The sequence below is a fragment of the Streptomyces sp. CB02366 genome (assembly GCF_001905905.1).
Classification (GTDB): domain Bacteria; phylum Actinomycetota; class Actinomycetes; order Streptomycetales; family Streptomycetaceae; genus Streptomyces.
Map to the genome: position 1 here is coordinate 1 of NZ_LIVT01000002.1, position 57,671 is coordinate 57,671.

The following is a 57,671-nucleotide window of genomic DNA, read 5'->3' on the forward strand; positions in this document are numbered from 1 at the left end:
CGGAAAGTCGATCTCCTCCACTTAGTGCCGGCCGCCCTCGGAGGAGTCGCCGGGCCCGTCGAGGCTCGACATCTGCCGGCCGATCTCGTCGCGCGCGTAGTTCGACACGCCCTCGATGTGCCGCCCGTTGGCCAGGACCGCCTGCCGCAGCCCCCAGAACGCGCCGCTGACCGCCCTGATCAGGTCCAGGCACGCCTGGTTGTTGGCGTCGTACTTGGGCCGCACCGTCTGGGCGAACTCGTCGGTGTACCCCGCCCAGCCCCGGTAGTTCTGCATGTCGGAGATGAAGTTGTCGGCGATCTTCTCCGCCATCAGGGGCAGCTCCTCCATCCTCTCGCCGCCCTCGCGCACACGACCGGGGTTCGCGATGAACTTGCCTGTGGCCATGAATACCTCCCTCGTCGTCCTGCGGTGCACGCCCCGGTCCCGGGGTGCACGTCCTGCTGCTGCGGTTCGGTCACCGGCGCCGCGGTGTACGTCCTGGCGGCGCGGTGTACGTCAGTCCTCGTGGATCTCGTCGTGCAGTCGGGCCGACGAGCGCCTCCCGCCGCCGTGCGGGTCGTCGAGGGCCGAGCCGAAGGCCCGGTCCCAGTCGATGTCCACGCCTCTGATGCCCGTCGCCCGGCCGGTGGTCCGCGTGAGCGGCTCGAAGACGTCCATCACCTTGCGGGCCATCTCCGAACGGCCCTCCTGCACCGCCTCCAGGATCGAGGCGGCGAGTTGAGGGCCCGTCATGGACCGGTGCCGGTTGTCCGGGAACTTCAGCGCCGTCAGTTCGCCCTGCGGGCCGACCGTCACCTCCACGGCGCGGTCCCGGGACCTGACCGTCGCCGACGACTGTCCCAGTTCGCCCTCGGCGCGCGCCACGGCCTCCTGCACAGCCGTGAGTTCGGCCATGGCCGCGGCCAACTTCTTCTCCATCGAGTCGCTCAACAGTCGCCCTTCCACCTGCGCGTACACCATTCTGTCGTACGCGTGTGCGTGCTACGAACTCCCCCGCGCCCGAACGGTTCCGGAGCGGCTCCGCTGTCTCTCCCCCGGCCCGTTCGGGCGCCGGCCGTGACCGTTGGGCGGCCCTCAGCGTCCGATCACCGCCGGCGCGCCCCCTTCGTCGGTGCCCCAGACGTCCTCGTCCTCCGGCACCCAGGAGTCGCGGGTGCGCTCGCCGCTCTGGGTCGCGGTCTGGCCGGGCGCGCCGCCCCCGCCCGGGGCGCCGGCCATCGGCGGGAGGAAGGGGGAGCTGCCGGCGGTGGGGCCTCCGGCGGCCACCCGCACCTCGTCGTCGGCGTACCGGCCGCCCGGGCCGGGAACACCGGCGCCGGGCCGCCCGCGGCGGTTCCTGGACACCGTTCCGTCGATGACGTTGCGGACGCGCTCGCCGGAGTCCGACTGGCCTCCGCCCCCGCCCATACCGCCGCCCATACCGCCGCCCATGCCCCCGCCCATCGGGGCTCCGCCCATCGGCGCGCCGCTGCCGCCGCCGTCGCCCGGGGAGCCGCCGGGGCCGGGGAACGGCCCGCTGTTCAGGAACGGGCGGTTGTGGCTCGGGGCGCCCGACCCGCCGGAGGCCCCGTTGCCCGCCAGGGGCGACTCGTACGGCCTGTCGTCGAACAGTTCCTCCTCGTAGGAGGCGGGGTCGTACGAGGGAGGCGTGTGTCCGGGCAGTCCGCCGCCGAGCGAACCGAGGTCGAGGGAGCCGGGGTTGAGCCGCCCGGAGTCGAAGCGGGACGGTCCGGACTCGTCCAGGTACCCGGAGACGGTGGAGCCGTCGGGCCGGGTGACGGTGGTGGTGCCGGTGTCCGGGTTGATGGTCTGGGTGGAGCCGTCCGGGAACTCCGTGACCACGTTGCCGCCGGGGTCCAGGTGCGTGACGCTGCCGCCGGGGTTGGTCAGCAGGTCCCCGGTGTTGAGCGGGCCGGAGATGACGGAGCCGTCGGGCCGGGTGACGGTCGAGGAGTGGGTGTTCGGGTCGATGGTGACCTTGGAGCCGTCCGGGTACTCGGTGATCACCCGGCCGTCCGCGTCGATCCGCGACTCGCCGCCGCCGGGGAGTTCGAGGGGGCCGTCGTTGACGGGACCGGTGATGGGGGTGGACGACAGATCGGGGAACTCGCCCCCGCCGAAGAGGTCGCGCCGGGAGCTGTCGAACCTGGCCTCCGCCTCGGCCTGCTTGCGCTCCTGTTCGGCCCGGACTTCCTCCTGCTTGGCCTCGGCTTCCTTCTGCCTGGCCTCCTGCTCGGCCCGGACCTCGTTCTGCTTGGCTTCCTGTTCCTCGCGGAGCCGGTCCTGCTTGGCCTCCTGCTCCTCGCGGATGCGGTCCGCCTTGGCCTCGGCCTCGGCCTGCTTCTGCTCGGCCTCCTTCTGCCTGGCCTCCTGCTCGGCCCTGGCCTCCGCCTCCTTCGCCTCCTGCTTCGCCTCCTGCTCCGCCTGCTTCTGCTCGGCCTTCGCCTCGGCCTCGGCCTGCTTCTTCTCCTGCTCGGCCTGCTGCTGCTCCTGGCGGTCCTCCTGCTCGGTGCGGATGCGGTCCGCCTTCGCCTCGGCCTCGGCCTGCTTCTGCTCCGCTTCCTTCTCCTTGGCGGCCTGTTCGGCCTTGGCCTCGGCCTCCTTCGCCTCCTGCTTGGCCTCCTGTTCGGCCTGCTTCTGCTCGGCCTCCCGCTCCTTCGCCTCCTGTTCGGCCTTGGCCTCGGCCTCCTTGGCCTCCTGCTCGGCCCTGGCCTCGGCCTCCTTCGCCTCCTGCTCCTTCTTCGCCTCCTCCTGCTGGGTCCTGGCCTGATTCATCTGCATGAACTGCATGTTCTCCGCACGGGCCTGGGCCTCGGCCTGCTTGGCCTCCTGCTCCTTGCGGACCTGCTCCTGCTTGGCCTCCTGCTCAGCCCGGAGCCGCTCCTGCTTGGCCTCCTGTTCGGCCTGCTTCTGCTCCGCCTCCTTCTCCTTGGCCTCCTGCTCGGCCTTGGCCTCCGCCTCCTTGGCCTCCGCCTTCGCCTCCGCTTCGGCCGCCTTGGCCTCCGCCTCCTTCTCCTTGGCCTCCTGCTTGGCCTCCTGCTCGGCCTCCTTGGCCGCCGCCTTGGCCTCCGCCTCCTTCTCCTTGCGCTCCGCCTCGGCCTTGGCCTCGGCCTCCTTGCGCTCGGCCTCCGCCTTGGCTTCCTTCTCCTTGCGCTCGGCCTCCGCCTTGGCCTCGGCCGCCTTGCGCTCGGCCTCCTCCTTCTCCTTCTTCCGTTCCGCCTCGGCCTTGGCGGCCTGGTCCTTCTGCCACTGGATGAACTCGGCCTGCTTCCGGGCGGCCTCCTCGGCGGCGGCCTTGGCCGCGGCGGCGTCGGCGGCCGCCTTCTCCTCGGCGAGTTCGGCCTTCTCCTCCTTGTAGTCGGACTCCAGGGTGCTGCTGGTCCCCCGGGACTTCACGGACCCCAGCTCGAACTTGCTGTTGCTCCAGCTGTCGCGGACCTTCGTCATGGCCGTGACCGCAGCGGTGTCGAGGTGGTCCTCGACGGTCTGCTTCCACATGAGGAGGGCCTTGTTGCCGATCTTCACCCAGGTGTCGAGCTCCTTGAGCTCACCGAACTCCTCCGCCGCGACGGTCAGGGCCATGTCGCCCTTGCCCGTGATCTCGTCGATGGCGGCCTGGTTGCTGAAGTGCTCCTCCGAGATGTAGTTCGTGTAGCTGCTGTAGCCGCCGCCGTACGTCCCGTAGGTCTCGATCTCGTACGTGATCTTCGTGATGTTGTTGTCCCACACGTACTTCATGACCGCCGACAGCAGCGTGTGCAGCACCGTGAGCGGATTCCCGTACTGCCACTGCCACTTCATCCACACGCTGTGGAGCTCCGACACCGCGGCCCGGAAGTCCTTCTTCGCCTGCCGGATCTCGTCGCCCTGCTTCGATCCGACCGTGCCGCCCCCGCCGGGCTTCATGTCGTCGGCGTAGTCCGTGTACTGCTCGTTGATCTTGTTGATCAGGTCCCAGAAGACACCGGCGGCCTTGCCCCGCCACGCCTTGTCCTTCTCCGTCCCGACCCTCCTCTGCCATTCCTCCACGATCTTCTGCTGGGCCGAGAAGAACTCGGCGACGCGGTCGAACGCCCCGGCCACCACGTCGAAGTTGGCGAGGGTCACCGAGTCGGGGTCCTTCACGGGCGACGCGTTCCAGCTGAACCCGTGGGTACCTTCCTTCTCGTTGTTGAGCAGTTCCTCCAGGGCGAGCCCGGTGCCGTAGGCGTAGCGCGCGGTCGGCGTGGTGTCCCAGGTCGGCTTGCCGTCCATCCCGAGGTGGCCGTCGATGGTGCTGGAGAACTTCCCGCCCTCCTGGTACCCCTGGCTCGGCACCCGGCCGTCGCCCTTGCTGCCGAGCAGCGTGATGCGCGCCTTGTACATCGACACGTCGGAGCCCGCGCCGCCCTTGGCGTGGTAGAAGGGGATGACGAAGTCGGTGTTGTTGATGTCGGAACCGGCGTTCTCGTAGAGCCAGTTCAGGTCCTCGGTGTCGACGTAGTCGACGTAGCCGACGTCGGAGATCTCCACCTTCATCAGGGGGATGCCCTCGTTGCCGACGAGCGCGTCGAACAGGTCGTCCCGCTTCGGCGCCATGAATCCCGTGAAGAAGCCGACCGCCTCGGCCCACTGGTCGTTGGAACCGCCGAGGTCTTCGGTGACCTTGCTGGAGTCGAGCGCCATGCCGGGATGCCTTTTCGTCGGAGGAGACGGACAGGGGGACAGAAGGACGGGGTGCGGGGTGCCGGCCGGCGGCCCGGCCGGCGGCGGTGGCGGTGGCTAGTCGTCGTCCTCGTCGCCGTCGGAGCCTCCGCCGGAGGATTCGGAGAGCACCTCGTCCACGCCTTCGAAGAAGTCGATCATGTCCTTGCCGTCGATCTTCTCCAGGTTGCCGTCCTGGGTCTTGAACAGCTTCTCGATCGTGTCCTCCAGGTCCTCCTCGATCTGCTCGAAGAGGTCGACCTGGAGTTTGAGGATGTCGTCGAGCTGGTCGACCATCTCGTTCAGGCACTTGACCAGGTAGCCGCCGTTGGTGCGGCCCTTCTCGTCGGCCGCCATCGTCCCGATCGCGAGCGGCGTGGCCTGTCCGTCGTGGAAGCCGGCCGCGGTCTTGGAGCCGTCGGTGCCGCCCTGCAGCGTGGGGATCCCGGGCACGGTCACCCCGTCGGACGTGGTGCCGTCGTCCCGCATCTTCTTGACCGCGGCGAGGAACGGTTTGACGTCGTCGTCGAGGAAGTTCTGCAGCCACGCCTTGTTGAGATTGAGCGGGGGTGCTTCCGCCATGTCGCACTTCTCCTGTCGTCCGAGGTGTCCGTGTGCCCACGGGGCCGGCGCCCGGCTGCCGGCTGTCCGCCGGGCGCGCGGGGCGGCGCACCGGCCCGGCGGGAGCGGGCGGCCGATCGCGCGGAGGTCGCGCGCGGACGGCCGCCCACTGCCGGACCGGGGGCGTGCCGCCCGTGGTCAGCCGCCGATGCGTACGCTCTCCCAGAGCGACTTCAGGGAGTTCTCGCTGTACTGGTAGCTGCCCGAGACGTCGTTCAGCAGGGCCGAGTGCTCGGCGAGGATGCGCTTCATCTCCTCGACGGCGTTGTTCCAGGCCGCCTGCTTCTCGGTGTACACCGCCTTGTCCTCACCTTCCCAGCTGCGCTGGAGCTCCTGGAGCTCGGCTTCCAGGTTGGTGAGGATGCTGTCGATGGCCTTGGTCTGCTGGACCATGTCGTCGGCGGCGTTCTCCATGTGGGAGTAGTCGACGTAGATCTGGCCGTCGGTGAAGTCAAGCGGGGGGGTCATGGTCTTCCTCGTCTCGCGGCAGGTGCGTCAGGGACAGGGGCGTGCGGGGTCCGGTCACCGGTCAGGGCTCCGGGCGCCGAAGGGGTGGTCAGCGGCCCGCGGTGGAGCCGGCGAGCGCGTTGAAGACCTCCTCGGAGCGGTTGAACGCCTGCTGGATCGCGTCGTTCGAGTTGTTCTGCTGGATGCCCTGCGCGCGCATGGTCTCCTCCAGCGTGGTGATCATGTCGCGGAGGTTGCTGGAGATGATCTCCGCCTGCTGGTCCCACCGGTCGAGCAGCTTCTGGAACGCGCCACCGTCGCTGCCGGCGTAGCCGGAGGCGAGGTTGTGCTTCATGTTCTCCACGTCCTGACGGCTGTTCTGCACGCCGGTGAAGGCCATCTCCAGCGCGGTGACACCGTTCTGAGTGGCTGACGCCAGTGACTGCTGTGTGCCCGTACCTGCCATGTTGCTGCGCCTCCTGATGTGTCGCGCCGCCGGGATCCGGTCCCGCGTGGCGCGGTGCCTGGCCGGACGCGGCCGGAGGACCGGCGTCCGCGTGGTCTGGACGAACGGAGCCTAAGGAAAAGGGTGTTGACGATTCAATGGCTTGCGTCATCTTCTCGGCCCCGGCCCCGCTTTTGGGGTGATTCGCGAAGGAGATTTGATCTGGATCTGAGGTAGACCCCTTGCGGAATCACATTCCGAATGAATCCGTTTCCCCGTGCCCGAACGGGCAACGCCCGCCCCACGGCACGGTATTGACGGAACCATTCGGGCAAGAAGACGGCGGATCGCCGCCTGCCGTTGTCACGGCACGGGCGTTTATCAGCAGAGCCACAAGAAATTCACCTCCTCCGGTACAACCTTCCGGCGGTTGCTCAGGACCGCGTGCAGCGGGGGGCCGTGTTCGTGTTCCGGCCCAGGGCGGCGGCCTCCTCGCTGAGGTCCGGCCCGGTCGGCAGCATGGCCAGCAGCGGCGCCGGCAGCCCTCGCGCCCGGCCCTCGTCGTAGCCGAGGGCGGCGAGCCCCTCGGCGGTGGTGACCCGGTACTTCATCCCCGTGTCGGTCACCAGGTAGACGGTGGTGCCGACCGTGCTCCCGCTCGCCCCGAGCGCGCGCACCAGGGCCCCGCCGCCCGGCCGCACGGTGATCGTGCCGACCGGCATGCAGGCCGGGGTGAGGCCCTCGGGCGGGGCCTGCGCGGCGGGTCCCAGGGCGCCCGTCCCGGTCAGCGCCACGCTGATGCGCGGTCCGCGCTCGGTCGGCTGGACGCGGATGCACACGGTGCGGTCCTCCCCGAGGGCCACCGCCTCCGGCGGCTCCGGGGGCAGGTCTGCCTCCTCCGCGCCGGGGGCCAGCCGGCCGCTCAGCGCGTCCGCGCCCAGGGTCACGACGTTCGCCGCGTTTCCCCCGTACACCTTCTCGCGGGTCTCCGGGTCGCCGAGCACCAGCGCGGCACCGGTCGCCGTCAGCGGGCTCAGCCCCTCCTTGCGCAGCAGGTAGTAGCGGTCGGAGGAGCCCGGGACGGTGACCCGGAAGACCTGGCCGATACGGGACTCCGCGCCGCCCAGCGAGGGCCCCTTCCCGCCCTTGCCGGGGACGTGCGGCGGGCTCAGATCGGGTCCGGTGGGCAGGGCGTTCAGGAAGGCGGCGGAGACGGGGAGTCGCGGTGTGGAGCCGTAGCCGAGGGCTTCGCGGGCGCGGGCGCCGGTGTCGAGCAGCAGCTTGCTGCCGCGCCAGACCAGGTAGTCGGCCTTGTCCGGTCCCCTGACCAGCATGGCCTGGTCGGTGGGCAGCCCGGTGGCGTCCGCGGGCAGGCCCACCGCGACGGTGGTGGCGGTCCTGCCGGTCCCGCTGCCCGAACAGACCTGCCAGGGGCCCGTGTCCAGATCCGCGCTCCCGGGCAGGGCGTCCGGGGCGCCGCTGATGCCGATGGGCGACCCGTGCGGGGTGCCGCTCAGGGACGTGGAGCCGACCGTGACCGCCTTCATGTCGGCGCCCGCGAGCAGCCGCGCCGAGGCGTAGTTGCGCACCGGGCGCAGCCGCCCCTCCAGGTAGAGGTAGCGCGATCCGGTGTCCTTGTTCACGACGAGGGTTCCGGCCGCCCGCCAGGAGTCCTTGGCGCCGGGCTTGAGGAGGCCGAGGACGAAGGAGCCGGCGGACAGCAGGACGGCGATCACGACGCCGATCACCACGCCCCGGTTGGTCCGGCCCTGCGGGCTCTCCGGGGCGTCGGGGTCGGCCCGGAGCAGGCCGGAGGTCAGCCGGCCCATGACGAACATGTGGGCCTGGACCTGGTCGCGTTTGGACTGCACGGCAGCGGGTCTCCCTTTCGGTCAGCCGTTGATGGACCGCAGGGCGCCGTACACGCCGAGCACCCACAGGGCGAGCGGGAGCACGGCGATCGCCAGGGCCGAGTGGAGCAGTTCGCCCGCGCGGCCCCAGTACGGGACGAGCCGGCGCCCGGGCACGGTCCAGGCGGCGATGGCGACCGCCGCCGCCGTCGCGAGCAGGCCCGCGGCCGTGACCAGGCGGTTGCCCGGGGTCGCGACGGGGGTGGCGACCAGCACCAGCAGGAGCAGCCCCAGCACCCCCGGGACCACCAGGGCCATGCGCTGCCAGATGTTGCCGAGGCCCCGGGCGTGCAGGACGAGCAGCAGGCACAGCGCCACCGTCATGATGATCTCGGCGAGTTCGCGCTCCCGGGCCAGGACGACCACGCACGCGGCGCCGACCAGGCCCACCGCTCCGTAGAGCGACGTCATCCAGCCGTCGGCGAGGACGGCGCGGGCCGAGACCGCGGAGGCGGCGTGCGGCTCGATGCCCTCCTGCAACTGCTGGGCGTTGGTCGGCAGCGGGGGCATCCGCATCCCGGACATCCGGAACGCCAGGGAGGGGACGAACGCCCCCAGGACCACCGCGAGGACGGCGAGGATACCGGCGGCGTGCACCGGCGCCAGGTCCGTGGTCAGGAGCAGGACGGCGGCGACGGCGGCGAACAGCGAGACGACGGCGACGCTGAGGAAGAGCGCGGCGAACGAGGCCACGACGGCGAGCGCGAGCACCGCGCCGCCGGCCATCGCCGCGCTGGAGGCGAGCAGCCGCGCCCCCAGCGTCTCGTAGGCGTGCGGCCCGCCGAGCGTTCCGCCGGGCAGCAGCCAGCCGGCCAGTGCCAGGTAGGGCCCGACCATGAAGCCGAGCGCGGCTCCGGCGCCCGCGTCGCCGACCGCACGGCTCGCCGCGCCGGCGCCCGCGAGCAGGAGGAGGCCGGCGGCGGTGGCGAAGACGGACCGGGACAGCGGCGATCCGCCGGGCCAGGCGATCACGAGGACGCCGCCGACGAGCACCGCGACAACGATGCCGAGCAGCACCCGGCGGCTCACCTTGGGGGTCCAGCCGAAGGGGTGGTCGCGCATCGTGGTGGCGATGCCGTCGACCAGGTCGTCGAGGTGCACCTCGGGCAGGGCCTCGGCGCGTGGCCGGAGGTAGAGGGTGTCGCCGTCGCGCAGGCCGTACGAGTCGAGGGTGAGTTCCTCGTCCAGGGGTTCGCCGCCGAGCCGCTGGAGCACCCAGCCGCCGTGGTCGATGCCGGCTTCTTCGAGGTTGTCGCCCGCGTAGCCCAGCACGGCGGGCAGCAGGTCCGCCACGGGGACGTCGGCGGGCACGGCGAGATCGATGCTCCTGGCAGGAGCTCGTACCGTCAGACGGCACAGCTCGGCCACCTGAGTGTCAGTCATCGGGATGGCTCACGCTTCTCCGGTTACTGCTGAGAACGGGCGGGGGGAACAAGGGGCGGCGGTCCGGTGGACAACCTGCTTCGGCGGGGTTGCCAAACCGATTGGCGGTGAAGGTTGTTGACGACCGATACGGCGATCGTAATATCAGCGGCCTAGTCTGGGCCACGTGGCCCACGCCACGGAATACGAAACTTCCGTCCGCGGCCGGTGAATTGCGGCGTGGTGGACCGTTCGGCACGAAGGGCGGTTCGGTATGCGCGGTTTCGGCCGCGGAAGCGGTTCGGCACGCGTTGTTCCGTCGCGGGAAAAGCCCGTGCGGCATGGCTTCGGAGCGGCGCTGTAGCAGAACTGTGACACGGCGGTCCGGCGCCCGCGGCCGTCCGGCGCGGACGTGCCGGGCGGGCCTTCGGGCCCGTCCGGAGCGCGGCGTAGGGTGCGTGCACGGCGAGGGCCCGTCCGCGTCCCGGCTCCGGTCGGCGGCGGACGGCGTGTCCGGCGTCGGCGTCTGCGCCGTTCCGCCCGCCCTCCCCTCTTGTTGTCCCCGAAGGAGACGGTTCCTTGAGCGTGATCCTGTTCCGCCGCCCGGCCCGACGCCGGGGTCCGGAGATGCCCGACGGGGAGCTGAATCTCCAGGAACCGCCGATCCTCCCGGAGACGGTGCCCGACACCTCCGCGGTGTGGACGTACCTGCCCATGGCGCTGATGTCGGTCTCCATGATGTTCATGTTCATGCGGCCCGGCATGACCCGGGGTTCCGGGGGGTTCATCTACATAGCCCTGGGGCTGATGGTCCTCGGCGCCGCCGCGATGTTCATCGGCCAGTTCATGCGCCGGGCGGCGGAGCGCAAGCAGAAGCTCAAGGGCGAGCGCAGGGACTACCTGCGCTACCTCACCCAGATCCGGCGCAAGGTGCGCGGTGCGGTCGTGGACCAGCAACTGGCCCTGGCCTGGCGGCACCCCGAGCCCGCCGCGCTGTGGTCGATGACCGGGACCACCCGGCTGTGGGAGCGGCGTCCGCGGGACGAGGACTTCGGCGAGATCCGCATGGCCGTGGGCGAGCAGAAGCTCGGCCTGAAGCTGACCTCGACCTCGACGAACCCGGTGGAGGACCTGGAGCCGCTCAGCGCCCACGCGTTGCGCAGCTTCATCCGCGCCTACTCCACGGTGCCGGACCAGCCCATCGCGATCTACCTGCGGGCGTGGGCGCGGGTGCTGTTCCAGGGCGACGAGGAGCGGATACGTTCCCTGGCGCGGGCGCTGGTGGCCCAGGTGGCCACGTTCCACTCGCCGGACGACGTGTGGATCGCGCTGTGCGTCTCCGACGAGCGGCGCGCGGACTGGGAGTGGACGAAATGGCTCCCCCACAGCCTCCATCCGCACGACACCGACGGCGCGGGCCCGACCCGGATGACCGTCTCCGCGTGGGGCGAGCTGGAGAACCTCCTGGGGGCCGAGTTCATGGAGCGTCCGCAGTTCGACCCGGACGCGGTGCCCGGACGCGAGGAGCCGTTCACGGTGATCGTCGTGGACGGAGGGGTCGTCCCCGCGGGCCACCGCCTGGACGGCCCCGGCTTCCGCAACACGGTCGTCCTGGACCTGAGCGGCGCGCTCTCCTGGCGGCCCGGCCGCATCACGCTGCGCTTCACAGTCGACGAGGACGGGCTCGGCCTGGTGCGCACCGACCGCGAGCGCAAGGAGCAGATCACCCGGCTCGGCCGGCCCGACGGCCTCGGGCCGACCGGTGCGTTGGCGCTGGCCCGGCGGCTCGCCCCCTACCGCATGGGTCTGGGCTCGGCGTCGGACTCCTCCGAACCGCTGTCCAGCAATGTGGAGCTCACCACGCTGCTGGGCATCCCCGACCTGCACCGCCACGACCCGAACACGCTGTGGCAGCAGCACACCGGGCCCAACCGGCTGAAGGTGCCGATCGCGGTGGGCGCGGACGGCGAGCCGGTCGAGCTGGACATCAAGGAGTCCGCCCAGGGCGGCACCGGTCCGCACGGGATGCTGATCGGCGCCACCGGTTCCGGCAAGAGCGAGCTGCTGCGGACCCTGGTCCTCTCGCTCGCCCTGACCAACTCCTCGGAGACGCTCAACTTCGTCCTGGTCGACTTCAAGGGCGGCGCCACCTTCCTGGGTCTCGACGAACTTCCCCACACCTCCGCCGTCATCACCAACCTGGCGGGCGAGGCCGCGCTGGTCGGGCGCATGCAGGACGCCCTGCACGGAGAGCTGATGCGGCGTCAGGAGCTGCTGCGTTCGGCGGGCAACTACACCTCCGCGCTGGACTACGAGAAGGCCCGCGCCTCGGGCGTGCCGCTGGAGCCGCTGCCCAGCCTGTTCGTCGTCGTCGACGAGTTCAGCGAACTGCTGGCGGCCCACCGCGAGTTCATGGAGCTGTTCGTGATGATCGGCCGCCTCGGCCGGTCCCTCGGGGTGCACCTGCTCCTCGCCTCGCAGCGGCTGGACGAGGGCCGTATGCACCAGTTGGAGAGCCACCTCTCCTACCGGATCGGTCTGCGCACGTTCTCCGCGATGGAGAGCCGCGGCGTGCTCGGCGTGCCCGACGCCTACCAGTTGCCCTCGGCGCCCGGCAGCGGCTTCCTCAAGTCGGGTGTGGAGGCGCTGACCCGGTTCCGCGCCGCCTACGTCTCCGGCCCGTACCAGCAGCGCCGCGGCAGCGCCGACCAGGCGCGGGTGGCCAGCCAGACCGTGCCGTGGACCAGCGCGTACGTCGTACCGCGTCAGCTCCCCGACGCGCCGGAGCCCGAGCCCGAGCAGCAGGAGGAGACCGGTGACACCCTGCTCTCGGTCGCCGTGGAGCGGCTGCTGACCGCCGGTCCCCCCGCCCACCAGGTGTGGCTGCCGCCGCTGGACCTCCCCGCCACGCTCGACCAGGTGCTGCCGCCGCTCACCCCGCACCCCGAGTACGGGCTGACGACCGACGCGGCCCACCGCGGGCGGCTCACCGTCCCTCTCGGCATCATCGACCGCCCCTTCGACCAGCTCCGCGACCTGCTGACCGTCGACCTCTCGGGCGCGGGCGGGCACATCGCCATCGCGGGCGGCCCGCAGAGCGGCAAGAGCACCATGGTCCGGACGATCATCACCGCGCTGGCGCTCACCCACACCCCCCGCGAAGTCCAGTTCTACTGCCTCGACTTCGGCGGCGGCACGCTCGCCGCCCTGGCCGGCCTGCCGCACGTCAGCGGAGTCGCGGCGCGGCTGGACGCCGAGCGGGTGGGCCGTACGATCTCCGAGGTCACCGCCCTGCTGGCGGAGCGCGAGCGGTTCTTCCTGGACCACGGCATCGACTCCATGGCGACGTTCCGCCGCCGCCTGGCCGCCGGGGAGTTCCCCGAGCACCGGCACGGCGACGTGTTCCTGGTGATCGACGGCTGGTCCACGGTGCGCCAGGACTTCGACCGGTACATCCAGACGTTCGGGGCGATCGCCGCGCGCGGTCTGAACTACGGCATCCACCTGATCGTCACCACCGCCCGCTGGGTGGAGGTGACCTCCGCGATCCGGGACCAGGCCGCGACCCACCTGGAGTTGCGGATGGGCGACCCGATGGACTCCGAGATCGACAACCGGCGCGCCGCGACCGTGCCCCGGCTGCCGGGGCGCGGCCTGACCCGGGACGCCAAGCTGCACTACCTCACCGCGCTGCCGCGCATCGACGGCGTCGAGTCCGCCGACGACCTCTCCGATGGGGTGGCCGGCCTGGTGGCGGCGGTGCGGGAGAGCTGGCAGGGCCCGCCCGCGCCGCCGGTGCGGATGCTGCCGACCCGGCTCAAGCTGTCGGAACTCCCGGCTCCCAAGGGTGACTTCAAGATGCCCATCGGTCTGGAGGAGGAGCGTCTGTCGACGGTGTGGCACGACTTCTCCGAGACCCCCCACATGATCGTGGTCGGGGACACCGAGAGCGGCAAGACCAACATGCTCCGGATGACGGCCAAGGCGATCATGGACCGGTACACCCCGGCCGAGGCGCGGATCATGGTCGTGGACTACCGCCGCGCCCTGGTGGAGGCCATCCCGGACTCCTACCGGCTCGGGCACGCGGTGTCCATGGACGCCCTGAAGGAGCTGATCGGCGGCGCCGCGCGGGCGGTCGCGGCCCGCGTGCCGGGCCCGGAGATCACTCCGGCCCGGATGCGGACGTGCGACTGGTGGGACGGTCCCCGGCTGTTCATCCTGGTGGACGACTACGACATGCTCGGCACCAGTGCGATGAACGCGCCGTTCGACCCGCTGCTGAACCATCTCGCGCTCGGCTACGAGGTCGGCCTGCACATGGTCGTCGCCCGCTCGGCCGCCGGTGCGGGCCGCGGCCTGGGGGAACCCGTGCTGCGGCGCATGCAGGAGGTCAACACCCCGACGCTGCTGCTGTCGTGCCCGCCGTCGGAGGGCTTCATCCTGGGCAGCGTCAAGGGCCGCAACCTGCCGCCGGGCCGAGGCACGCGGGTGACGCGCCGCAAGCAGATCCAGGTGCAGACGGCCGTGCTGGAGGACGACGGGTCCTGAGCGCCGGACCGGGGCGTTCCCGGCGCCCCGGCCGGGCCGGGGGGGCCGCGCCCCGGGCCGGACCGGGACGCCCGCACCCCGGCCCCTCGGCGGGCCGGGGGCGTCCCCGCTCCCCCGGTCCGGGCCCGCGGCGGCCCCCGCTACGGCCCCGTCAGCGCCCCGCGGGACGCCAGCCGCGGGCCCGGCCGCGCGGGATCACCACGGCGGCCGCCGCGACCAGCAGCACCACGCCGCCGCCCACGCCCGCCGCGATCAGCGCGCGGGTGCGGGGCTCCGCCGCGGGCGGCGGCGGGACCTCCGCCCGCTCCGGCCGGGGCGCCGCCCCCTTCTCCTCCGTCAGGACGGCCGTCAGCGCGGCGTACGGGTCCAGTCGCGGCGGACTCGCCGGGTAGGCCGCCTCGGTCAGGCGGCGCGCCACCTCGGCGGCCGGGAGCTTCGGGTGGCGCGCCCGCACCTGGGCCGCCGCCCCCGCGACGTGGGCGGCGGCGAACGAGGCTCCGTAGCCGATGAAGTGGCCCGAGCCCTCGGGGCCGATGCTCACCACCGCGTCGCCGGGCGCGGCCAGGTCCGCTCCGCCCACCACGGGCGCGTTGACGGGCCGCTGCCCGTCCGGCCCGTAGTCCGTCACGCCGATCGCCCCGGGGGCGGCGGCGGGCCAGTACCAGGGGGCGGGCCGGGCGTCCCTCGGCAGCGCGTCCGGGGCGAGGGGGGCCACGACCAGCGCGTCCTTGTCGCTCGCGTAGGCGACGGCCTTCGTCAGCTCGGCCCGGCCGTCGGCCAGGGCGGCGGCGACGTAGATGACGGACGCGCCCTCGTCGGCCGCCGTGCGTATCCCCGCGGCGACCTGGTCCACCGTGGACCCGCCGCGCTCGTCGGCCCCCCGTACGGCGAGGATGCGCGCCTCGGGAGCCAGCCCGGCCGGTCCCCCGTCGCCGGCCGGGGCCGCCGCGATCAGGCCGGCGGCGAACGTGCCGTGCCCGACGCAGTCCCGGCCCGCGTCCCCGATCGCGGTCACCCGGCCCGAGAGCGCCGGGGCCGACTCCGCGACCCCCGTGTCGACCACCGCGACCGTCTGCCCGGCCCCCCGGGAGAGCGGCCGTGCGCGGGCCGTTCCCAGCGCGCCCGCGGTCCAGGGCTCGGACCGGGCCTTCACCTTCGAGGCTTCGACGCAGGTGTCGTCCTCCGCCAGCGCGGAGCGCACGACGGGGAGTCCCACGGAATCGGCCGACGCCGGTCCGGCGCCGGCCGCGCCCAGCGCGGTCGGGAGCACGGTCAGCGTCAGGGCGGCGGCGACCGCCGCGGCCCGGGGGCGGCGGGGGCGAACTCGGGCAGGGGGCATGGCGCGCATGATAGGCCGGACGGGTGACGGCGCGTCGGCCGGCACCCGTCGCTCCGCACGCCGCGTCCGGCCCGAACTCTCCTGTCCCACCTGGAACATCGCGGCACCGGTCCCGTAGCCTTCGTCGCGTGCGCACAGCTGCGCGTACCCGACGCGACCCGGTTCCCCGCCGGCCCCCCGGCGGGAGAGGCGCGCAGCGGCACCACAAGGAGGAGGATCGGGCGTGTCACGGCAATTGCTCAGGGTCGGGTCGGACCAACCGGACAGCTTCCGGACGATCGGTGAAGCCCTGGACAAGGCACGCACGGGTGCGGTGATCCGCGTGCACCCCGGCCGCTACCCGGAGAACCTCACGGTCAGGACGCGCGTCACCATCGTCGCCGACGGGGAACCGGGCAGCGTCGAGATATGCCCGCGCCGGGGCACCGCCGTCATCCTGGTCGCCGACGCGGTGATGCTCACCGATCTGACCCTGCGCGGCGGGAGCGAGGACCTGCCGGTGGTCGACGCCCCGCGCGGCCAGGTCGCGATGGACGGCTGCACGGTCGTCGGCTCCGGCTGGACGGCCGTACTGGCCAGGGAATCGGGCTCGGTCGCCATGCGCGACTGCCAGGTCAGCAACCCCAAGGGGGCCGGGATCGTCGACTCCGCCCCCACCGGCAGCGTCATCGCGGGCTGCCGCATAGCGAACCTCGGCACCTCCGGCGTCGTCATCGGCGCGGAGGCCCGGACGACGGTGCGGGACTGCCGGATCCTCGACGCCCGGGCCAACGGCGTACTGACCTCGGACGAGGCCCAGGGCCTGGTGGAGGACTGCGACATCTCCGGCACGGACAAGCCGTCCATCGCCCTGGAGGGCCGCAGCGGCACCCGGGTCCTGCGCACCACGGTGCACGACACCTCGGTCGGCGTCTACATCACCAGCTCCGCCCGCCCCTCCCTGGAGAACGTCTCCGTCAGCGACACCTCGGGCCCCGGCATCATGCTGGCCGTGAGCGCCGACCCCGAGTTCCTCGACTGCCGGACCTCGCGCACCAAGGGCGGCGGCCTCGTGGTCGGCGAGCGCTCCCGGGGCACCTTCCAGCACTGCGAGTTCGACACCTCGGCCGCCCCGGCCGTCCGGGTGGTCGGCTCCAGCTCGCCCACCCTGATCGGCTGCGCGGTGCGCGACTGCGCGGACGCGAACGGGGCCGTGCTGCTGGAGGAGGATTCGACCGCGGAGTTCGACGAACTGCTGGTCAGCGACGCGGCCGGGGTCGCCGTCCGCATCCGCACCGGGGCCGACCCGCTGCTGCGCCGCCTGCGGATCACCTCGCCGGGCGGCCACGGCGTGGAGGTGGCCGAGGACGGACGCGGCCGGCTGGAGCACTGCGAGATCGACCGGGCGGGCGGTTCGGCGGTGCGGATCGCCTCGGGCGGCAACCCCGACATCCGCGACACGGTCATGCGAGCGGCCGAGGACACCACCGTCTCGGTCGGTACGGAGGGGCGGGGCGCCGTCCGGGACTGCGCGATCGAGTTCGCCGCGGCGGGCGGCATCACGGTGGACAACGGCGGTCAACTCACCGTCCTGCGCGTCCACATCACCGACTCCGGCGCCCACGGCGTCCTGCTCGCCAACGGCTCCCGCGCCACCCTCACCTCCTCGCAGGTCATCGGCAGCGTCGGCGACGGCATCCGCATCGACAGCGCTGAGCCCGTCACCGTCGCCGACTGCACCGTCCGCGACAACCGGGGCGCGGGCCTGCGGCAGACCCGTATCAACGAACGCCTCACCGTCGAGGGGCTGAACAGCGCCGGCAACGCGGTCCCGGACGCCTGGGGCGACACCCTCCCGGCGGACGTCGCGGGCGGCGGTCCGGACTCCGCGAAGAAGGGGCCCGAAGGGCCGCTGGAGGAGCTGGAGTCCCTCGTCGGCCTCTCCGAGGTCAAGAGCCAGGTGCGCAACCTGGTCAACCTCAACCAGCTCAACCAGCGCCGCGCCCAGCTCGGCATGCCCGTCGCCCAGGTCAGCCGCCACCTCGTCTTCTCCGGTCCGCCCGGCACCGGCAAGACCACGGTGGCCCGGCTGTACGGCGGCATCCTGGCCGACCTCGGCGTGCTGCGGTCGGGCCACCTCGTGGAGGTCTCCCGCGCCGACCTGGTCGCGCAGGTGATCGGCGGTACGGCCATCAAGACCACCGAGGCGTTCAACGAGGCGCTGGGCGGCGTGCTGTTCATCGACGAGGCGTACACCCTGCTCTCCGACAGCAAGGGCTCCGGGGCCGACTTCGGCCGGGAGGCGGTCGACACGCTGCTCAAGCTGATGGAGGACCACCGCGACGACGTCGCCGTGATCGCCGCCGGGTACACCGGGGAGATGGAGAGCTTCCTCTCCTCCAACCCGGGCCTGGCCTCCCGGTTCACCCGGACCATCGACTTCGCCAACTACTCGGTGGACGAGCTGGTGACCATCACCGAGAACATGTGCACCGGCCACCGCTACGAACTCGCCCCGCAGACCCGTGAGGCGCTCGCCCGGCACTACGAACGGATGCCGCGCGACGCCACGTTCGGCAACGGCCGCGCCGCGCGCCGGGTGTTCGAGGAGATGGTGGACCGCCAGGCGTCCCGGTTCGCCACCATGAAGAACCCCGCCGAGAGCGATCTGGCCCTCCTGCTGCCCGAGGACGTGGGGCCCGACACGGGCACGCCCGCGGACGACGGCCCCGGCTCCGAGGAGCTCCTCGCCCAGCTCCACGCCATGATCGGACTGACGGCGGTCAAGAACGAGGTGACCGCGCTGGTCAACCTGCTCACCGCGACGAAGCAGCGCAAGGCCGCCGGGCTGCCCACCCCGAAGATCAGCAACCACCTGATCTTCTCCGGGCCTCCCGGCACGGGCAAGACGACGATCGCCCGCCTGTACGCGGACCTGCTGCGCTCCCTCGGGGTGCTGCCCAAGGGCCAGTTGGTCGAGGTGGCGCGCGCCGACCTGGTCGGCCGCTACGTGGGCCACACGGCGCAGTTGACCAAGGAGGCGTTCGAACGCGCCATCGGCGGTGTGCTGTTCGTCGACGAGGCGTACACGCTCACCCCGGAGGGCGCGGCCTCCGACTTCGGCCGGGAGGCGGTCGACACGCTGCTGAAGCTGATGGAGGACCACCGCGACGAGGTCGTCGTCATCGCCGCCGGATACACCCGCGAGATGCGCCGCTTCCTCGACTCCAACCCGGGCCTGGCCTCGCGGTTCTCGCGCACCGTGGAGTTCGAGAGCTATTCCACCGACGACCTGCTGCTGATCCTGTCCCAGCAGGCCGCCGGCTACGGCTACGACTGCGCCCCGGAGACGGTCGCCGCGCTGTACGCCTACGTGGACTCCCTGCCCCGTGACCACTCCTTCGGCAACGCGCGGACGGCCCGCCAGATCCTGGAGGCGATGATGACGCGCCAGGCGGGCAGGCTCGGCGCGATGTCCGCCCCGAGCCTGGACGACCTGCGCCTGCTGCTCCCCGACGACCTGCCGCCGGAGGTGGCGGCGGTGGGGCGCTGAGGCGTGTTGCGAAAGTAGCGCCGCCCGGCCGGCGGGCGGGGAACCCGGATCCGGTCCGGGACCTCGGCCGGCCGCGGGGCGGCGCCCCACCGGCCCGGAGTGGCCGACAGAGCCCCGGGCCGCCCCGGCGCCGCCCGAGCCCCCGTCGGGGCGGCGGTGCCGGGGCGTCGTCCTTTTCCAGAACCGCGGCCTGACCTTGCGGGCGTCGGCCGCGTGCACCGCGCCCAGCCACTATACATCGGATGTATACATGCAATGTATAGTTCCGGATCATGGCTTCCCTGACCGCGTCCCGACGCGACACCCTCAACACCCCCGCCGCCGTTCTCACCGCGTCCGCTCTCTTCGGACTGCTGCTCGGCTGGGCGACGTACGCCCTGCACGGACTGACCCCCGTGCTGGACCGGGCCACCAACTCGACGTCCACCTGGATCATCTGGACCGCCGTAGCCGGTGCGCTGATTCGTTCCCGGTGGGCCGCCGTCTGGGGCGGGGCGTTGATGATGCTCGCCACCTGCTGCGGCTACTACGCGGCGTCCGCGCTCGGGGGCACCTTCGGGAGCGGAGGGCTCGGAACCGCCGCCGTCTGGTCGGTGGCCGGACTGGCCGGAGGCCCCCTGCTGGGATGGGCGGGGTGGACCGTACGACGTGGGCGGGGTGACCTGCGGGCGGTCGCCGGGGCGGTCATCGCCATGGTGGTGCTGGGCGAGGGGCTCTGGATGGGGCTGGCACTTCGCTACTGGGGAGAGGCGGCCGTCTTCCTCACCGTGGGCGCGCTGCTCGCCGCCCTCCTCACCGTCTACCTGGCGCGCACCGGGGCACGCCGCTACTGGCTGTGCGCCGTGCTCGCCCCCGTGGGCGGTCTCGTCTTCTACCTCGCCGAGAAGACCATCCTCAACAGCCTGATCGGAACGGTGTGACGCCGACCGGCCCCCCGCTCGTCGAACGCGCCGGCCGCAGTCGCTCCTTCCGCACCCGGAGAGCGGTGCGAGCGCCGGCTCTCCCGGGCCGGTCCCCGGAACGCGTCGGAGTGGGCCGTCCGTCATGGACGCCATCGTTCCGTTCCGGACGCGTTCGTGGACGGATCCGGCCCCGCGCGGACGGCATTCCGGTCACCGCAGTCGAACCGCGACCGCGCGACCTCGACGAATGCGCGACTGTTCGGATCTGTGCGAACGGCACCGGCCAGATCGCGGGGTCCGGCGAAGTGGCCGGTCCGCACGTCGACGCATTAGGTGCCTGAAGCATCCAATTGGGTGTGAGGTCCGGAGCGGCCCGCTTCGGACCTATCACCGAGCACTGCGAGGCGACCGATCCCATGACGGAATCCACGACGGAACCGGCCCGCCAGGACGCCACCCTCACCGGCACCATCACCGAACCGACCTCCGCCCCGCCGTTCCCGCAGGACCGCGAATGCCCCTACCACCCGCCCGCCGGGTACGAACCACTGCGCGCGGAAAGGCCGTTGAGCCGGGTCACGCTCTATGACGGGCGCCCGGTCTGGGCCGTCACCGGGCACGCCCTGGCCCGCCGGCTCCTGGCCGACCCCCGGCTCTCCACCGACCGTGCCCACCCCGCCTTCCCCATCCCGGCCGAGCGGTTCGCGCGGACCCGGCAGCGGCGCGTGGCCCTGCTCGGCGTCGACGACCCCGAGCACAACACCCAGCGCAGGATGCTCATCCCGAGCTTCTCCGTGAAACGGATCGCCGCACTGCGCCCCCACATCCAGCAGACGGTGGACCGGTTGCTGGACGCCATGGAGCGGCAGGGGCCGCCGTCCGAACTGGTCGCCGACTTCGCGCTGCCGGTCCCCTCCATGGTGATCTGCGCCCTCCTCGGCGTGCCCTACGCCGACCACGCCCTCTTCGAGGACTGTTCGCGGCGGCTCCTGCGCGGTCCGGGCGCGGACGACGTGGAGGCGGCCCGCATCGAACTGGAGGAGTACCTGGGCACGTTGATCGACCGCAAACGCGCCGATCCGGGGGAAGGGCTGCTGGACGAGCTGATCCACCGGGACCGTCCGGACGGACCCGTGAGCCGCGACGACCTCGTCTCCTTCGCCCTGATCCTGCTCGTCGCCGGACACGAGACGACGGCGAACATGATCTCGCTCGGTACGTTCACCCTGCTGCGCCACCCCGGCCAACTGGCGGCGCTGCGCTCGGGGGAGACGACGACGGCCGTCGTGGTCGAGGAGCTGCTGCGGTTCCTCTCCATCGCCGATGGGCTGCAACGCCTGGCGATCGAGGACATCGAGGTGGACGGGGCGACGATCCGCAAGGGGGAGGGCGTCTTCTTCTCCACCTCGCTCGTCAACCGCGACGCCGACGTGTTCGCGAACCCGGAGGCCCTGGACTGGGAGCGGTCCGCCCGCCACCACCTCGCGTTCGGCTTCGGCGTCCACCAGTGCCTGGGCCAGAACCTGGCCCGCCTCGAACTCGACATCGCGCTCCGCACGCTCTTCGAACGGCTGCCCGCGCTCAGGCTCGCCGTACCGGCGGACGAGGTGAGGCACAAACCCGGCGACACGATCCAGGGCCTGCTCGAACTGCCCGTGGCCTGGTGAGCGGCATGGACGTCCACGTCGACAAGGAACGCTGCGTGGGAGCCGGCATGTGCGCCCTGACGGCCCCGGACGTGTTCACGCAGGACGACGACGGGTTCAGCGAGGTGCTTCCCGGCGGCCCGGCCGCCGCGGCCGGCCACACGCTGGTACGGGAAGCCGCCCGGGCCTGCCCGGTCGGGGCGGTGGCCCTGACCGACGACTGACCCCCACGGGTCCGGACGCCGGACCGCGGCCCGGCGGGACGCGTGGGCACGCGCCCCACCGGGTTCGCGGTCATCGGTGTGTGTCCGGCGGGGTGTGTCCGGCGGATCGGGATCGGATGCGCGGTACAGCGGCGAGCATGTCGAGCGGGCGCCGTCAGCTTCGACGTCTCCTGTGGAAGACGGTCGCGGTAACGGCACCGAGGGCCTTCCCCGCACACGTGCCGACGGAATCCGAGAGGACTGACGAACCATGCGGGACGACGCCGAGCAGATCCGAGCGCTCATCGAAAGGTGGGCCGAAGCAGTGCACCGGGGCCGTATCGACACCGTCGTGGCGGATCATGCCGCGGACATCGTGATGTTCGACGTCCCGCCGCCCTACCGCGGCGTACGCGGAGCCGACGCCTACCGGCAGGTCTGGCCGGCCTTCTTCGAGTGGCAGGCCCAGGGCGCCGCCTTCGACATCGAGGAGCTGGAGGTCGCCGCCGGCGTGGACGTCGCCTTCGCCCACGCGCTCGTACGCTGCGGCACGGAGGACGAACTCGCGGCGCGCCCCGGGCTCCGGCTGCGGCTCACCCTGGGGCTCCGCAAGGAGGCGGACCGCTGGGTGATCGCCCATGAGCACCACTCGTTCCCCGATCTGAGCAGTCCCGGCGCCGAGGGGTAGGGCGTACCGGGCACGACCACTGGTTCGGCGGGACCGCGGCGGCCTCCCCGGCGCCCGGGGGAACCGCATGACCGCCGCGGCGGGCCGCCCGGGCCACCGGATATTCCGCTCGCGGGGGCCGGGGTCCGGCCGCTACCGTCCTCCGGACGCCGTGGACCGCCCGGCGCGTGACGAGGAGGAGCTGCGCATGAGCGGCCAGGGTCAGCGGACCGACCGGCTGGGCATCCTGATCGACCAGTTCGACCAGGCCCGGGAGATGGCCGAGGTCCGGCTGCGGGGGCTCGGGGACGAGGAGTACCTCTGGGAGCCCGCACCGGGCAGCTGGTCGATCCGCCGCCGCGAGGAGGCGGTGACGCCCCGGGCGTACGGGCCGGGCGCCTGGGTCCTCGACAAGGGCGCTCCGGAGATCCCGGCGAGCGAGTACGCGGAGGTCGCGCGGCAGGCGGCGGACGGGATGTCCGTCGAGAAGATCGCCGAGGACTGGAGCGTGAGCGTCGAACGGGTCGAGGAGGTCCTGGCGTTCACCGGCGAGCCGGAGCCCGACGTCGTACCGATCACGACCATCGCGTGGCGGCTCGGCCATCTGCACTCGGACTTCGCCGGCCGGTGGGAGTGGACCTTCGGCGAACGACGCCGCGATCCCCACCTCCTGGTCGACTTCACCCCGTCCGCGTCGCTCGCGGTCGAACGCCTGTGGGAAACGCTCGACCGCCACCGCGCCAGCGTGGCGGCCCTCACCGAGGAGCAGCTCGACACGGTCGGCCTCTCCCAGTACCCGTACGGCTCCGACCCGGACGACGCGTACATCGGCACGCTGGCCAACGCCAACCTGGAGCTGATCCACCACATGGCCGAGATCGCCCTGCTCCGCGACCTGTGGCGGGCCCGCCGGGCCTCGTAGCCGCCGGGGCCCCCGGGCCTCGTGCGCAGCCGGGGGCCGGGGCTCGTAGCCACGGGGGCGCCGGGCCTGGTGCTCAGCCGGGGGCCGGGTCTCAGCCCGCCAGCTCCCACACCAGCAGCTCGGCGGGCCCCTCCCCCGCGACCGCCGCCAGGTCCCGCGCACCGGTGATCCGGGCGGCGTCGCCGGGCCCCAGCTCCTCGCCGCCCAGGGCGGCCCTCCCCCGCACCACGTGCGCGTACAGCCGTTCCGCGTCCGGGAGCGCCGTGCGCTCGCCCCCGGCCGGCCGGCGGACGTGGAGGACCGCGCCCGCGCCGGGCAGCGCGTACGGGGTGGATTCGGCGATGCCGGGCACGACCGTGTACGAGGGTGCGCCGCCCGGCTCCAGGGGGGCCAGCCACATCTGGAGGAACGTCAACGGGCCCGTGCCGTCGTTGCGTTCGACGTGCCGGACCCCGGAGGCGGCGCTCAGGTGGGCCACGTCCCCGGCGCGGACGACGGTGGAGTGCCCGGCCGAGTCGCGGTGGGTCAGCTCGCCCTCGACGACCCAGGTGACGATCTCCGTATGGCTGTGCGGATGCTCCTCGAACCCGGCGCCCGGGGCCAGCCGCTCCTCGTTGCAGGCCAGGATCGGCCCGAAGCGGAGGTTGTCCGGGTCGTAGAAGGGGCCGAAGGACAGGGCGTGCCGGGTGTCGATCCCGGCGGCCTCGTCCCCGCCCCGGTAGCGGTCCTCGGACCGGTGCACGGATATCACCGGACCACGGTAGCCCGGCGCACGGGCCCGCGCCCGGGGGCCCCGTACGGCTCCGGGGCGGCACTACACCGCCCCGTCACCGTGGCCGCCGTTCACGGACGCGGCTGCACCGCCGGTTCCGGCCTCGGTTCGGGCCTCGGCTCCGGCCTCGGTTCCGGCTTCGCCCTCCGGAGGCGGCTGCCGCCCAGCTCCGGCGGGGTCAGGCACTCGAACCAGATGGTCTTCCCGACCTGGTCCCACTGCTTCACGATGCCCCAGTCGTCGGTGACGGCGTTGACGAGCACGAGCCCCCGGCCCCCTTCCTCCATCGGGTCGCCCTTGACGGCGAGCGGCAGGACGGGGCTGTCGTCCGCGACCTCGACGCGGACGCCCTCACGGTCCGGCAGTCGGAAGATGTAGGTCCGGCCGCGTCGGCCGGGGACGTGCCGTACGACGTTGGCGATCAGTTCGGTGAGCGCCAACTCCGCCGCGTCGGCGAGGAACGGCAGCTCCCACGTCGTGAGGTAGAGCCGCAGGACGCGGCGCAGGTGCCGGGCGGAGTGCTCGCTGAGAGCCAGGTCGGCACGGTAGACGGGCTCCCCGGGATTCCTCCGGGGGACGAGTACGTGATTCATGTCACCAGGCTGCGACGTACTGGCTACGCTCGGCTACGTACCGAAACGAACGCCGCGAGGCGTTGCACCCGGAGGTCCGCACGGTGGCCAACATCCAGACGCTTGATCCCGACGCCTCCCCGCTGAACTACTTCGGCTGGGAGTTGCGCCGCCAGCGTGAGGCCGCCGGTCTGACGCAACCGCAGTTGGGCAACATCATCTTCTGCACCGGCTCACTGGTCGGCCAGGTCGAGACGACGAAGAAGATCCCGACGCGCGACTTCTCGGAGCGCGTGGACATGGCACTGGGCACGGACGGGGTGTTCTCACGGCTGGTGGGCCTGGTGCTGCGGAGCCAACTGCCGACCTGGTTCCAGGCGTACGCGGACATGGAGGCGAAGGCCGCGTACATCTCGACGTACCAGGCGCAGTTGGTCTACGGGCTGCTCCAGACGGAGGAGTACGCGCGGGCGGTGCTGGCCACCGGCATGCCCAAGGATCTCGATGGTCTGCTCGCGGCCCGGATGGAGCGCCAGCGCGTCCTGCAGAAGGAGAAACCGCCGCTGGCGTGGGCGATCCTGGACGAGGCCGTGCTGTACCGGCCGATCGGCGGCGAAGAGGTGATGCGGGCCCAACTCCAGAAGCTGTTGGACTTCGCGGACCACCGCTGGGTGCGCATCCAGGTGCTGCCGTTCGAGGCGGGCGAACACGCTAGCTTGGATGGTTCGTTCACCGGTATGCGCTTCGACGACGACCCGGACATCATCTACACCGAGGACCTCATCTCCGGCCATATGACGGCCAACCCGGAGACGGTCAGGGAGTCCTCGCTCCGATACGCTCATCTCCAGGCCACCGCACTCTCCGTCGAGAAATCGGTGGAGCGGATCCGCCGCGTGATGGAGGAGCGTTATGGAGCACGGCCCTGACCTGACGAACGCGGACTGGCGCAAGTCCAGCTACAGCGGAAGCACCGGCGGCGAGTGCGTCGAGTGCACCGTGACCGATGGCGCGGCCTGGCGGAAGTCCTCGTACAGCGGCACGAACGGCGGCGACTGCGTCGAATGCACCGTGACCGAAGGCGCGGCCTGGCAGAAGTCCTCGTACAGCGGAAACACCGGCGGTTGCTGCGTCGAGACCGCCGTCGACTCCGCCTGCGGGTCCGTCCCCGTGCGCGACAGCAAGAACCCGACCGGCCCCGCCATCGTCCTGGGGGCCCACGCCTGGCAGGCGTTCGTGGACGGGCTGCGCTGACACGGTCTTCGCCAACGGCGGGGCGGTAGGGGCGACTCGCCCCGATACCGCCCCGCTCCGCGTCGTGTCCCGACCGCTCCCCCGTACGGGAAGCGGCAGTCGTCCACTGCTAGATTCATCCGCCATGCGATCACGAGACTACGACCTCGAATTCCGGGAGCGGGCCGCCCGCACACGTGATGTGGGAGCCCTTCTCCTGGTGGTCGCGGGCGTGTTGTGGGGCTGGTGCGCCATCCTGCTGATGACGGAGTACTCGATCGAGACGGCCGGCGGCAACGAGAGGGAGTGCGCGGCCCGCCTGTTCACGGACCGGGGCACCGCCAACGAAGGCGTCTACAACGGCGACTACTGCGCCGACGAACGCGACTGGCCCGAGGCGCTGCTCGTCCTCGGGCTCTCCATCCCCGTGGCGCTGGCGGGGACCGCTCTGGTCACCACCGGCAGCGTGAGTCGCAGAATGAGCAGCCACGCCCAGGCGATGCGCGAACTGGACCGGCTGGCGGACGAGCGCGAGAAGCGGACCGGGGCCTGACCGCACCCCGGCCGGGCCCCGCCCCGGCCGGCGCGTGCCGGGGGCGTACGTACGGCGACGATGACCGCGGCCACGACAACGGGGGCCGCGCCCCGACGACAGCGCTCCGGACCGGTCGCGGCGGCCCCGCCAGGTGTTCCGCTACCCACCGGTACGGGGCTGTCACGCCCCGGCCCGCCGATCCACCGGCCCGATAAGGCAGTCTTGTCCTCGTGCCCCGACCCGATCCTGAGCAGCCCCCCGCCCACGACGCCCACCTGCATGCCGCGACGCTGAAACGGCTGGAGCAGTCCTCCGGCCGACTGGCCGCGAACGCGATTGCCCGCATGGACGAATCGCTGCCGTGGTACCGGGCGATGCCCCCGGAGAACCGGTCCTGGATCGGCCTGGTCGCCCAGGCCGGCATCGCCGCGTTCACCGAGTGGTTCCGGCATCCCGAGACCCCGCAGGCCATCTCGACCGACGTGTTCGGCACCGCCCCGCGCGAACTGACCCGGGCCATCACCCTGCGGCAGACCGTGGAGATGGTGCGCACCACGATCGAGGTCATGGAGGCCGCGATCGACGAGGTGGCCGCCCCCGGCGACGAGTCGGTGCTGCGGGAGGCGCTGCTCGTCTACGCGCGCGAGATCGCCTTCGCCACCGCCCAGGTCTACGCGCAGGCCGCCGAGGCCCGCGGCGCCTGGGACGCCCGGCTGGAGTCGCTGGTGGTGAACGCGGTGCTCTCCGGCGAGGCCGACGAGGGGGCCGTGTCCCGGGCCGCCGCGCTCGGCTGGAACTCGCCCGAGCACGTGTGCGTCGTCCTCGGCACCGCGCCGGACGGGGACAGCGAGCTGACCGTCGAGGCGATCAGGCGCGCCGCCCGGCACGCCAAGCTCCAGGTCCTCACCGGCGTCCTCGGCCACCGGCTCGTGGTCATCGCGGGCGGCAGCGACAACCCGCTCCAGGTGGCGAAGGGCCTGATCGGCCCGTACGCGGCCGGGCCGGTCGTCGCCGGTCCCGTCGTGCCGGACCTGCTCGCGGCCAGCCGGTCCGCACAGGCGGCGGCGGCCGGGCTGAAAGCGTGCTCGGCGTGGCAGGACGCGCCGCGCCCGGTGCTGGCGGACGATCTCCTCCCGGAGCGCGCGATGGCCGGAGACCCGGCAGCGCGCGACCAGTTGGTGGAGGAGATCTACAGACCGCTGGAGGAAGCCGGTTCGGCCCTGCTGGAAACGCTGAGCGTCTACCTGGAGCAGGCGAGCAGTCTGGAGGGCGCCGCCCGGATGCTCTTCGTGCACCCCAACACCGTGCGCTACCGGCTGCGACGTGTGACGGACGTCACCGGATGGTCACCCTCCGATGTGCGGTCCGCCTTCACGCTGCGGATCGCCCTGATCCTGGGGCGCTTGGCCGCAGCCGATCCTCAGTCCTAGACTTTTGTCGGACTTCAACAATTCCCCTGACGGTTCTTCGTCCCTGTCCCCACGGGCGTACCGGGCCGTCCACAAGAGAGAGTGTGAGGGTGCTCGTACTCGTCGCTCCCGGCCAAGGCGCTCAGACGCCCGGCTTCCTGACTCCCTGGCTCGACCTCCCCGGTGCCGCCGACCGCATCGCGGCCTGGTCCGACGCCATCGGGCTCGACCTTGCCCACTACGGCACGAAGGCCGACGCGGACGAGATCCGCGACACGGCCGTGGCGCAGCCGCTCCTGGTGGCTGCCGGACTGCTCTCGGCGTCCGCTCTGGACGCCGCCGCCCCGGACGTCGTCGCGGGCCACAGCGTCGGTGAGATCACCGCCGCCGCGCTCGCCGGCGTCATCGACGACGAGGCCGCGCTGCGCTTCGTGCGGACCCGGGGGCTCGGCATGGCCGAGGCCGCCGCCGTCACCGAGACCGGGATGGCCGCCCTCCTCGGCGGCGACCCGGCCGTCACGGTCCCGCACCTGGAGGGGCTGGGGCTCACCCCGGCCAACGTCAACGGCGGCGGCCAGATCGTCGCCGCCGGCACCGCCGCCCAGATCGCGGCCCTGGAGGCCGACAAGCCCGAGGGCGTCAGGCGGATCGTTCCGCTGAAGGTGGCCGGCGCGTTCCACACGCACCACATGGCCCCGGCCGTGGAGAAGCTGCGCGCGGCGGTCGGCGATCTGACGGTCTCCGACCCGACCGTGCGTTACGTTTCCAACGCCGACGGCCACACCGTGGCCACCGGCACCGAGGTCGTCGCCCGGCTGGTCGGGCAGGTCGCCAACCCGGTCCGCTGGGACCTGTGCATGGAGACCTTCCAGTCCCTGGGCGTCACCGCACTCGTCGAGCTGAGCCCCGGCGGCACACTGACCGGTCTCGCCAAGCGGGCGCTGCCCGGCGTGCGGACGCTCGCGCTCAAGACCCCCGACGACCTCGACGCGGCCCGCGCGCTCATTTCCGAGCACGCGGGCGTCTAAGGAGCGAGCATGTCGAAGATCAAGCCCAGCAAGGGCGCCCCGTACGCGCGGATCATCGGTGTCGGCGGCTACCGCCCGACCCGGGTCGTGCCGAACGAGGTGATCCTCGAGACGATCGACTCGTCCGACGAGTGGATCCGCTCCCGCTCCGGCATCGTCACCCGCCACTGGGCCTCCGAGGAGGAGACCGTGGCCGCGATGTCGATCGAGGCGTCCGGCAAGGCCATCGCCGACGCGGGCATCGACCCCGACCGGATCGGCGCGGTCGTCGTCTCGACCGTCTCGCACTTCAAGCAGACCCCGGCCGTGGCGACCGAGATCGCGCACAAGATCGGCGCGGGCAGGCCCGCCGCCTTCGACATCTCCGCCGGGTGCGCGGGCTTCGGCTACGGCCTGACCCTCGCCAAGGGCATGATCGTCGAGGGTTCGGCGGAGTACGTCCTGGTCATCGGCGTGGAGCGGCTCAGCGACCTGACCGATCTGGAGGACCGCGCGACGGCCTTCCTGTTCGGCGACGGCGCGGGCGCGGTCGTCGTCGGCCCCTCCCAGGAGCCGGCCATCGGCCCGACCGTGTGGGGCTCCGAGGGCGACAAGTCCGAGACCATCAAGCAGACGGTGGCCTGGAACGACCTGCACGTCGGAGACGTCTCCACGCTGCCGCTCGACTCCAAGGGCGAGATCAAGTTCCCCGCCATCACGCAGGAGGGCCAAGCGGTCTTCCGCTGGGCCGTCTTCGAGATGGCGAAGGTCGCCCAGCAGGCGCTGGACGCGGCCGGGATCTCCCCGGAGGACCTGGACGTCTTCATCCCGCACCAGGCCAACATGCGGATCATCGACTCGATGGTGAAGACCCTGAAACTGCCGGAACACGTCACGGTCGCCCGTGACATCGAGTCCACCGGCAACACGTCCGCCGCCTCGATCCCGCTCGCGATGGAGCGGCTCCTGGCGACCGGTCAGGCGAAGAGCGGCGACACCGCGCTCGTCATCGGCTTCGGGGCGGGTCTCGTCTACGCCGCGACGGTCGTTACCCTCCCCTAGGCACACCGGACCTTTTGGCCCGGGCGCACGTACACCGAACAAACCCACCGAAGGAGCGCCAAGATGGCCGCCACGCAGGAAGAGATCGTCACCGGTCTCGCCGAGATCGTCAATGAGATCGCCGGTATCCCGGTCGAGGACGTCCAGCTGGACAAGTCCTTCACCGACGACCTGGACGTCGACTCGCTGTCCATGGTCGAGGTCGTCGTCGCCGCCGAGGAGCGCTTCGACGTCAAGATCCCCGACGAGGACGTCAAGAACCTCAAGACGGTCGGCGACGCCGCCGACTACATCCTGAAGCACCAGGGCTGACCCCAGCCCGGCTGTGTCGCCACCCGGCGGTGGCGCCGCTGATTCACGACCCTCTACACGTGGAGAAGATTTTCCAGTGAACTCGACCAATCGCACCGTGGTCGTCACCGGTATCGGCGCAACCACTCCGCTGGGTGGCGACTCCGCATCGACCTGGGAAGGTCTGATGGCCGGCCGGTCCGGCGTCAAGCCTCTCGAAGGCGAGCGCTTCGCCGAACTGCCCGTCCGGATCGCCGCCCTCGCGGCCGTCGACCCGGGCGACGTGCTCCCCCGCCCCCTGGCCCGCAAGCTGGACCGCTCCGCGCAGTTCGCGCTGATCGCGGCCCGCGAGGCCTGGGCGGACGCGGGCTTCACCGCCAAGGCCGGCGAGGACGAGTCCATCGCCCCCGAGCGCCTCGGTTCGGTCATCGCCTCCGGCATCGGCGGCGTGATCACCCTGCTCGACCAGTACGACGTGCTCAAGGAGAAGGGCGTACGCCGCGTCTCCCCGCACACCGTTCCCATGCTCATGCCCAACGGCCCGGCGGCCAACGTCGGCCTGGAGGTCAACGCCCAGGCCGGCGTCCACACGCCCGTCTCCGCCTGCGCCTCGGGCGCGGAGGCGATCGGGTACGCCGTCGAGATGATCCGTACCGGCCGGGCCGACGTGGTCGTCGCCGGTGGCACGGAGGCGGCGATCCACCCGCTGCCGATCGCCGCGTTCGCCAACATGATGGCGATGTCCAAGAGCAACGACGAGCCCGAGAAGGCGTCGCGTCCGTACGACACCGGCCGGGACGGCTTCGTCCTCGGCGAGGGCGCGGGCGTCGTCGTCCTGGAGTCCGCCGACCACGCGGCCAAGCGCGGCGCGAAGGTCTACTGCGAGGTGCTGGGCCAGGGCCTGTCGGCCGACGCCCACCACATCGCGCAGCCCGAGCCGAGCGGGCGGGGCATCGCCGCCGCGATGCAGAACCTGCTGGACTCCAGCGACCTCAAGCCGTCCGAGGTGGTCCACCTCAACGCGCACGCCACCTCGACGCCGCAGGGCGACATCGCGGAGATCAAGGCGCTGCGCAAGGTGCTGGGCGAGGACCTGGACCACGTCGCGATCTCCGCGACGAAGTCGATGACGGGTCACCTGCTGGGCGGTGCGGGCGGCATCGAGACGGTGGCCACCGTCCTCGCGCTGCACCACCGCACGGCCCCGCCGACCATCAACGTCGAGGACCTGGACGCGGAGATCGACGCGGACATCGTGCGCGGCGAGCCCCGGGCGCTGCCCGAGGGATCGATCGCGGCGATCAACAACTCGTTCGGGTTCGGCGGCCACAACGTGGTGCTGGCCTTCCGGTCGGTGTGACCCCCGCCTTAGGGCTGAAGCCCGCCTCCCGGTTCCCGGGAGGCGGGCTTCGTCATGCGATCGGGGTCATGTGATCGGGCCGGTGCGGTGGGCGCCGGGCGGGGTCACACCACTTGGTGCAGCCAGCGGACGGGCGCGCCCTCGCCGGCGTGGCGGAAGGACTCCAGCTCGTCGTCCCACGGCTTGCCGAGCAGGGCGGAGATCTCTGTCTCCAGGTCGCTCTCGCCGCGTACCGAGCGCGCCAGGGCGGCCCGCAGCCGGTCTTCGGGGACCAGGATGTCGCCGTGCAGGCCGGTGACGGCGTGGAAGATGCCGAGGCCGGGGGTGGAGCTGTAGCGCTCGCCCTCGGCGGTGGCGCACGGCTCGGCCGTCACCTCGAAGCGCAGCAGGTCCCAGCCGCGCAGGGCGGAGGCGAGCTGCGAGGCGGTGCCGACGCGGCCCTGCCAGGAGAATTCGGACCGCCAGGTGCCGGGCGCGGCCGGCTGTCTGATCCAGTCCAGCTGCACCCGCACACCGAGGACGCCCCCCACCGCCCACTCGACGTGTGGGCACAGCGCGCGCGGTGCGGAGTGAACGTACAGGACTCCACGTGTCGTCACCGGAACCTCCCGTGTGGGACGAAGTACGCCTTCCCCAACGGCCTCGCGTCCGGACCGCCTCTTTTCGGCCGAACTCCGAGGTTGTCATCAGTAAACAGCATCGGGAGTTAATCTCCTGAAAAGGGACAGTATGTGACGAGATGTAATGTACCGGAGCCACCCCGGTGCACGCGGGCGGGCGGGACGCCACTGGTTCGACGGGGAAAAGCTACCGTGCGCCGGGGCCGTCCGTGTGACGTACGGTCGGTCTCGGGCCTCCGATCCACCGGGTTTCACCCGGCAGGGCGCGCACAGCCCCGACCTGGGGTTCGTGCGTGTGCCGGGGGCATGACCAGAGGCATACGCCACGGGGTGGCCGGAGGGGGTCCGAACGATGCGGGAGCGTGCGACACGCCCACGAACGCGTAACGCCGTCGCCGCGTTGACGGCGCTCGCGTGCCTCGGCACGGCCGCTTTGGCCGGATGTGGCGGCGGTGGGGCGGAGGGCGGCGTGTCGGAGAACGCGCCGACCGCCTCGCGCGGCGCGTCGCCGTCCCCCTCCCCCACCCCGGACTGGAACCCCCGGCCCCGGTCGATCGCGGCGGTCGGGGACTCGATCACCCGGGGCTTCGACGCCTGCTCGGTGCTGGCCGACTGCCCGGAGGCGTCGTGGGCGACCGGCACGGACGCCTCGGTGCGCTCCCTCGCGGTCCGGCTGCTCGGCCCGTCGAAGGCGGCGGGGAGAAGCTGGAACCACGCGGTGTCGGGCTCCCGGATGGTGCAGCTGCCCGAGCAGATGGCGCGGGCGGCGAAGGAGCGCCCGGAGCTGGTGACGGTGATGACGGGCGCGAACGACGCGTGCCGGGACTCCGAGCGGCTGATGACGCCGGTGGCCGATTTCCGTACGTACTTCGAGGCGTCGATGCGGCAGTTGCGGGCCGGGGCGCCGAAGGCGCGGGTGTACGTCTCCAGCGTGCCGGACCTGAAGCGGCTCTGGTCGACGGGGCGGACGAGCGAGCTGGGCAAGAAGATCTGGCAGCTCGGGATCTGCCGGTCGATGCTGGCCGACGCGGACGACCTGGGCCCGGCGGCGGTGGCCCGGCGCGAGGCGGTGCGGGACCGGGTGGTGGCGTACAACGAGGTGCTGCGGGACGTGTGCGCGAAGGACCGCTACTGCCGGTACGACGGCGGGGCGGTGTTCGCCTACCGGTTCACGGGCACGCAACTGAGCCCGTGGGACTGGTTCCACCCGAGCCGGGACGGCCAGGCCCGGCTGGCGGAGATCGCCTACCGCGCCATCACGGCGCCGGAGCCGCCCGCGTAGGGTCGGTGACCATGACCATCGGCACGGACACGGGCACGGGCACGGACGCGCACACGGACACGACGGTGCGGACGGAGGACGCCGGCGCTCTCGCGGACGGTTCGCCCGTGGCCCGGTGGACGCTGGAGCGGGACGGGGTCCGCGTACGGATCCTCACCTACGGTGCGATCGTGCAGTCGGTGGAGGCGCCGGGCCGGGACGGCTCCCGGGCCCCGGTCGCGCTCGGGCTGCCGGAGGTCGCGGGGTACGAGGAGTTCCCGGCCCCCTACTTCGGCGCGGTGGTGGGGCGGTACGCGAACCGGATCGGGGGCGCGTCGTTCGTCCTGGACGGCAGGACGCACCGGTTGACGGCCAACGAGGGCGCCACCCATCTGCACGGCGGGGCGCGGGGCTTCGACAAGCGGGTGTGGGACGCGGTGGAGGCGCCGGGCGGGGTGCGGCTCCGCCTGGTCTCGGCGGACGGGGACGAGGGGTATCCGGGACGGCTCGACTTCTCGGTGACGTACACCCTGGGGCCGGGCGGGGCGCTGCGGCTGGCGTACCGGGCGGTGACGGACGCGCCGACCGTGCTGAACCCGACGAACCACCTGTACTGGAACCTGGCGGGCGCGGACAGCGGGAGCGCGCTGGGGCAGCAGCTGCGGATCGCGGCGCGGCACATCACCCCGGTGGACGCGGCCTCGGTCCCGACCGGCGGGGTGGCGCCGGTGGCCGGAACCCGGTTCGACTTCCGGAGCATGCGGGCCGTGGGCACCGGCTACGACCACAACTTCGTGCTGGAGAAGGGTACGGAGGAGGGCGGCGCGGACCCCGTCGCCGCCGAGCTGTACGACGCGTGGTCCGGGCGGGTGCTGACCGTACGGACCACCGAGCCGGGGCTCCAGCTGTACACGGCGGACCATTTCGACGGGCGGCCGTTCGGGCCGTGCGCCGGGATCGCCCTGGAGACCCAGCACTTCCCGGACTCGCCGAACCGGCCGGAGTTCCCCTCCACGGTGCTGCGGCCGGGCGAGGAGTTCGTCTCGCGCACCGAGTACGCGTTCTCGGTGCGCTGAGTACGCCCGTGGTCCCCGGCCGCCGGGTTCCGCGGGTCAGCCGGCCTGAGCCGGGCGGGCCGGTGCGCCGCCGCTGTCGGCCGCGCCGGGGGCGGGGCCCTTGTCCGGGGCGGGAGCGGGGCCGGCCAGGTCGCGGGCGAGGAGGGTGGCCCCGGCGACGGCTCCGGGCATCAGGAACACCGCGACGACCGGGATGAGGAAGGCGAGGGTCAGCGGGACGCCGAAGCCGAGGACCAGCGTCCGGCGGCCCCGCAGCAGGGCGAGGCGGTCCTTGAGGACCATGCCCCGGCGCTGGAGGGCGACGGCGGTCAGCTCCTCGGCCAGGAAGTAGCCGGAGACGCAGAAGCCGATGGCGGGGACCGCGGTCTGTCCGACGACGGGGATGAAGCCGCAGGCGAAGAGGATGATCCCGTACAGGGCGACGCGCAGCAGGATGCGCACGGAGTCGCGGGCGGAGATCCACAGTTCGCGCCAGAACGGCAGTCCGGACTCGGGGACGTCGCCGCCCTCACTGCGCTCGACCTCCTCGGAGAGCGATTCGTAGAAGGGCTGGCCGACCAGCAGGGTGACGGCGGTGAAGGTGATGACCGCGAGGAACAGGCCGAAGACGAAGACGAGCGCGGTCAGCCCGGTGCGCAGCATCCCCTGCCAGGGTGAGGACCAGTCGTCGGCGAACGGGGTCGCCCAGCCGACGAGGTCGTCGGCCCCGTAACCGAGGCCGACCAGGGCGCCGGCGTAGACGACGAGGGTGACCAGTCCGGGCAGCAGTCCGAATCCGAACCACCGTCCGTGCCGGGCAACCCAGCGCTGCCCCTTCACCAAGTAACCGAAACCCGCCCCGAGATCGCTCATGGGCGTCAGCGTACTGGCGTGCGGAAACGCGCGAGGACCGCACCTCGGGGCGGGGTGCGGCCCTCGTACGGAAGCCGTGACCGGTCAGGCGACCGAGAGCTCGACCTTGATGTTGCCGCGGGTGGCGTTCGAGTACGGGCAGACCTGGTGGGCCTTCTCGACGAGCGCCTGCGCGGTGGCGGCGTCGACGTTCGGGATGGAGGCGCTGATCGCGACCTCCAGGCCGAAGCCGCCGGCCTCCGTCTTGCCGATCGAGACCGAGGCGGTCACGGTCGAGCCGGAGACGTCGGCCTTCTCCTGGCGGGCGACGACGCCCAGCGCGCCCTGGAAGCAGGCGCTGTAGCCCGCCGCAAAAAGCTGCTCCGGGTTGGTGCCCGCGCCGCTGCCGCCCATGGCCTTCGGCGGGTTCACGACGACGTCGAGCTGACCGTCGTCGGAGGAGACCCGGCCGTCGCGGCCGTTCTCGGCGGTGGCGACGGCGGTGTAGGAGACGTCGATCTTCTGGATGGTCATGGTGTGAGCATTCCTCCGGTTGGTGCGCCGCGACTCGCGCCCACGATCGCGACGGCCTGGCCCTGAGCCTAACGGGTGACCGCGGCCGGAGGCGGGGTCAGGCCAGGGAGACGATCATCTTGCCGGTGTTCTCGCCGCGCAGCAGGCCCATGAAGGCGTCGTAGCCGTTCTCGATGCCCTCGACCTTGGTCTCCTGGTACTTCAGCTCGCCCGAGGCCAGCCAGCCGGCGACGTCCTGGACGAACTGCGGCTGGAGGTCGGCGTGGTCGCCGACGAGCATGCCCTGCAGGCGCAGCCGCTTGCCGATGATCAGCGCCATGTTGCTCGGGCCGGGGGTCGGCTCGGTGGAGTTGTACTGGGCGATCATGCCGCAGATGGTGGCGCGGCCGTGCACGTTGAACGAGGAGATCGCGGCTTCGAGGTGGTCGCCGCCGACGTTGTCGAAGTAGACGTCGATGCCGTCGGGGGCGGCTTCCTTGAGCTGGTCGCGGACCGGCCCGTTCTTGTAGTTGAACGCGGCGTCGAAGCCGTACTCCTCGGTGAGGAGCTTGACCTTCTCGTCGGAGCCGGCGGAGCCGATGACCCGGGAGGCGCCCTTGATCTTCGCCATCTGGCCGACCTGGCTGCCCACGGCCCCGGCGGCGCCGGAGACGAAGACCGCGTCGCCCTCCTTGAAGGAGGCGACGTCGAACAGGCCCGCGTAGGCGGTGAGGCCGGTCATGCCGAGCACGCCGAGGTAGGCGGAGAGCGGGGCGAGGTCGGGGTCGACCTTGACCGCGTGCTTGGCGGGCACGTCGGCGATCTCGCGCCAGCCCAGGCCGTGCAGGACGTGGTCGCCCACGGCGAAGCCCTCGGCGTTCGACGCGATGACCTCGCCGACCGCGCCGCCGTCCATCGGGTGGTCGAGCTTGAAGGGCGGGGTGTACGACTTCACGTCGTTCATCCGGCCGCGCATGTAGGGGTCGACGGAGAAGAACTTGTTGCGGACGAGGATGCGGCCTTCGGCCGGAGCGGCCACCTCGGCCTCGCGCAGCGCGAAGTCATCGGCCTGGGGCCAGCCGTGGGGACGGGCGACGAGGTGCCATTCGCGGCTGGAGGTGGGGAGTGCTGCAGACATGGGCTCGGGTTCTCCTCGATGTCCTACGGGGGTGGGCCTCCGCGCTCGACGGCGCGAAAAGCTTCATGACATGAAACAACCATGCTCCTGAATATTTCATGATGTCAAGCAAATCGGTACGCTGTCGTCCATGGCCACTCGCACAGACCCCCTGACCCTCGAGGTCGTCGAACTCATCGGCTCCGTCGTGGCGCGCTATCACGAGGAGTACGACCGGGCCGCCGCCGAGCACTCCCTCACCGGCGCGCAGGCGCGGGTCCTCGGGCTGCTCTCCCTCGCTCCGCTGCCGATGCGGAAGATCGCGGTCAGGCTGAAGTGCGAGCCGTCGAACGTCACCGGGATCGTCGACCGGCTGGAGGCGCGCGGGCTGGTCGAGCGCCGGCCCGATCCGGCCGACCGGCGGGTGAAGCTGGCCGCCGCGACGGACGAGGGCCGCCGTACGGCGCGGGAGCTGCGGGACGCGCTGGACTTCGCCCGGGAGCCGCTGGCCGGTCTCTCGGACGCGGAGCGCACGGTGCTGCGGGACCTGCTGCGCCGGATGCTGGGCGAGGAGCCCGCCGCCTGAGGGCTGCCCCGCAGTTCCCGGCGGCGGGGGGGCCGCTTGGGGGCGCACTCCACCCGCGCCGCTCCCCCGGCGCGTATCGCACCCGGGAGGCGCCGCGCCTCCTACGCGTATCGCACCCGGGACGCGTCGCTCCTCCTACGTGCACCACCACAGGAAGCGGGTGCAGCTCGGGGACGGCGTCGGGGTGGGCGTCGGCTCGACCGGGGGCGGCGGGGGCGCGGGGGCGGACGTCGGCCGCTCCGGCCCGCCCGGCCCCGGCGGAGCGGTGGACGGGCCGGGGGTGGTGCCGGACGGGGCCGGCTCGTCGGGCGGAGTGGCGGTGGGCCCGTCCGGCGCCGGGACTTCGGGGCTCGACGTGTCCACCGGGCCCGAGGGACGCCCCTCGGGGCCCTCGGTGGGCGGGGCGTCCGGGCCGGGGCCCGTGGCCGTCCCGGCCCGGGAGGCGACCGGGCCGGGATCGCGGGGGGCCGCGGCGGTGGGCTCGGCGGGCGGGGCCCCGGTGGGGCCGCCCGGAGCCTCGCGTACGAAGTCGGCGGCGGTGTCGTCCCGCCCGGGGTCTCCGGCCAGCTCCGCCAGGGTCGGCGCGCCCGCCGCGAGCAGCAGTCCGAGGGCCCCGAGCAGAACGGCCCGGCCGCGTCGGCGGCGCCCGTCGCGGCCCCTCCGCCGCCGCGCACCGGTACGGACGGCCCCGGCCCCGCCGTCGCGCGCCGCGTCCGCCTCGCCGCCGCGTGCCGCGCCTCGCCGGGTTGCGCGCCGGGGCGTGCCTGCGGTGGCGGACCGGCCACCCTCCCCCGGCCCCCGGCCGGAGCCGCCCCGGGCCGTGGACCGGCCTTCGCGCGCGTCGGAGGGGGAGGCCGCCCCGTGCCCCTCGCCCGGTACGGGACCGGCGGGTTCGGGCACGGCACAGGGGGACAGCGCCTGGGCCGGCGTTCCGCACCCGGCGCAGGCCAGGGCCCCGTTGAGGTGCCGTCGGCACGGGTGGCAGTAGTCCATGGCGCCCGCAGACTAGGCGGGCGCGGAGCAACCGGGGAAGCCGCCCGGGTGAGGATTGTGTGAGGAAGATCGAATTCCGGTGACGGCCGGTCCGATACGCCTGACACGCGGAAGGATGGGCCGCATGACCGTTCCCGCCCCCTTCGGCCCCCTGGCGTCCCGGGCCGTCCGGCTCCGCCGGTCGGCCGGCCACCGGGGGTGGCCGGTCCGGCGTCCGGCCGGGAACGGGGGATGGAGTCCGGCCGGGGCCGGCCCCCTCAGCCGCTTCCGGAGTGGGCGGAAGGGGAGCTGATCGCCCGTCAGCTCCTCTCCTCTTACGGCGCAGCTCAACGCGCGCGACGGCTCGGACGGCGCGACCATGCAAGGAGAGACCGGCTGCCCGCCGGTGCCACCGTCCGCGCGCTCGGGAGAACCGCCGTGACCGTCAGCCTTGAGCAGTTGCAGCGTTGCCATGTCGCCGTCGACCTCGGGGCCGCGAGGACCCGGGTGTACATCAAGGGGCTCGGGCTCGTCGTGGACGAACCGAGCGTCGCCGCCGTCAACACCCGTACCGGCTCCCTCATCGCCGTCGGCGCGCTCGCCGAGCAGATGACGGGCCGCACCCCCGACTACATCCGGGTGGCCCGCCCGGTCTCCGGCGGCACGGTCGTCGACATCGAGATGGCCCAGCGGATGCTGCGGCACCTCTTGGGCGACAAGCTCCGCCGCCAACTGCGTCGCAAGCCCCGGCTGCGCGCCGCCGCCTGCACCCCGCACGAGGCCGATCCGCTGGCCCAGCGGGCGACGGTGGAGACCCTGGTCGGCCTCGGGGCCCGCCGGGTCGAGCTGGTGGACACCCTGATCGCGGCGGCCGTGGGCTGCGGCCTGCCGGTCGAGCAGCCGACCGCCACCATGATCATGGTGTGCGGGGCCGCCACCACCCAGATCGCGGTGCTCTCGCTCGGCTCGATCGTGACCGCCGTACGCATCCCGGTGGGCGGCAACGCGATCGACGAGGCGATCATCCAGCACCTGCGCCAGCACCACCAGCTGCTGCTCCCGAGCCAGTCGGTGCGCCCGCTCCAGCTGGCCCTGCACGGCAACGGCCTCCAGCTCACCGGTCCCGCCCTCACCGAGATCCACGGCCGCGACGTGGCGACGGGCCTGGCACGCTCGGCGCAGGTCGACACCGCCGCCGTACGGCAGGCCATCCACACCCCGCTCACGGCGGTGCTCGACGGGGTCGGCAAGGTGCTCCGCGAGTGCCCGCCGGACCTGGTGGCCGACCTGGCGGACCGCGGGATCATGATGGTGGGCGGCAGCGCGCTGCTGCCGGGTCTCGACCAGATGCTGCGCGACGCGACCGGGATGCCGGTGCACATCGCCGAGCGCCCGGACGCCTGCTCGGTGCTCGGGCTGGGGGCGATGCTGGAGGGCAAGATCCAGCCGATGGTCCTCAACCCGCTGGCGGGGTGAGGCCGTCGGCGCGGGCCGGACGGCGGAGCCGACGACCGGAACGGCCCGTGCGACACGGACAGTGCGGACGGCACGGATGAAGGGGACCGCGGGGCCCGAGCGCGACGAGCCCGGTGGGGACGGGCCCGGTGGGAACGAGCCCGGTGGGGACAAGCCCGGCGCGGACGCCGTCGAGCGGCTGCCGATGCTGCTGGAGGCGGTCCTCGACGTCGGCAGCGACCTGGAGCTGGGCTCCACCCTCCAGCAGATCGTGGACACCGCCGCCGCGCTCACCGGGGCCCGCAGGGGGGCGCTCGGGGTGCTGGACCCCGACCGGGACCGGGTCGACGCCCTGTACACCGTCGGCATGACGGAGGCGGAACGGCAGCGCCTCGACCTCTTCCCCGACGCCCCCGCACGCCCCCCGGGCCCGGCACCCGCCGTGCTCGGGACGCCCCGCCCGGACTCCGCGCCCGATCCCGCCCCGCACACCCCCTCGCCCGACGCCGCGCACCCCGCCCCGCCCTCCGGGCCGGCCCCCGCCCCGGACCGCCCCGCGCACCCCGCTCCAGACCGCTCCCCCGGCCTTCCGGCGGGACGGGACCTGCTGCGGGCCCCGATCCTCGTGCACACCGAGGTGTTCGGCCGGCTCCACCTCTCCGGGAAGCCGTCCGGCCCGTTCACCGACATCGACCTGGCCCTGCTGCGGGCCCTGGCCGCCCAGGCGGGCATCGCGATCGGCAACGCCCGGCTGTACGCGACGGCCCGGCAGCGCGAGCGGTGGATCACGGGGGCGGCGGCCGTCACCACCGCCCTGCTGACCGGCACCGACGCGGCCGACGCGTTGATGACGGTGGCCGAACGGGCCCGGGTGCTGGCGGACGCCTCGGCCGGGGTGATCCTCCAGCCCACCGAGGAGGGCGGCATGGAGATCGTCACCGCGTCCACCCGGGACGACCCGGCGGGCATCGTCGGCACGGTGATCGAGCCCGGTTCCGCCGTGCTGGTCCAGTTGCTCGGCGGCGAACCGGTCTTCATCGACGACTCGGCCACCGACCCCCGCATGACCACCGGCGTACGTTCCCGCTTCGGGCCGAGCATGATGCTGCCGTTGCAGAGCGGCGGACGGCTCATCGGCACCCTCGCTCTGCCCCGGCGGCGCGGCGAGCGTCCCTACGCGGATCTGGACCGGCTGCTGGCGACCCAGTTCGCCTCGCAGGCGGCCCTCGCCCTGGTCCTGGCGGACGCGCAGGCCGACCGGGAACAGCTCGCGGTGTACGAGGACCGCGACCGGATCGCCCGTGACCTGCACGATCTGGTGGTCCAGCGGCTCTTCGCCACCGAGATGATGCTGGAGTCGACCCGTCGCAGGGCCGCCGCGGGGGTGAACGGCGCGGAGACCGGGGCGGGCGGCGCGGGTGCGGGGCCCGGGGCCGATGCGGGCACGGGAGCTGGCCCGGAAGCCGGGGCGGGGGATCTGCTGGGCAGGGCGGTGGACGAACTGGACTCCACGATCCAGGAGGTCCGCACCGCGATCTTCGCCCTCCAGCAGCCGCCCGCCGAGGCCCCCGCCACCTTCCGGGGCCGGGTGCTGCGGGAGACCGGGGGCGCGGCGGCACTCCTCGGCTTCCCGCCGTCGGTCCGGTTCGCCGGGGCGGTGGACGCGCTGGTGGACGAGGAGACGGGCCGGGAGCTGCTGGCCGCCCTGCGCGGGGCGCTGGCCGCCGCGCACCGCCGGGCCGGGGTAACGGCCATCGAGGTGGAGGTGGACGCCACGGTCCGGCTGCCGGACGGGCGGGCGGGGGTACGGCTGATGGTCGCGGACGACGGGCGCGGCGAGGACGGCCGACCGACGACGGTGACCTGGCAGTCCCCGCTCCGACCGGGGCGGTAGGGCCCGGCGGCCGGCGCGCACCGAGGGGGGTCCGCGCACGCTCGGCCTCCGGCGCGGAGCGCGATCGGCGCTGCGGAACCGGGGGCGCTCGGGAACCGGGGGCGCTCCAGAACCGGGGGCGTTAGGGAGCCCGGGGCCGATGGCGCTCAGATCCGCGTCGGTGACGTTCAGACCCCGGGACGGTGACGTTCAGGCCCCGGCCCGCGGGCGCTCAGTGCTTCGGGGCCGCGCGCAGGGCGATCCGGGTGGTGGAGTGGGCGACGCCCGCCTCCCGTTTCAACCGGCGCAGCAGGGTGTCCAGCGCCCCCGGGTCGGCGGCGGTGGCCCGCAGGAGGTAGTCGTGGCCGCCCGTCAGGTGCACCACCTCGGTGATGCCGGGCAGCACCAGCACCGACCGCTCGAACTCCTCGTTCGTCGTGTCGAGGCGCAGCGTCACATCGATGAAGGCGACCAGGCCCGAACGGGTGTCGGCGGCCGGGTCGACGATCACGGTGAAGCCGCGGATGACGCCGTCGCGGCGCATCCGGCGGACCCGGTCGCCCGCCGCGTTGGCGCTGAGCCCCACGCGTACGCCCAGATCCCGGTACGAGATACGGGCGTCCTCCTGGAGGATGCCGAGGATTTCCCTGTCCAGCCGATCCATAGGTCGATTGTCCCAGCTTATGGCGATATCGGCCGGAGGGGGCGTCCGGCCGCCCGGTCGGCGCAGCCCGGCGGGCCGCCGACCGCCCCGCCGAGCTTCCGATGCCACCAGGGCCGGAGCGGGCTGGGCGGACCGGGTCCAGGGGGACCGGGTCCAGGGGGACCGGGTCCAGGGGGACCGGGGCCTGGAGCGGGGCGGACCGGGCGGGGGCCCAGGCCGGGTCGCGTCTGGTTCCTCCGGTTACGGGCTGGACGGATCGGGCCGGGTGCCGACCGGCTGCGTGACGCTCCCCTCATGGGCGCCGGAGCCCGCACGGGAACCGGTGCGACGCCCTAGGCTTCCCGGCGTGACCTCCCTCCTGCTTCCCGCGCTCCAGTCCCCCACCGGCCCGGCGGCCACCCGGGAGGCCGTCCGCTTCGGCGACCTCTCCCTGACCTACGGCCGGCTGGCCGAGGCGTCCGCCGCGCTCGCCGCCCGTATCGCGGACGCGGGCCGGGTCGCCGTCTGGGCCACCCCGACGGCGGAGACGGTGCTCGCGGTGGTGGCGGCCCTGCGCGCCGGAATCCCGGCGGTGCCGCTCAACCCCCGTACCGGAGAAAGCGAGTTGGCGCACATCCTGGCCGACAGCGCGCCCACGGCCGTACTGGCGGGCCCGGGCGACGCGCTGCCGCCCGCGCTGGCGGAGCTGCGGCGGGTGACGGTGGACGCCGGGGCGGCGGCGACGGCCGAAGCCGCGGAGGGGCACGAGGGTGGGGAGGCCCGTCCCGAGACGCCCGCCCTCATCGTCTACACCTCCGGCACCACCGGGCCGCCGAAGGGGGCGGTCCTGCCCCGCCGGGCCATCGCCGCCTCCCTGGACGCGTTGGAGGACGCCTGGGGGTGGACCGGCGACGACGTCCTGGTGCACGCGCTTCCGCTGTTCCACGTGCACGGGCTGATCCTGGGCGTGCTCGGTCCGCTGCGGCGCGGCGGTTCCGTACGCCATCTGGGGAAGTTCTCGCCGGACGGCGTGGTCCGGGAGCTGGGGTCCGGCGGAACCATGCTGTTCGGGGTGCCGACGATGTACCACCGGCTGGCGGAGCTGCTGGACGGAAGGGGCCGGACGTCCCCGGCGGGCGGCCCCGTGCCGGACGCGTCCGGCACGTCGGCCGACGCGCTGGCGGCGGCGCTGGCCGGGGCCCGGCTGCTGGTCTCCGGGTCGGCGGCGCTGCCCGTGCACGACCACGAACGCATCGCGGCGGCGACCGGGCGGCGGGTGATCGAACGGTACGGGATGACGGAGACACTGATGAACACGGGGATCCGGGCGGACGGGGCCCCGCGCCCCGGCACGGTGGGCCCGCCGCTCGCCGGGGTGGAGCTGCGGCTGGTGGAGGACGACGGCACGGTGCTCGACGCCCCCGGGGCGATCGGGGAGATCCAGGTCCGGGGCCCGAACCTCTTCACTGGCTACCTCAACCGGCCCGACGCCACCGCCGCCGCGCTCACGGCGGACGGCTACTTCCGTACGGGCGACGTGGGCACCGTGGACGAGGACGGATACGTCACCCTCGTCGGGCGCAAGGCCACCGACCTGATCAAGAGCGGCGGCTACAAGATCGGCGCGGGCGAGATCGAGAACGCGCTCCTCGCCCACCCCGGGGTCCGGGAGGCGGCGGTCACCGGCGAGGCCGACCCGGACCTCGGCGAGCGGGTGGTGGCCTGGGTGGTCGCCTCGGCCCCCGACTCTCCACCCTCTGCCGAGGAGTTGGCGGATCACGTGGCCGCCCAGCTCGCGCCGCACAAACGCCCGCGCACCGTGCGCTATCTGGACGCCCTGCCCCGCAACGACCTGGGCAAGATCATGAAGAGGTCGCTCCGTGCCTGACGAGACCCCCGCCCCGGCGACGGCCCGGGAGATGATCGCGCTGCTCACCGGCGGGACGGGCTTCACCGAACACCGCCCGGCGCCGCGTTCCCAGCCGCCGGACGGCCCGCTCGGCTGGGCCGGGTACGACGCGGCACGCGAACGTGCCACGGCCCGGACCGGCGAGGAAGAGTCGGTCGTGTACGGCACCGGGGCCGTCGGGGACCGCGCCTGCGTCCTGATCTCCTTCGAATTCGGTTTCCTGGGCGGCTCGTTGGGCGGGCTGACGGGTGACCGGCTGACGGCCGCGTACGAGCTGGCCCTGACCCGTCGGCTCCCCCTGCTCGCGCTGGTCGCCACCGGGGGCAGCCGGATGCAGGAGGGCATGATCGCGCTCACCCAGCTCCAGCGGGTAGCAGCCGCCTCCGCCCGGCTGCGCGCGGCCGGCCTCCCGCAGATCGCGGTGGTCCGCGACCCGACGACCGGCGGCGGCTGGGCCACGGTGGGCGCGGGCGCCGATGTGGTGCTGGCGCTGCCGGGCGCGCAGATCGGCTTCGCCGGTTCCCGGGTACGGCCGCCGGACGCCGACCCGTACGCGTACGGGGCCGAGGGCCAGTTCGCGGCGGGCCAGGTGGACGCGGTCGTCCCGGCCGACGAGCTGGCCGCCACCGTGGAGCACTGGCTGCGCGCCCTCGGCCCGCACGAAGCCCTCCCCGCCGCCCCGGTACCGCGCGCGCTGCCGACGACCGGAGCGCAGGCGGCGACCCGTGCGCCGTCGGCGACCGGAGCCGAGGCGGCGACCGGAGCCGGACCGCTGCCGCACGAGCGGACGGCGGCGCGGCTGCCCCGGACCGGGCGGGAGGCGGTGGCGCGGGCGCGGAATCCTCGACGGCCGCGTGCGGAGGCGTACCTGGCCGACTACCTCACCGTGCGGCTCCCCCTCCACGGGGACCGCTGCGGCGGCACGGACCCGGGCCTGCTGAGCGGCTTCGGGCTGCGCGCGGACGGGCTGCCCGTGGCGTACGTCGCCCAGTGCGGGACGCCCACCCGCCCGGCGGGATACCGCGCGGCGGCCCGGACGATCCGGCTGGCGGACCGGCTCGGCGTCCCCGTCCTGACCCTGGTCGACACCCCGGGCGCGGCCAATGACGCCGAGGCGGAACGGGCCGGCGCGGGCGCGGCCATCGCGGAGGCCTTCGCGGCGGTCGCGGCGGCCCGGGTGCCGGTGACGACGCTGGTGATCGGCGAAGGCGGCTCGGGCGGCGCGCTGGCCCTCGCGGCCCCGGACAACACCCATGTCACGGCGGACGGTTACTTCTCCGTCATAGCCCCGGAACTGGCCGCCGCGATCCTCAAGCGTCCGTCCTCGGAGACCGGAGCCACCGCCGACCAGCTGCGGCTGCGCCCGCAGGACCTGGTGGACCTGGGCGTCGCCCGCTCGATCGTGGAGTAGTCCGTACGCGGCCGTGCGACGGGACCGCGCGGCCGTGGGGCGGGGGCGCTCAGGGCTGCGGGTCGCGGGCGTCATAGCGGGCGAAGGCGCGCCACTTCAGGGCGAGCAGGGCCACCCCCGTCACGCACAGCAGGCCGCCGCCGGTGACGGCGACCGCGGGTGTGGCGAGGTCGGCCACCGACCCGGCCAGGAAGTCGCCGAGCCGGGGCCCGCCCGCCACGACGACGATGAACACGCCCTGGAGCCGGCCGCGCAGTTCGTCGGGCACGGCCGCCTGGAGCATGGTGTTGCGGAAGACCATGGAGACGGTGTCGGCGCACCCGGCGAGGGCCAGGAACAGCAGCCCGAGCCAGAGGTTGCGGGTCAGCCCGAAGACGGCGACGGCCGCGCCCCAGGAGCCCACGGCCAGCAGGATCGCGAGCCCGTGCCGCCGGACGCGGCCGAGCCATCCGGAGAACACCCCGCCGAGCAGCGCCCCCAGGGCCGGAGCGGCGACGAGCAGTCCGGTGGTCCGCGCGTCGCCCCCGTACCAGAGGACGGCGACGACCGGGAAGAGGGCGCGGGGGTGGGCCAGGACCATGGCGCACAGGTCGGTGAAGAAGGTCATCCGCAGGTTGGGCCGGGTTCCGAGGAACCGCAGCCCGTCCAGGACGGAGGCCCGCTTGCCCGCCCCGCCGCCCTCGCGGTCGGGCAGCATCGAGGGCAGGCGCCACATCGCGTACAGGGAGGCGGTGAAGCAGACGGCGTCCACGGTGTACGCGGCCCGGTAGCCCCACCAGCCGACGATCAGCCCGCCCAGCATCGGCCCGACGAGTGTGCCCGTCGTACTGGTCATGGTGGTCAACGCGTTGGCCGCGGGCAGCTGTTCGGCCGGCAGCAGCCGCGCGATCATCGAGGAGCGGGCCGGTGCGTTGAGGGCGAAGCAGACGGCCTGGAGGGCGACGATCGCGTACAGCGGAGCGACGTGGTCGACGCCCACGACGGCCGTCGCCACCAGGAGGAGGGAGAGGCCGAACGATCCGAAGGCGCTGAACAGCCCGAGCTTGCGCCGGTCGACGGTGTCGGCGACGGCCCCTCCGTAGAGCCCGAAGACGACGAGCGGCACGAGCGAGCAGAACCCGATGAGCCCGACCGAGAAGGCGGACCCGGTGATGTCGTAGACCTGGAGCGACACCGCCAGCGCCGTCATGCCCTGCCCGATCCAGGAAACGGTGTTCCCGAACCAGAGCCGCCGGTAGTCGGGCGAGGTCCGCAGAGGTGTGAGGTCGGCGAGTATGTGGCTGCGTGATGCACGGGGTTCGGCTGATTCGGTCACAGGGGATGGTAGCCAGGGTCTTCGCCCGGGCGGGGCCGGGAGCTGTCGGCGTACACGGCGGTCGCCATGCCGGTGAACGCCGCCGGACGCGGAAGCGGGCAAACCGCTGGATCGCAGGACGACAGGGACCGCCGCTTCCGAAACCTCCACGAGATGGTCACGACCACCGTCCAGGGATCGGACTGCTCCCGAGGTGAACACCTGGTCCAGTTGCTAGCTTGGCTCGAAGCAGAGGCGCCCACCGGGCGCGACAGCACACAGCGGGTGCGCGGGGGAAGGGTTCTTCATGGCATGGGACGAGTGGGAGCAGCTGAAGGCGGACGCCGTTCAGCGTCAGGCCCCGGGAATGCGGTTGAACCAGCTCGACCCCGGGGACGGCCGCTCCGCTGCCCTGCCCGGGCAGACCGGCGACCTCAAGGTGAGCAACGGCGACCTGGTGAAGATCGGCAGCCAGGCGCACGGCCTCTACGACCAGCTCTGGGGCAAGGCCCGGGTGGCCGTCCCCAGCAGCGACAAGGCGGCCGGTGATCTGAGCGGCCAGGGCTTCGCGCTGGGCGGCGGGCTCAAGCACGTGGCGAAACGGTGGGACGAACAGCTGAAGTCGCTCATGGACGCGTGCGCCCACATCGCCAACCACATGCAGGTCACCAAGAAGGTGCACGCCGGGGACCACCACTACATCCAACGCCAGATGAGCAGCATCGACACCCTGGACGCCGGGTTCGACGAGCGGGTCGGCGAGCCGGGGAAGAAGAACCCGGCGTACGAGCAGAAGAAGTAGCGGCGCGACCGCCGAGACGTAACAGGAGAATCGACCACCCATGGATCTCGACGCGCTGCGCTTCGGCAACTTCGCCACGCTCGACGAAGCGGTCACCGACTGGGGCCTGCTCGTACGCAATCTCGCGCAGCTGAAGAAGCAGGCCCAGGACGGGTTGCGCAAAGCCGCCAACGCGGCCGACTGGGCCGGCCTGAACGCTCAGGTCACCAAGGAGTTCGTCGGCAAGACCGCGGGTGAGTTCGCCGATGCCCACACCCAGGCCGACACCATCCACAAGATCCTCACCGACACCCGCGACGAGCTGCGGCAGTACAAGAAGGATCTGGAGGAGGCCATCAGCCGCGGGGCCCGGAAGAATCTGACCGTCACCAGCACCGGCGGCGGTGGTTTCACGGTCACGATGAACATCCACCCGGACCGCGCGGCGAAGGGCACGTCCGTCCCCGAGCACGGCGAGAGCGATGTCACCGCGCTGCGGGACGAGGTGCAGGGCATCCTCAAGAAGGCCACGGAGAGCGACAACTCGGCGAGCAAGGTCCTGACCGCGCTGGCCGACCAGGCCAGGACGGGCTTCTCGGGCGCCTCCTACAAGGATCGTGACTCCGCGGTCGAGGCCGTGGAGGCGGCCGAGGGCCTCGCCAGGATCGCGGCGAAGAATCCCGAGGACCTCACGCCCGCCGACATCGACAAGATCAACAGCGGTCTGGCCAGGTACAAGGACGACCCGCTGTTCGCCGAGCGGTTCGCCACGGAACTCGGGCCCAAGAAGACCCTGGAGTTCTGGCAGGGCGTCAACGACCACGCCGTGAATCCGCACGTCGGCCGCGAACGGCTCGACAAGCTCGACGACCTCCAGCGCAATCTCGGCCTCACGCTCGCCACCGCCACCCAGAGCGACTCCGCCGACATGACGAGCTGGAAGGGCAACATGATCAAGCTCGGCGAGCAGCCCATCGGCCGGGACGGCGGCGGCCCCATGGGCTTCCAGGTCATGAGCAACCTGATGCGGACCGGCGACTACGACGACCAGTTCCTCAAGAGCTACGGCACCAAGCTCATGGAGACGGAACGCAGGCTCACCGGCAACGGCGAACACGAGAACATGGCGTGGCAGCACCTGGGGCCGGACCCGTGGCTCAACCGGATCGGCGAGGACAGCGGCGACGACCCGCTGACCGGCTACCTCAAGGGACTGTCCAACAGTCCGGCCGCGGCGACCGACTTCTTCAACCAGGAGTACGTGTCCAAGGAGGACTCCCCCTTCGAGCGCGACACGGACGGCAACGGCAAGAACGGAAAGATCCCGCTCTCCAACTTCCAGTACCTCTTCGAGGAGCGGGAGTGGCCGCAGGAGACCAACTTCAAGGGCGACGACGACAACACCGGCCGCAACACCCTCGCCCTCGCTCTGGAGGCCGCCACGACCGGGCACCCGGCGGGCGAATTGCCGACAGCGGACACCCCGGCCCACAACGAGGGGCAGACCAAGCTCTTCGAGTCGCTCGTGGCCTCCGTCGCGGACGACAACGAACGGCTCACCAAGCACAACTACATGGCCGACAGCATCGGGCAGATCACCTCGGAGTACCTGCCGGACATCAACCGGGCCATGACGAACGACTCGGACGAGGAGACGGACAAGCTGTTCCCCGTCGCCGGAAGCTCCGCCCAGCTCAACCACCGTGACGTGAACGCCCTGTTGCTGACCGTGGGCCAGAACCCCGAGGGGTACGCGGCCGTGGAGGTGGCCAACAAGCAGTACATGGCGAACCTCATGGACTACCACATGAACCCGGACCTGCCGGCGGACAAGGTCTACTCGAAGGACACCGAGTTCGCCGTCCGTGAGATCGCCCACGGTTCGGGCGAAGTGTCCGGCACGCTGGCCATCGGTCGCCAGGAGGAGGTCGCCGGCGACGCCGAGGAGAAGGACAAGAAGTACGAGCAGTCCGTGGCACAGTGGAAGAACGCCATCTCCGGGGGGATCGGTACGGGTATCGGCGTCGGAACGTCGTTCGTCGCCAGCCCCGTCGGCGGCGCGGTGGCCGGCGGGGTGGCGGAGACGGCGAGCAGCATGATCCTCGAATCCTTCTTCAAGGACGCCGAGGGGAAGGCCAAGGACGACGCCGGCCCTGTCATGGGCGAATTGTGGGAGAGCGGTGTCGAGAAGAACTCGGAGTACACCGAGCAAGCCGTGGAGGCAGCGGCGAAGGCGCACGGCCGTGACGACCTGGTGGACAACAGCATCGACGAGAAGGCGCGCAGGGCCGCCCAGGACGGGTTCATGGCCGCCGGTACCAGCACCACGCAAATGAACCCCCATTTGAAGACGGACATCTGACCACATCCTGGGACGGTGCCTGCCGCGTCTTCCCCCCTCCCGCATCGAAAGGCTTCTCGCGTTGTCTGCCCGTGGAACTCTTCGGCGTCGTCGGTTCATCGGCGGGGTCTTCTCTCTGTCGGCCGCCGTCGCTCTCGCTGCCACTCTGTCGGCGTGCTCCGGCGATGAACCGCCCAAGAAGGCTTACACCGTGCCCAGCTCCTTGTGCGGGATCTCCCTGGACCCCGCGCTGGTGAAGGCCGTGCTGCCCGGCGGCGACTCCCTGACCACGGCCACTCAGAAGCCGAACGGTGGAACGATCCGCTGCAACCTGTCCGTGGACGGCAAGCTGGTCCTCAGCCTCGCCCAGGCCTGGTGGAGTGAGGGGAAGACCACGGCAGCGGTAGCGCCGGCGTACCCCGGTACGAAGGACGGAACGATGTCCGAAGACGAACGCTTCATCTACAGCGGGCAGGCGGGTGTCGGCAGGACCGTCTCTTCCTGCAAGACGTCGGAACACCCGGAGCAGGACCTCTACACAGCGGTCGAGACCCGCGACACCGGCGTCGACGACCCGGAAGCCATCGAGAAGCTGCTCGTCGCCTACACCAAGGCGGTCGAGGGGTCAGCGGCCTGCCGGGAGCCCGCCGCCGGATCTTGAGCCGAGCGGCTGAAGCGGGGGCCGCCGGTGTGGAGCGGCGGCCCCCGTCTCACGTTCCCGCAGGCGGCAACGGTTCTCCACGAGATCCGGACTGGGAAGGGGGTGGGACTCGAACCCCTCTGCGGACGGCTCTCACCTGCCAGGCTGCCGGTGAGGTTGTGACAGCCCGCACGCGGCCCGTGCCCTCACCTGTGAGACGCCCGCCCGGTCGTGCGGGCGGACGTCCCGTGCCGGAAAGTCCGGCGAACGGCGCCCCGGCCCCCGGTCACTTGGCGAGGAACGCGAGGAGGGCGTCGGTGACTTCCTGCGCGTGGGTCCACAGCAGGCCGTGGGGAGCGCCGTCGATGACGACGTAGTCGGCCTGCGGGAGCGCCCGGTGGAAGCGGTCTCCGGTGGCCTCGATGGGCAGGATGCGGTCGGCGGTGCCGTGCAGGATGAGGGTCGGCACGTCGATCTTGGGCAGGTCGGCGCGGAAGTCGGTGGACCAGGTGGCCACGCAGGCCAGGGAGGCGTAGGAGGAGGCTCCGGCGGCGACGTTCCAGCTGTTGCGGACGGCTTCCTCGCTGATGCGGGTGCCGAGGTTCTCGTCGAGGTTGTAGAAGTTCTCGTAGAACTCGGTGAAGTAGGCGTAGCGGTCGGCGGTGACGGCGCCTTCGATGTCCTTGAAGATCGTGCCGTCGACGCCGTCGGGGTTGTCGTCGGTCTTCAGGAGGAAGGGTTCGAGGGAGGCGAGGAAGGCGGCCTTGGCGATCCGGTCGGAGCCGTAGGCGCCCAGGTACCGGCCGACCTCGCCGGTGCCCATGGAGAAGCCCACCAGAACGACGTCGCTGAGGTCGAGGGTCTCCAGGACCACGTTCAGGTCGGCGGCGAAGGTGTCGTAGTCGTAGCCGGTGGTGGGCCGGCTGGAGCGGCCGAAACCGCGCCGGTCGTACGTGATCACGCGGTAGCCGGCCGACAGGAGCGCGGCGGACTGCTTCTCCCAGGAGTGGCCGTCCAGGGGGTAGCCGTGGATCAGCACGACCGGCTGCCCCGTGCCGTGGTCCTCGTAGTACAGCTCGACGCTGGTGGAGTTTTCCTGGTCGACGGTGATGAACGCCATGGTGGTCACTGTCCTTCGGTGTGAATGGGTCCGGGGGTGGGGTGCCCGGGCGGGCACGGCTGTGCGGTGGGGTGAGCGATGAGCGGCGGGGAGGAGCCGTCGGTCATCGGACCGTGCGGGCCGCCTGCTCGACGATGCGGACGACGGCTGCGGGACGGGACACGGAGACCGCGTGCGACGCGTCGACGGTCGTCGTGCGGGCCTTGGCGCGGGCCGACATGAAGCGCTGGGCGGCCACGGGGATGTTGCGGTCCTGCGTGGTCACCAGCGACCAGGAGGGGATCGACTTCCACGCGGCCTCGGTGGACTTCTCCTCCAGAGCGGCGGCGGCGATCGGCCTCTGCCCGGCCGCCATGAGCCCGGCCTCGTCCGCCGGCACGTCCGCGGCGAACTGGTGGCGGAACTTCTCGGGCTTGATGTACACGTCGGCGCCCCGACCGCCGTCGGGCAGGGAGTAGTCGACGGACTCGACGGCCTCGCCGAGGGTGCTGCCGGGGAACTTGTCCGTCAGTCCGATCGAGCTCTCGCCCGCGGCGGGCAGGAAGGCCGCGATGTAGACGAGAGCCTTCACCTTGGTCTCCAGGCCCGCGGCGGCCTGACTGATGACGGTACCGCCGTAGGAGTGGCCGACCAGGACCACCGGCCCGTCGATGTGGTCGAGGACGCTGCGCAGGTACGCGGCATCGGTCGCCGGACCGCGCAGGGGGTTGGCGGCGGCCACCACCGGGTAGCCGGCGCGCTGGAGCCGGGCGACGACGCCGTCCCAGCTCGCGGCGTCGGCGAACGCTCCGTGTTCCAGGACGATCGTCGGCCGTGGCGTGTGGTGGGGCGCCGCGCCCGCTGTCCCGGGCAGGGTAACCGCGGCGATGGACAGGTAGGCGACCGCGGTGACACCGAGCAGCACGGATCTGCGGCTCGGACGGGGCGGGCGGGTGATGCGCATGCGTGAAGATCCTCTTGATCGGTTGGTGGTCCTCGACGGACCGTGAAGGCGAAGAAGCGGCCGGTGCGTCCGGGGGACAGGGCCCCGGGTCGTCCTGTCGGCGGCTGAGTCCGCGTACGTCCGTCCGCGCCGGGCGACCGGCGCGGACCGGACCGCCGGTGGCCGTCGTCGGCAGCGGTACGCGGAGCGCTGCCGCGGGTGTGCGGCTCGACGGGTCCCGGGGGCCTCGCTCCCGCCCGGCCCCCGGGAGTGGAGCGCCCCGCATCTCGTACGACGACCGGGCGGCCGGGCCGGTTCACCGGAGAACGGGCTGCTCGTCCGCGGTCGCCGCGCACGCCCCGCAGGCGCTCGCGGCGGTGCGGGCCCTGCCCGGCACCGGCGGTCCCGCCCCGTGCCGACAGCGTGCGGCGCTTGCGGCGGCGGTCGGCGGGACTGCCGCAGCCGGCCCGCGGGGCCCGGCGGGGCCGCACGCGGAGCCGCCTGCCGAGCCGGGGACCGGGCGCACGTCAGCTGGTGGATTCCAGGACTGCGTAGACCCGCTCGATGTACTCGTGAGTGCGCTCCGAGCCGAGGATTCCGTCGCCCACCCGGTTCATCGTGTACGAGAACGTGACCCCCCGGTCGAGGTCCATCATGACGATCGAACCGCCCCGGCCGACCCAGAAGCAGATGCGGCCGGTGGGCATGTGCGGCATCGTCCTCGGGTCGGCGAGTGCGTAGCCGAGACCCCAGCGCACGGGGACGCCCAGGAACAGGTCGACTCCGTCGGCCTGCACGTCGAACACCTTGTCCACCGTCTCCTCGGAGAGGAGCCGCAGGCCGTTCACCCGGCCACGCCGTGAAATGACGGAGAGGGCACGGGCCATGCCTCGTGCGTTGCCGTGGCCGTTGACGGCTCCGAGTTCGGCGGAGCGCCACTGCGGGGTGTCCACGTGCTCGTCGCGGGCGGGGCTTCCGAGCAGCGTCCTGGTGAAGATCCCTTCGGGGTCGAGGCCGGCGGGTATCCCGGAAAGGCGCTCGGGGGCCACCAGCTCGGCGATGCGCGGCCAGTCGGCCCGGCGCGCGCCGATCTGGACATCGGCTTGCGTCGGCCCGGCGATCTCGGTGTCGACGAACTCCGTCAACGTACGGCCGCTGACCCGCCGGACGAGTTCTCCCACCAGTTGTCCTTGGGTCTGCACGTGGTAGCCCGAAGCGGTGCCCGGCTCCCACCACGGGGCCTGCGCGGCCAGCCGGGCGCTCGCGGTGGGCCAGTCGTACAGGTCTTCCACGGAGAAGGGCTGTTCCCAGCCGGAAAGCCCCGAGGTGTGGGACAGGACGTGCCGCACCTCGATGTGCTCCTTTCCCCGGGCGGCGAACTCGGGCCAGTAGTGCGCCACGGGGCGGTGCGGATCCAGCACCCCCCGGTCGACGAGGAGGAGGGCCGCGAGACTGGTGAGGGTCTTCGTGGTCGACCACATGCTCACCACGGTGTCCCGCTGCCACGGAACGGTCCGCGCCCGGTCCGCGTGGCCGCCCCACAGATCGACTTCCATGACCCCGTCCACATCGACGGCGATCGACGCCCCCAGCTCCTCGCCGGCTTCGAGGTGCGCTGCCAGCGCCGCTCGTACCGGTTCGAACCGGGCGGTACTCGTTCCCTCGACGACCATGTTCTTCCCCACTCCTGACGACAACCGTTCGCTCGGTCAACGGGCCGAACGGCACCGTGGTTCACGTATCACCCCAGGTCATGACATCTTTTGGCATACCGCTGCCGCGAGGTTCGGCACCGGGACCCCGGGAGGGCCCCCTGGTCCGGGCGGCGCATCGCGCAGTTGACGAAGGCCGCGGCGGGAGGCGGCCCTGCTAATGTCCTGTTCGATATGCGGGCAGTGGACGACGGCGTCCTCGTCGCTCCCGGCCCCGGAGCCTCCGCGACACGACACCCGGGGTCGCCCGGGGGCGAGGCCCCCGTCGATCACCGAGCGGCCAGGTCGTCCCTGGGCCGGGCCGTGGTCGGGCGGGCGCCGGGAGTGACGCCGTGAAGCGGGATTCGGCTGGGTACGGTGAGTACGGTGGGGCAACACCTTGACTTCGGGCTGCTGGGTCCGCTGGAGGTGCGGCGGGCGGGGACCGTACTGGATCCGGGTCGGCGCAGGCAGCGGCTGCTGCTGATCCGCCTGCTGCTCGCCGACGGCCGGGCGGTCTCGCCGCAGACGCTGTGCGAGGAGCTGTGGCCCCGGCAGCCGGGCCGGGCGCCGGAAGCGGCGCTGGGCTCCCTGCACGCCCACATCAGCAAGATACGCGCGGTCCTGGAGCCCCGGCGTCTTCGCCCCCGGGGCTCCTTCGAGACGCTGGTCACCGAGCCCCTGGGCTATGCCCTGCGGGTGGCGCCGGAGAACCGCGACACCGTGCGCTTCGAGCGCTCCGTCGCCCAAGCACTCCGGTTCATGGACCAGGGCAGACCCGATCGCGCCGTGGACGAGGCCCACAAGGCCCTGGCCATGTGGCGCGGCGCGGCGTTCGCCGACGCCGCGCACCACCTGTTCGCCGCCCAGGAGACGGCACGACTGGAAGAGCTTCGGCAGACCACTCTCGAAGTCCGTGCCACGGGCCTGCTCCTGCGGGGCCGGATCACCGAAGCCCTGCACGCGGCACAGGAGATGACCGCGCGGAACCCCCTGCGGGAAACCGGCTGGGCCCTGCTGCTGCGGGCCCTGTACCTGGCCGGACGGCACCCTGAAGCGCTGCAGTGCTATACCGATGTGCGGCGGCGCCTGGCCGACGAGCTGGGCCTCGAACCGGGTCCGGAACTGCGCGCCCTGCACCAGGGCATCCTCCATCACGACCTGCCGCCGCTCCACCCGGCGGGCCGGCCGGACGGCACGGCGGCCGACCTCGTCCACCAGCCGGACGGGACCGGCACGAACGGGACCGGCACGAACGGGGCCGGCACGGCCGGGGCCGGCACGGCCGGGGCGTCGGACGGGGGCGGGGCGGCCTCGTCGACCGGTCCGGCCGCCGACCGGCCCGAGGGCGCGGAAGCCGAGTCCGGCGCCCGGGGGGCAGTGCCCGCGGACGGCGGAGGAACAGCGTCCCTCCCTCGGCCCGGGGCACGTCCGGCGCAACTACCGCGCGGCCTGCCGGTGTTCGCGGGACGGGCGGCCGAAGGCGCGTGGCTGTCCGCCGTCAGCGGGGCACCGGGCCGCCCCGGGCCCGCCGCCCCCGCCGTGGTCATCAGCGGTACACCCGGTGTCGGCAAAACGACCTTCGCCGTGCACCACGCACACCGCGTCGCCTCCTCGTTCCCCGACGGGCAGCTCTTCGTCGACCTGCGCGGATTCCACCCGCACGCGTCCGCCGTCGAACCCGGCGACGCCCTGCACGGCTTCCTCACCGCCCTGGGCGTCCCCGCCTCCCGCATCCCCGAAGACACCGCCGACCGCAGCACGCTCTTCCGCAGCCTCCTCGCCGACAGGCGGATCCTCCTCGTCCTGGACAACGCCCGCGACGAGCAGCAGGTGCGCCCGCTGCTTCCCGCAGGAGCGGGCTGCCTCACCCTGATCACCAGCCGCAACCAGCTTCCCGGTCTCATCGCCACCGAAGGCGCCAAGCCCCTTCGGCTCGCGCTGCCCTCCCCCACCGAGGCGCACGAAGCCCTCGAACGGCGCCTGGGAACCGAACGGCTCGCCGCCGAGCCCGCCGCCGCGGCCGACGTCATCCGTCTGTGCGGACGGCTTCCCCTGGCCATGGCCGTGGTCGCGGCCCGCGCGGAACTCGATCCCTCGCTGCCCCTACGCGCCGTGGTCGACGACCTCCGGCACACCCACGGCGGACTCGAAGCGTTCACCGGCTCCGACACCACCACCGACGTGCGCACCGTCTTCTCCTGGTCCTACCGGTCACTGGACGAGCAGGCCGCCCGGCTCTTCCGCCTGCTGGCCCTGCACCCCGGCCCCCACATCACCGCCCCCGCCGCGGCCAGCCTCGCCGGCCTCCCCCTGCCCCGGACGCGCCGTGCACTCGCCGAACTGCTCGGCTCCTGCCTCGTGGAACAACCGCTGCCCGGGCGCTACGGCCTGCACGACCTCCTGCGCGGCTACGCCACCGAGCTCGCTCACACCCACGACACCGAAGAGGGGCGCCGCCAGGCCACTCTCCGGGGCCTGGACCACTACATGTTCACCGCCTGCAAGGGGAACCGGTTCCTCAAACAGGACATATCCCACGACCTCGAACTAGGTGCACCCCGTTCGGGCGTCACGCCGGAAGAACTCGCCACCGCCGCGGAGGCGACCCGCTGGTTCACCGCCGAACAGGCCGTACTGACCGCCATGCTCCACACCGCCGTCGGGCAGCGACTCGACGACCACACCACCGGGCTCGCCTGGTCGCTCAAGGAATACCTCAACCGTCGGGAGTTCTGGCCCGAGGCCGTCGCCGCGCTGACCCCGGCCCTCGAAGTGGCCCGGCGTCGCGGCGACCTCCTCGAAGAGGGCCGGTGCCTCCGGCACCTGGGCGGCGTCAACGGCTACCTCGGCCATCAGGAGCAAGCCCTGCACCAGCTGCACCACGCGACAGCAATCTTCGAAGAGCTCGGCGACATCGGTGAGCAGGCACGAGCCCACTACGTCACGGCCTGTGCGCTGTTCCTGTTCGGGCGGACGGCGGAAGCCGTGGCGGCCTCCGAGCGGGGACTGGAACTCTCCCGCGAGACGGACGAAGAGTTGTGGCTGGCCGAATGCCTCCTCGAACTCGCCTGGTTCCACTCCAACCTGGGGAACCTCGAGAAGAGCCTCCTCTACAGCGAGGAGGGCATCGCCTTGTTC

47 protein-coding genes (1 of these 47 running past the window's edge) are annotated in these 57,671 nt (G+C 72.6%); 26 read left to right on the forward strand and 21 right to left on the reverse strand.

Annotated elements, in window-relative coordinates:
- Nucleotides 1–21 precede the first annotated feature (21 nt).
- From AMK24_RS05740 to eccD, 8 genes are all read right to left on the reverse strand, one after another.
- On the reverse strand, nucleotides 22–387 hold the full coding sequence (locus AMK24_RS05740; protein ID WP_073765734.1) for a hypothetical protein: 366 nt from the start codon (nucleotides 385–387) through the stop codon (nucleotides 22–24).
- Nucleotides 388–498: 111 nt separating this feature from the next.
- The gene (locus tag AMK24_RS05745; RefSeq protein ID WP_242434983.1) at nucleotides 499–933 is read right to left on the reverse strand and encodes a YbaB/EbfC family nucleoid-associated protein; all 435 of its coding nucleotides are present in this window, start codon (nucleotides 931–933) and stop codon (nucleotides 499–501) included.
- Between the two features lie 144 nt (nucleotides 934–1,077).
- Entirely contained in the window at nucleotides 1,078–4,668 is a 3,591-nt protein-coding gene (locus tag AMK24_RS35135) for an AAWKG family protein (RefSeq protein WP_073765736.1), read from the reverse strand.
- A gap of 96 nt (nucleotides 4,669–4,764) precedes the next feature.
- On the reverse strand, nucleotides 4,765–5,268 hold the full coding sequence (locus AMK24_RS05755; RefSeq protein ID WP_073765738.1) for a type VII secretion system-associated protein: 504 nt from the start codon (nucleotides 5,266–5,268) through the stop codon (nucleotides 4,765–4,767).
- A gap of 177 nt (nucleotides 5,269–5,445) precedes the next feature.
- On the reverse strand, nucleotides 5,446–5,775 hold the full coding sequence (locus tag AMK24_RS05760) for a WXG100 family type VII secretion target (protein WP_073765740.1): 330 nt from the start codon (nucleotides 5,773–5,775) through the stop codon (nucleotides 5,446–5,448).
- Between the two features lie 88 nt (nucleotides 5,776–5,863).
- Entirely contained in the window at nucleotides 5,864–6,220 is a 357-nt protein-coding gene (locus tag AMK24_RS05765) for a hypothetical protein (protein WP_073765742.1), read from the reverse strand.
- A 413-nt stretch (nucleotides 6,221–6,633) separates the two neighbouring features.
- Nucleotides 6,634–8,070, reverse strand: a complete 1,437-nt coding sequence (eccB, locus tag AMK24_RS05770) for a type VII secretion protein EccB (RefSeq protein ID WP_073765744.1) — start codon at nucleotides 8,068–8,070, stop codon at nucleotides 6,634–6,636.
- A gap of 21 nt (nucleotides 8,071–8,091) precedes the next feature.
- A complete protein-coding gene (gene eccD, locus AMK24_RS05775; protein ID WP_073765746.1) occupies nucleotides 8,092–9,492 on the reverse strand; it encodes a type VII secretion integral membrane protein EccD in 1,401 nt (466 codons plus the stop codon).
- Between the two features lie 564 nt (nucleotides 9,493–10,056).
- Between eccD and eccCa the strand changes: the two genes are divergently transcribed.
- Nucleotides 10,057–14,022, forward strand: coding sequence for a type VII secretion protein EccCa (gene eccCa, locus AMK24_RS05780; RefSeq protein WP_073765748.1), 3,966 nt, complete (start codon nucleotides 10,057–10,059; stop codon nucleotides 14,020–14,022).
- A gap of 151 nt (nucleotides 14,023–14,173) precedes the next feature.
- Here eccCa and AMK24_RS05785 read toward each other — a convergent pair whose 3' ends face one another.
- Nucleotides 14,174–15,361, reverse strand: coding sequence for a S8 family serine peptidase (locus AMK24_RS05785; protein ID WP_073766654.1), 1,188 nt, complete (start codon nucleotides 15,359–15,361; stop codon nucleotides 14,174–14,176).
- A gap of 223 nt (nucleotides 15,362–15,584) precedes the next feature.
- Between AMK24_RS05785 and AMK24_RS05790 the strand changes: the two genes are divergently transcribed.
- From AMK24_RS05790 to AMK24_RS05815, 6 genes are all read left to right on the forward strand, one after another.
- Entirely contained in the window at nucleotides 15,585–18,893 is a 3,309-nt protein-coding gene (locus AMK24_RS05790) for a right-handed parallel beta-helix repeat-containing protein (RefSeq protein WP_073765750.1), read from the forward strand.
- A gap of 272 nt (nucleotides 18,894–19,165) precedes the next feature.
- Nucleotides 19,166–19,813, forward strand: a complete 648-nt coding sequence (locus AMK24_RS05795) for a DUF6518 family protein (RefSeq protein WP_073765752.1) — start codon at nucleotides 19,166–19,168, stop codon at nucleotides 19,811–19,813.
- Between the two features lie 398 nt (nucleotides 19,814–20,211).
- A complete protein-coding gene (locus tag AMK24_RS05800; protein ID WP_073765754.1) occupies nucleotides 20,212–21,462 on the forward strand; it encodes a cytochrome P450 in 1,251 nt (416 codons plus the stop codon).
- 5 nt (nucleotides 21,463–21,467) lie between these two features.
- Nucleotides 21,468–21,665 (forward strand): ferredoxin, encoded by a 198-nt coding sequence (locus AMK24_RS05805; RefSeq protein WP_073765756.1) that lies wholly within the window; start codon nucleotides 21,468–21,470, stop codon nucleotides 21,663–21,665.
- A gap of 250 nt (nucleotides 21,666–21,915) precedes the next feature.
- The gene (locus AMK24_RS05810) at nucleotides 21,916–22,332 is read left to right on the forward strand and encodes a YybH family protein (RefSeq protein ID WP_073765758.1); all 417 of its coding nucleotides are present in this window, start codon (nucleotides 21,916–21,918) and stop codon (nucleotides 22,330–22,332) included.
- Nucleotides 22,333–22,519: 187 nt separating this feature from the next.
- Nucleotides 22,520–23,233 (forward strand): DinB family protein, encoded by a 714-nt coding sequence (locus tag AMK24_RS05815; RefSeq protein ID WP_073766656.1) that lies wholly within the window; start codon nucleotides 22,520–22,522, stop codon nucleotides 23,231–23,233.
- A 91-nt stretch (nucleotides 23,234–23,324) separates the two neighbouring features.
- On the opposite strand, the gene AMK24_RS05820 is transcribed toward AMK24_RS05815, so the two are convergent.
- On the reverse strand, nucleotides 23,325–23,984 hold the full coding sequence (locus tag AMK24_RS05820) for a pirin family protein (protein WP_073765760.1): 660 nt from the start codon (nucleotides 23,982–23,984) through the stop codon (nucleotides 23,325–23,327).
- Between the two features lie 92 nt (nucleotides 23,985–24,076).
- Entirely contained in the window at nucleotides 24,077–24,598 is a 522-nt protein-coding gene (locus AMK24_RS05825) for an ATP-binding protein (protein WP_073765762.1), read from the reverse strand.
- An 83-nt stretch (nucleotides 24,599–24,681) separates the two neighbouring features.
- Between AMK24_RS05825 and AMK24_RS05830 the strand changes: the two genes are divergently transcribed.
- The 8 genes from AMK24_RS05830 to fabF all read left to right on the forward strand — a co-directional run bounded on the left by AMK24_RS05830 (nucleotide 24,682) and on the right by fabF (nucleotide 31,474).
- Complete coding sequence (locus AMK24_RS05830) at nucleotides 24,682–25,506, forward strand: helix-turn-helix domain-containing protein (protein WP_073766658.1); 825 nt, start codon at nucleotides 24,682–24,684, stop codon at nucleotides 25,504–25,506.
- Nucleotides 25,490–25,831, forward strand: coding sequence for a DUF397 domain-containing protein (locus tag AMK24_RS05835; RefSeq protein ID WP_073765764.1), 342 nt, complete (start codon nucleotides 25,490–25,492; stop codon nucleotides 25,829–25,831). The genes AMK24_RS05830 and AMK24_RS05835 overlap by 17 nt, the downstream gene beginning before the upstream one ends.
- Before the next feature lie 124 nt (nucleotides 25,832–25,955).
- Complete coding sequence (locus AMK24_RS05840) at nucleotides 25,956–26,363, forward strand: hypothetical protein (RefSeq protein ID WP_073765766.1); 408 nt, start codon at nucleotides 25,956–25,958, stop codon at nucleotides 26,361–26,363.
- A gap of 212 nt (nucleotides 26,364–26,575) precedes the next feature.
- Complete coding sequence (locus AMK24_RS05845; RefSeq protein WP_073765768.1) at nucleotides 26,576–27,775, forward strand: PucR family transcriptional regulator; 1,200 nt, start codon at nucleotides 26,576–26,578, stop codon at nucleotides 27,773–27,775.
- Nucleotides 27,776–27,864: 89 nt separating this feature from the next.
- Nucleotides 27,865–28,782: an ACP S-malonyltransferase gene (locus AMK24_RS05850; RefSeq protein WP_073765770.1), complete on the forward strand. Its 918-nt coding sequence runs from the start codon at nucleotides 27,865–27,867 to the stop codon at nucleotides 28,780–28,782.
- Nucleotides 28,783–28,791: 9 nt separating this feature from the next.
- On the forward strand, nucleotides 28,792–29,823 hold the full coding sequence (locus tag AMK24_RS05855; protein ID WP_073765772.1) for a ketoacyl-ACP synthase III: 1,032 nt from the start codon (nucleotides 28,792–28,794) through the stop codon (nucleotides 29,821–29,823).
- A gap of 63 nt (nucleotides 29,824–29,886) precedes the next feature.
- The gene (locus tag AMK24_RS05860; RefSeq protein WP_014045780.1) at nucleotides 29,887–30,135 is read left to right on the forward strand and encodes an acyl carrier protein; all 249 of its coding nucleotides are present in this window, start codon (nucleotides 29,887–29,889) and stop codon (nucleotides 30,133–30,135) included.
- Between the two features lie 76 nt (nucleotides 30,136–30,211).
- Nucleotides 30,212–31,474: a beta-ketoacyl-ACP synthase II gene (gene fabF, locus AMK24_RS05865; protein ID WP_073765774.1), complete on the forward strand. Its 1,263-nt coding sequence runs from the start codon at nucleotides 30,212–30,214 to the stop codon at nucleotides 31,472–31,474.
- 104 nt (nucleotides 31,475–31,578) lie between these two features.
- Here the strand turns inward: fabF and AMK24_RS05870 are convergent, their stop codons facing one another.
- Nucleotides 31,579–32,073, reverse strand: coding sequence for a DUF3145 domain-containing protein (locus AMK24_RS05870; protein ID WP_073765776.1), 495 nt, complete (start codon nucleotides 32,071–32,073; stop codon nucleotides 31,579–31,581).
- A 373-nt stretch (nucleotides 32,074–32,446) separates the two neighbouring features.
- Here AMK24_RS05870 and AMK24_RS05875 point away from each other — a divergent pair, with 373 nt between their 5' ends.
- Both AMK24_RS05875 and AMK24_RS05880 read left to right on the forward strand, forming a co-directional pair.
- Nucleotides 32,447–33,376, forward strand: a complete 930-nt coding sequence (locus tag AMK24_RS05875) for an SGNH/GDSL hydrolase family protein (RefSeq protein ID WP_073765777.1) — start codon at nucleotides 32,447–32,449, stop codon at nucleotides 33,374–33,376.
- Between the two features lie 11 nt (nucleotides 33,377–33,387).
- The gene (locus AMK24_RS05880; protein WP_073765779.1) at nucleotides 33,388–34,431 is read left to right on the forward strand and encodes an aldose epimerase family protein; all 1,044 of its coding nucleotides are present in this window, start codon (nucleotides 33,388–33,390) and stop codon (nucleotides 34,429–34,431) included.
- Nucleotides 34,432–34,467: 36 nt separating this feature from the next.
- On the opposite strand, the gene AMK24_RS05885 is transcribed toward AMK24_RS05880, so the two are convergent.
- The 3 genes from AMK24_RS05885 to AMK24_RS05895 all read right to left on the reverse strand — a co-directional run bounded on the left by AMK24_RS05885 (nucleotide 34,468) and on the right by AMK24_RS05895 (nucleotide 36,913).
- The gene (locus AMK24_RS05885) at nucleotides 34,468–35,283 is read right to left on the reverse strand and encodes an EI24 domain-containing protein (RefSeq protein ID WP_073765780.1); all 816 of its coding nucleotides are present in this window, start codon (nucleotides 35,281–35,283) and stop codon (nucleotides 34,468–34,470) included.
- Between the two features lie 84 nt (nucleotides 35,284–35,367).
- Nucleotides 35,368–35,796, reverse strand: coding sequence for an organic hydroperoxide resistance protein (locus tag AMK24_RS05890; protein ID WP_073765782.1), 429 nt, complete (start codon nucleotides 35,794–35,796; stop codon nucleotides 35,368–35,370).
- A 97-nt stretch (nucleotides 35,797–35,893) separates the two neighbouring features.
- Entirely contained in the window at nucleotides 35,894–36,913 is a 1,020-nt protein-coding gene (locus AMK24_RS05895) for an NADP-dependent oxidoreductase (RefSeq protein ID WP_073765784.1), read from the reverse strand.
- Between the two features lie 130 nt (nucleotides 36,914–37,043).
- On the opposite strand from AMK24_RS05895, the gene AMK24_RS05900 reads away from it, so the two are divergent.
- Complete coding sequence (locus tag AMK24_RS05900; protein WP_073765786.1) at nucleotides 37,044–37,478, forward strand: MarR family winged helix-turn-helix transcriptional regulator; 435 nt, start codon at nucleotides 37,044–37,046, stop codon at nucleotides 37,476–37,478.
- Between the two features lie 135 nt (nucleotides 37,479–37,613).
- Here AMK24_RS05900 and AMK24_RS05905 read toward each other — a convergent pair whose 3' ends face one another.
- The gene (locus AMK24_RS05905) at nucleotides 37,614–38,471 is read right to left on the reverse strand and encodes an SCO2400 family protein (protein ID WP_073765788.1); all 858 of its coding nucleotides are present in this window, start codon (nucleotides 38,469–38,471) and stop codon (nucleotides 37,614–37,616) included.
- Nucleotides 38,472–38,888: 417 nt separating this feature from the next.
- On the opposite strand from AMK24_RS05905, the gene AMK24_RS05910 reads away from it, so the two are divergent.
- Both AMK24_RS05910 and AMK24_RS05915 read left to right on the forward strand, forming a co-directional pair.
- Entirely contained in the window at nucleotides 38,889–39,926 is a 1,038-nt protein-coding gene (locus tag AMK24_RS05910) for a rod shape-determining protein (RefSeq protein ID WP_073765790.1), read from the forward strand.
- Between the two features lie 184 nt (nucleotides 39,927–40,110).
- Nucleotides 40,111–41,799, forward strand: a complete 1,689-nt coding sequence (locus AMK24_RS05915; RefSeq protein WP_073766660.1) for a sensor histidine kinase — start codon at nucleotides 40,111–40,113, stop codon at nucleotides 41,797–41,799.
- Nucleotides 41,800–42,010: 211 nt separating this feature from the next.
- Here the strand turns inward: AMK24_RS05915 and AMK24_RS05920 are convergent, their stop codons facing one another.
- Nucleotides 42,011–42,442, reverse strand: a complete 432-nt coding sequence (locus AMK24_RS05920; protein WP_073765792.1) for an Lrp/AsnC family transcriptional regulator — start codon at nucleotides 42,440–42,442, stop codon at nucleotides 42,011–42,013.
- A 346-nt stretch (nucleotides 42,443–42,788) separates the two neighbouring features.
- Between AMK24_RS05920 and AMK24_RS05925 the strand changes: the two genes are divergently transcribed.
- Together AMK24_RS05925 and AMK24_RS05930 are read left to right on the forward strand one after the other, a co-directional pair.
- Complete coding sequence (locus AMK24_RS05925) at nucleotides 42,789–44,309, forward strand: acyl-CoA synthetase (RefSeq protein WP_073765794.1); 1,521 nt, start codon at nucleotides 42,789–42,791, stop codon at nucleotides 44,307–44,309.
- Complete coding sequence (locus AMK24_RS05930) at nucleotides 44,302–45,741, forward strand: carboxyl transferase domain-containing protein (RefSeq protein ID WP_073765796.1); 1,440 nt, start codon at nucleotides 44,302–44,304, stop codon at nucleotides 45,739–45,741. The genes AMK24_RS05925 and AMK24_RS05930 overlap by 8 nt, the downstream gene beginning before the upstream one ends.
- 49 nt (nucleotides 45,742–45,790) lie before the next feature.
- On the opposite strand, the gene AMK24_RS05935 is transcribed toward AMK24_RS05930, so the two are convergent.
- The gene (locus AMK24_RS05935; protein WP_073765798.1) at nucleotides 45,791–47,056 is read right to left on the reverse strand and encodes an MFS transporter; all 1,266 of its coding nucleotides are present in this window, start codon (nucleotides 47,054–47,056) and stop codon (nucleotides 45,791–45,793) included.
- A gap of 286 nt (nucleotides 47,057–47,342) precedes the next feature.
- On the opposite strand from AMK24_RS05935, the gene AMK24_RS05940 reads away from it, so the two are divergent.
- The 3 genes from AMK24_RS05940 (at nucleotide 47,343) to AMK24_RS05950 (ending at nucleotide 50,818) form a co-directional block, all read left to right on the forward strand.
- Nucleotides 47,343–47,837, forward strand: coding sequence for a hypothetical protein (locus AMK24_RS05940; RefSeq protein WP_073765801.1), 495 nt, complete (start codon nucleotides 47,343–47,345; stop codon nucleotides 47,835–47,837).
- A 40-nt stretch (nucleotides 47,838–47,877) separates the two neighbouring features.
- Nucleotides 47,878–50,178, forward strand: coding sequence for a hypothetical protein (locus AMK24_RS05945; RefSeq protein ID WP_073765803.1), 2,301 nt, complete (start codon nucleotides 47,878–47,880; stop codon nucleotides 50,176–50,178).
- Between the two features lie 190 nt (nucleotides 50,179–50,368).
- Nucleotides 50,369–50,818: a hypothetical protein gene (locus AMK24_RS05950; RefSeq protein WP_242434984.1), complete on the forward strand. Its 450-nt coding sequence runs from the start codon at nucleotides 50,369–50,371 to the stop codon at nucleotides 50,816–50,818.
- Between the two features lie 265 nt (nucleotides 50,819–51,083).
- On the opposite strand, the gene AMK24_RS05955 is transcribed toward AMK24_RS05950, so the two are convergent.
- From AMK24_RS05955 to AMK24_RS05965, 3 genes are all read right to left on the reverse strand, one after another.
- Nucleotides 51,084–51,917 (reverse strand): alpha/beta fold hydrolase, encoded by an 834-nt coding sequence (locus tag AMK24_RS05955; protein WP_073765807.1) that lies wholly within the window; start codon nucleotides 51,915–51,917, stop codon nucleotides 51,084–51,086.
- Between the two features lie 103 nt (nucleotides 51,918–52,020).
- Nucleotides 52,021–52,860 (reverse strand): alpha/beta fold hydrolase, encoded by an 840-nt coding sequence (locus AMK24_RS05960; protein ID WP_073765809.1) that lies wholly within the window; start codon nucleotides 52,858–52,860, stop codon nucleotides 52,021–52,023.
- A gap of 506 nt (nucleotides 52,861–53,366) precedes the next feature.
- Nucleotides 53,367–54,512 (reverse strand): serine hydrolase domain-containing protein, encoded by a 1,146-nt coding sequence (locus tag AMK24_RS05965; RefSeq protein WP_073765811.1) that lies wholly within the window; start codon nucleotides 54,510–54,512, stop codon nucleotides 53,367–53,369.
- Nucleotides 54,513–54,917: 405 nt separating this feature from the next.
- Here AMK24_RS05965 and AMK24_RS05970 point away from each other — a divergent pair, with 405 nt between their 5' ends.
- Nucleotides 54,918–57,671 carry the 5' portion of an AfsR/SARP family transcriptional regulator gene (locus tag AMK24_RS05970; RefSeq protein WP_073765813.1) on the forward strand. The gene runs 390 nt beyond the window's last position, so only the first 2,754 of its 3,144 coding nucleotides appear in the window; the start codon lies at nucleotides 54,918–54,920; its stop codon lies off the right edge, out of view.

What these genes read in the sequence shown, in the direction of transcription:
- AMK24_RS05740 (WP_073765734.1), bottom strand. Translation starts at nt 387, where the DNA reads ATGGCCACAGGCAAGTTCATCGCGAACCCCGGTCGTGTGCGCGAGGGC.
- AMK24_RS35135 (WP_073765736.1), bottom strand. Translation starts at nt 4,668, where the DNA reads ATGGCGCTCGACTCCAGCAAGGTCACCGAAGACCTCGGCGGTTCCAAC.
- AMK24_RS05755 (WP_073765738.1), bottom strand. Translation starts at nt 5,268, where the DNA reads ATGGCGGAAGCACCCCCGCTCAATCTCAACAAGGCGTGGCTGCAGAAC.
- AMK24_RS05760 (WP_073765740.1), bottom strand. Translation starts at nt 5,775, where the DNA reads ATGACCCCCCCGCTTGACTTCACCGACGGCCAGATCTACGTCGACTAC.
- AMK24_RS05765 (WP_073765742.1), bottom strand. Translation starts at nt 6,220, where the DNA reads ATGGCAGGTACGGGCACACAGCAGTCACTGGCGTCAGCCACTCAGAAC.
- eccD (WP_073765746.1), bottom strand. Translation starts at nt 9,492, where the DNA reads ATGACTGACACTCAGGTGGCCGAGCTGTGCCGTCTGACGGTACGAGCT.
- AMK24_RS05785 (WP_073766654.1), bottom strand. Translation starts at nt 15,361, where the DNA reads ATGCCCCCTGCCCGAGTTCGCCCCCGCCGCCCCCGGGCCGCGGCGGTC.
- AMK24_RS05795 (WP_073765752.1), top strand. Translation starts at nt 19,166, where the DNA reads ATGGCTTCCCTGACCGCGTCCCGACGCGACACCCTCAACACCCCCGCC.
- AMK24_RS05800 (WP_073765754.1), top strand. Translation starts at nt 20,212, where the DNA reads ATGACGGAATCCACGACGGAACCGGCCCGCCAGGACGCCACCCTCACC.
- AMK24_RS05805 (WP_073765756.1), top strand. Translation starts at nt 21,468, where the DNA reads ATGGACGTCCACGTCGACAAGGAACGCTGCGTGGGAGCCGGCATGTGC.
- AMK24_RS05810 (WP_073765758.1), top strand. Translation starts at nt 21,916, where the DNA reads ATGCGGGACGACGCCGAGCAGATCCGAGCGCTCATCGAAAGGTGGGCC.
- AMK24_RS05815 (WP_073766656.1), top strand. Translation starts at nt 22,520, where the DNA reads ATGAGCGGCCAGGGTCAGCGGACCGACCGGCTGGGCATCCTGATCGAC.
- AMK24_RS05825 (WP_073765762.1), bottom strand. Translation starts at nt 24,598, where the DNA reads ATGAATCACGTACTCGTCCCCCGGAGGAATCCCGGGGAGCCCGTCTAC.
- AMK24_RS05835 (WP_073765764.1), top strand. Translation starts at nt 25,490, where the DNA reads ATGGAGCACGGCCCTGACCTGACGAACGCGGACTGGCGCAAGTCCAGC.
- AMK24_RS05840 (WP_073765766.1), top strand. Translation starts at nt 25,956, where the DNA reads ATGCGATCACGAGACTACGACCTCGAATTCCGGGAGCGGGCCGCCCGC.
- AMK24_RS05855 (WP_073765772.1), top strand. Translation starts at nt 28,792, where the DNA reads ATGTCGAAGATCAAGCCCAGCAAGGGCGCCCCGTACGCGCGGATCATC.
- AMK24_RS05860 (WP_014045780.1), top strand. Translation starts at nt 29,887, where the DNA reads ATGGCCGCCACGCAGGAAGAGATCGTCACCGGTCTCGCCGAGATCGTC.
- AMK24_RS05875 (WP_073765777.1), top strand. Translation starts at nt 32,447, where the DNA reads ATGCGGGAGCGTGCGACACGCCCACGAACGCGTAACGCCGTCGCCGCG.
- AMK24_RS05880 (WP_073765779.1), top strand. Translation starts at nt 33,388, where the DNA reads ATGACCATCGGCACGGACACGGGCACGGGCACGGACGCGCACACGGAC.
- AMK24_RS05885 (WP_073765780.1), bottom strand. Translation starts at nt 35,283, where the DNA reads ATGAGCGATCTCGGGGCGGGTTTCGGTTACTTGGTGAAGGGGCAGCGC.
- AMK24_RS05890 (WP_073765782.1), bottom strand. Translation starts at nt 35,796, where the DNA reads ATGACCATCCAGAAGATCGACGTCTCCTACACCGCCGTCGCCACCGCC.
- AMK24_RS05895 (WP_073765784.1), bottom strand. Translation starts at nt 36,913, where the DNA reads ATGTCTGCAGCACTCCCCACCTCCAGCCGCGAATGGCACCTCGTCGCC.
- AMK24_RS05900 (WP_073765786.1), top strand. Translation starts at nt 37,044, where the DNA reads ATGGCCACTCGCACAGACCCCCTGACCCTCGAGGTCGTCGAACTCATC.
- AMK24_RS05905 (WP_073765788.1), bottom strand. Translation starts at nt 38,471, where the DNA reads ATGGACTACTGCCACCCGTGCCGACGGCACCTCAACGGGGCCCTGGCC.
- AMK24_RS05915 (WP_073766660.1), top strand. Translation starts at nt 40,111, where the DNA reads ATGCTGCTGGAGGCGGTCCTCGACGTCGGCAGCGACCTGGAGCTGGGC.
- AMK24_RS05920 (WP_073765792.1), bottom strand. Translation starts at nt 42,442, where the DNA reads ATGGATCGGCTGGACAGGGAAATCCTCGGCATCCTCCAGGAGGACGCC.
- AMK24_RS05940 (WP_073765801.1), top strand. Translation starts at nt 47,343, where the DNA reads ATGGCATGGGACGAGTGGGAGCAGCTGAAGGCGGACGCCGTTCAGCGT.
- AMK24_RS05945 (WP_073765803.1), top strand. Translation starts at nt 47,878, where the DNA reads ATGGATCTCGACGCGCTGCGCTTCGGCAACTTCGCCACGCTCGACGAA.
- AMK24_RS05955 (WP_073765807.1), bottom strand. Translation starts at nt 51,917, where the DNA reads ATGGCGTTCATCACCGTCGACCAGGAAAACTCCACCAGCGTCGAGCTG.
- AMK24_RS05960 (WP_073765809.1), bottom strand. Translation starts at nt 52,860, where the DNA reads ATGCGCATCACCCGCCCGCCCCGTCCGAGCCGCAGATCCGTGCTGCTC.
- AMK24_RS05965 (WP_073765811.1), bottom strand. Translation starts at nt 54,512, where the DNA reads ATGGTCGTCGAGGGAACGAGTACCGCCCGGTTCGAACCGGTACGAGCG.